Source organism: Lichenibacterium minor (assembly GCF_004137685.1).
Taxonomy (GTDB): Bacteria; Pseudomonadota; Alphaproteobacteria; order Rhizobiales; family Beijerinckiaceae; genus Lichenihabitans; species Lichenihabitans minor.
Genome location: NZ_QYBB01000034.1, coordinates 1 through 47,004, shown reverse-complemented (window position 1 = coordinate 47,004; position 47,004 = coordinate 1). Strand labels below are relative to the sequence as shown.

At 67.4% G+C, this 47,004-nt stretch carries 36 protein-coding genes and 1 pseudogene; 17 read left to right on the top strand and 20 right to left on the bottom strand.

Translation table 11 applies throughout. From position 1 onward, the window contains the following. Nucleotides 1–346: 346 nt before the first annotated feature. From D3273_RS21075 to D3273_RS21065, 3 genes are read left to right on the top strand one after another with little or no spacing between them, the layout of a single operon-like run. On the top strand, nucleotides 347–1,903 hold the full coding sequence (locus D3273_RS21075) for a hypothetical protein (RefSeq protein ID WP_129228867.1): 1,557 nt from the start codon (nucleotides 347–349) through the stop codon (nucleotides 1,901–1,903). Between the two features lie 53 nt (nucleotides 1,904–1,956). Further along, nucleotides 1,957–3,249 (top strand): hypothetical protein, encoded by a 1,293-nt coding sequence (locus tag D3273_RS21070; RefSeq protein ID WP_129228866.1) that lies wholly within the window; start codon nucleotides 1,957–1,959, stop codon nucleotides 3,247–3,249. After that, nucleotides 3,246–4,013, top strand: a complete 768-nt coding sequence (locus D3273_RS21065; protein ID WP_129228865.1) for a glycosyltransferase family 2 protein — start codon at nucleotides 3,246–3,248, stop codon at nucleotides 4,011–4,013. The genes D3273_RS21070 and D3273_RS21065 overlap by 4 nt, the downstream gene beginning before the upstream one ends. 140 nt (nucleotides 4,014–4,153) lie before the next feature. On the opposite strand, the gene D3273_RS21060 is transcribed toward D3273_RS21065, so the two are convergent. From D3273_RS21060 to D3273_RS21040, 5 genes are all read right to left on the bottom strand, one after another. Next, nucleotides 4,154–6,184 (bottom strand): glycosyltransferase, encoded by a 2,031-nt coding sequence (locus tag D3273_RS21060; RefSeq protein ID WP_129228864.1) that lies wholly within the window; start codon nucleotides 6,182–6,184, stop codon nucleotides 4,154–4,156. Beyond that, nucleotides 6,181–7,584, bottom strand: coding sequence for a hypothetical protein (locus D3273_RS21055; protein ID WP_129228863.1), 1,404 nt, complete (start codon nucleotides 7,582–7,584; stop codon nucleotides 6,181–6,183). The genes D3273_RS21060 and D3273_RS21055 overlap by 4 nt, the downstream gene beginning before the upstream one ends. Nucleotides 7,585–7,645: 61 nt before the next feature. Continuing rightward, entirely contained in the window at nucleotides 7,646–9,154 is a 1,509-nt protein-coding gene (locus D3273_RS21050; protein WP_129228862.1) for an HlyD family type I secretion periplasmic adaptor subunit, read from the bottom strand. Further along, the gene (locus tag D3273_RS21045; protein ID WP_129228861.1) at nucleotides 9,151–11,373 is read right to left on the bottom strand and encodes a type I secretion system permease/ATPase; all 2,223 of its coding nucleotides are present in this window, start codon (nucleotides 11,371–11,373) and stop codon (nucleotides 9,151–9,153) included. The genes D3273_RS21050 and D3273_RS21045 overlap by 4 nt, the downstream gene beginning before the upstream one ends. 124 nt (nucleotides 11,374–11,497) lie before the next feature. Continuing rightward, nucleotides 11,498–12,613 carry a 2OG-Fe(II) oxygenase gene (locus tag D3273_RS21040; protein ID WP_129228860.1) on the bottom strand — a complete coding sequence of 372 codons (1,116 nt, stop codon included), beginning with the start codon at nucleotides 12,611–12,613 and terminating at the stop codon, nucleotides 11,498–11,500. A gap of 169 nt (nucleotides 12,614–12,782) precedes the next feature. Between D3273_RS21040 and D3273_RS30000 the strand changes: the two are divergent. Next, a pseudogene (locus tag D3273_RS30000) lies at nucleotides 12,783–12,968 on the top strand (tetratricopeptide repeat protein); the annotation flags it as partial. 117 nt (nucleotides 12,969–13,085) lie between these two features. Next, a complete protein-coding gene (locus D3273_RS21035; RefSeq protein ID WP_428977795.1) occupies nucleotides 13,086–14,570 on the top strand; it encodes a tetratricopeptide repeat protein in 1,485 nt (494 codons plus the stop codon). Between the two features lie 11 nt (nucleotides 14,571–14,581). On the opposite strand, the gene D3273_RS21030 is transcribed toward D3273_RS21035, so the two are convergent. Further along, nucleotides 14,582–15,385, bottom strand: coding sequence for a hypothetical protein (locus D3273_RS21030; RefSeq protein ID WP_129228858.1), 804 nt, complete (start codon nucleotides 15,383–15,385; stop codon nucleotides 14,582–14,584). 72 nt (nucleotides 15,386–15,457) lie between these two features. Continuing rightward, entirely contained in the window at nucleotides 15,458–16,108 is a 651-nt protein-coding gene (locus D3273_RS21025; RefSeq protein WP_129228857.1) for a glycosyltransferase family A protein, read from the bottom strand. Between the two features lie 205 nt (nucleotides 16,109–16,313). Between D3273_RS21025 and D3273_RS21020 the strand changes: the two genes are divergently transcribed. From D3273_RS21020 to D3273_RS21000, 5 genes are all read left to right on the top strand, one after another. After that, entirely contained in the window at nucleotides 16,314–16,721 is a 408-nt protein-coding gene (locus D3273_RS21020; RefSeq protein WP_129228856.1) for a sugar 3,4-ketoisomerase, read from the top strand. Further along, nucleotides 16,718–17,827, top strand: coding sequence for a DegT/DnrJ/EryC1/StrS family aminotransferase (locus D3273_RS21015; RefSeq protein ID WP_129228855.1), 1,110 nt, complete (start codon nucleotides 16,718–16,720; stop codon nucleotides 17,825–17,827). Before D3273_RS21020 ends, D3273_RS21015 begins: the two co-directional genes overlap by 4 nt. A 33-nt stretch (nucleotides 17,828–17,860) precedes the next feature. Further along, nucleotides 17,861–18,838 (top strand): GNAT family N-acetyltransferase, encoded by a 978-nt coding sequence (locus tag D3273_RS21010; RefSeq protein WP_129228854.1) that lies wholly within the window; start codon nucleotides 17,861–17,863, stop codon nucleotides 18,836–18,838. Between the two features lie 209 nt (nucleotides 18,839–19,047). Further along, a complete protein-coding gene (locus tag D3273_RS21005) occupies nucleotides 19,048–19,536 on the top strand; it encodes a helix-turn-helix domain-containing protein (protein ID WP_165359602.1) in 489 nt (162 codons plus the stop codon). Beyond that, nucleotides 19,503–20,027 (top strand): IS630 family transposase, encoded by a 525-nt coding sequence (locus D3273_RS21000; RefSeq protein WP_165359601.1) that lies wholly within the window; start codon nucleotides 19,503–19,505, stop codon nucleotides 20,025–20,027. The genes D3273_RS21005 and D3273_RS21000 overlap by 34 nt, the downstream gene beginning before the upstream one ends. 16 nt (nucleotides 20,028–20,043) lie before the next feature. On the opposite strand, the gene D3273_RS20995 is transcribed toward D3273_RS21000, so the two are convergent. The 11 genes from D3273_RS20995 to D3273_RS20945 form a co-directional block, all read right to left on the bottom strand. Beyond that, entirely contained in the window at nucleotides 20,044–20,955 is a 912-nt protein-coding gene (locus D3273_RS20995; protein WP_129228851.1) for a hypothetical protein, read from the bottom strand. A 4-nt stretch (nucleotides 20,956–20,959) separates the two neighbouring features. After that, nucleotides 20,960–21,625, bottom strand: a complete 666-nt coding sequence (locus D3273_RS20990) for an acetyltransferase (RefSeq protein WP_129228850.1) — start codon at nucleotides 21,623–21,625, stop codon at nucleotides 20,960–20,962. 65 nt (nucleotides 21,626–21,690) lie between these two features. Then, a complete protein-coding gene (locus D3273_RS20985) occupies nucleotides 21,691–23,484 on the bottom strand; it encodes a hypothetical protein (RefSeq protein WP_129228849.1) in 1,794 nt (597 codons plus the stop codon). Nucleotides 23,485–23,515: 31 nt separating this feature from the next. Beyond that, on the bottom strand, nucleotides 23,516–24,286 hold the full coding sequence (locus D3273_RS20980) for a 2OG-Fe(II) oxygenase (RefSeq protein ID WP_129228848.1): 771 nt from the start codon (nucleotides 24,284–24,286) through the stop codon (nucleotides 23,516–23,518). A 211-nt stretch (nucleotides 24,287–24,497) separates the two neighbouring features. Beyond that, complete coding sequence (locus tag D3273_RS20975; protein WP_129228847.1) at nucleotides 24,498–25,142, bottom strand: class I SAM-dependent methyltransferase; 645 nt, start codon at nucleotides 25,140–25,142, stop codon at nucleotides 24,498–24,500. Between the two features lie 77 nt (nucleotides 25,143–25,219). Further along, on the bottom strand, nucleotides 25,220–26,866 hold the full coding sequence (locus tag D3273_RS20970; RefSeq protein ID WP_129228846.1) for a glycosyltransferase family 4 protein: 1,647 nt from the start codon (nucleotides 26,864–26,866) through the stop codon (nucleotides 25,220–25,222). 88 nt (nucleotides 26,867–26,954) lie between these two features. After that, a complete protein-coding gene (locus D3273_RS20965) occupies nucleotides 26,955–28,748 on the bottom strand; it encodes a beta strand repeat-containing protein (RefSeq protein WP_129228845.1) in 1,794 nt (597 codons plus the stop codon). 220 nt (nucleotides 28,749–28,968) lie between these two features. Beyond that, complete coding sequence (locus D3273_RS20960; protein WP_129228844.1) at nucleotides 28,969–30,753, bottom strand: glycosyltransferase; 1,785 nt, start codon at nucleotides 30,751–30,753, stop codon at nucleotides 28,969–28,971. Between the two features lie 58 nt (nucleotides 30,754–30,811). After that, nucleotides 30,812–31,909, bottom strand: a complete 1,098-nt coding sequence (locus D3273_RS20955) for an acyltransferase family protein (protein WP_165359600.1) — start codon at nucleotides 31,907–31,909, stop codon at nucleotides 30,812–30,814. Between the two features lie 12 nt (nucleotides 31,910–31,921). Further along, on the bottom strand, nucleotides 31,922–33,145 hold the full coding sequence (locus tag D3273_RS20950; RefSeq protein ID WP_129228842.1) for a glycosyltransferase family 4 protein: 1,224 nt from the start codon (nucleotides 33,143–33,145) through the stop codon (nucleotides 31,922–31,924). 33 nt (nucleotides 33,146–33,178) lie between these two features. Continuing rightward, nucleotides 33,179–35,014: an HAD-IIIC family phosphatase gene (locus tag D3273_RS20945; protein ID WP_129228841.1), complete on the bottom strand. Its 1,836-nt coding sequence runs from the start codon at nucleotides 35,012–35,014 to the stop codon at nucleotides 33,179–33,181. 181 nt (nucleotides 35,015–35,195) lie between these two features. Here D3273_RS20945 and D3273_RS20940 point away from each other — a divergent pair, with 181 nt between their 5' ends. The 3 genes from D3273_RS20940 to D3273_RS20930 all read left to right on the top strand — a co-directional run bounded on the left by D3273_RS20940 (nucleotide 35,196) and on the right by D3273_RS20930 (nucleotide 39,513). Continuing rightward, nucleotides 35,196–36,605 (top strand): hypothetical protein, encoded by a 1,410-nt coding sequence (locus D3273_RS20940; protein WP_129228840.1) that lies wholly within the window; start codon nucleotides 35,196–35,198, stop codon nucleotides 36,603–36,605. A gap of 127 nt (nucleotides 36,606–36,732) precedes the next feature. Further along, nucleotides 36,733–37,851 (top strand): acyltransferase family protein, encoded by a 1,119-nt coding sequence (locus D3273_RS20935; RefSeq protein WP_165359599.1) that lies wholly within the window; start codon nucleotides 36,733–36,735, stop codon nucleotides 37,849–37,851. Nucleotides 37,852–37,884: 33 nt separating this feature from the next. Beyond that, nucleotides 37,885–39,513, top strand: a complete 1,629-nt coding sequence (locus tag D3273_RS20930; protein ID WP_129228838.1) for a glycosyltransferase family 4 protein — start codon at nucleotides 37,885–37,887, stop codon at nucleotides 39,511–39,513. Between the two features lie 279 nt (nucleotides 39,514–39,792). On the opposite strand, the gene D3273_RS20925 is transcribed toward D3273_RS20930, so the two are convergent. Beyond that, nucleotides 39,793–40,587: a hypothetical protein gene (locus tag D3273_RS20925; RefSeq protein ID WP_129228837.1), complete on the bottom strand. Its 795-nt coding sequence runs from the start codon at nucleotides 40,585–40,587 to the stop codon at nucleotides 39,793–39,795. A gap of 910 nt (nucleotides 40,588–41,497) precedes the next feature. Here D3273_RS20925 and D3273_RS20920 point away from each other — a divergent pair. Beyond that, nucleotides 41,498–41,980 (top strand): hypothetical protein, encoded by a 483-nt coding sequence (locus tag D3273_RS20920; RefSeq protein WP_129228836.1) that lies wholly within the window; start codon nucleotides 41,498–41,500, stop codon nucleotides 41,978–41,980. A 37-nt stretch (nucleotides 41,981–42,017) separates the two neighbouring features. Here the strand turns inward: D3273_RS20920 and ltrA are convergent, their stop codons facing one another. After that, nucleotides 42,018–43,307 (bottom strand): group II intron reverse transcriptase/maturase, encoded by a 1,290-nt coding sequence (gene ltrA / locus D3273_RS20915; RefSeq protein ID WP_346432558.1) that lies wholly within the window; start codon nucleotides 43,305–43,307, stop codon nucleotides 42,018–42,020. A gap of 703 nt (nucleotides 43,308–44,010) precedes the next feature. Here ltrA and tnpC point away from each other — a divergent pair. Genes tnpC through D3273_RS20895 form a run of 3 tightly spaced genes read left to right on the top strand, consistent with a single transcriptional unit; the run spans nucleotide 44,011 to nucleotide 46,933 of the window. Beyond that, on the top strand, nucleotides 44,011–45,279 hold the full coding sequence (tnpC, locus tag D3273_RS20905; protein WP_129228834.1) for an IS66 family transposase: 1,269 nt from the start codon (nucleotides 44,011–44,013) through the stop codon (nucleotides 45,277–45,279). 14 nt (nucleotides 45,280–45,293) lie between these two features. Beyond that, nucleotides 45,294–46,604, top strand: coding sequence for an IS21 family transposase (gene istA, locus D3273_RS20900; protein WP_428977794.1), 1,311 nt, complete (start codon nucleotides 45,294–45,296; stop codon nucleotides 46,602–46,604). After that, nucleotides 46,601–46,933, top strand: coding sequence for an ATP-binding protein (locus D3273_RS20895; RefSeq protein ID WP_281011362.1), 333 nt, complete (start codon nucleotides 46,601–46,603; stop codon nucleotides 46,931–46,933). Before istA ends, D3273_RS20895 begins: the two co-directional genes overlap by 4 nt. Nucleotides 46,934–47,004: the final 71 nt, after the last annotated feature.

The window sequence follows — 47,004 nt, the reverse complement described above, 5'->3', positions numbered from 1 at the left end:
CCCAACCTCGACCTCGCCTCGGCCGACTTCGCCCTGGCCTTCCCGCCCCGGCGGCGGAAGCCGTGGCACACGACCCCACCACAAGGCTGACCCCCGAGCGGCGGCGAGCACCGCCACGGCCGCAACGGCCGCCCTCAGTATGGCAGGACGCCGGCGAAGAGACTCTGCGGGAAGGGCATGTCCCGCGGGTCGGGACACACGGGATCTCGACACCGCTCCACACCCTGGATAGGACGGAGCCCGGAACGGTGGCCGCCACCCGAAGGGGAACGGCATATCGACGGCAGCGCCGCCCGACGTCGGACAGGCTCGGCGAACGGGGGATGGAAAGATCCAGGGAAGGTAGATGCCGGCACTCGACGACGCATTCCTGCGCTTTCTGCTTCCTCTTTCCGGCCAAGAGATCAGCTTCCTGCCGGGCAACGGTGGGTTCGAGGACGCCCTGAACAGCTTGGCGTTCCAGGAGCTTTGTGGTCGATACCAGATCGCATTCCGGCCCTTTGCCGAAAGCGAGGACAGGACCGTCGTCGTCGGTTCGGTCGCGGTCGCGATCCGCTGGAGGGCGGGCCTTCAGGGCCGCCGATCCGTCGTCCTGCCCAGCAGCGCAAGGCGGTTCGAGGATCTGGGTGCAGGCTTCGATGCTGCCACGACGGTCTTCTGGCGCGATCGCCTTTCCGTCCGCATGGCCGAGCTTCAGGGCGCCGAGCCCGAGCGGGCCGTGCTGTGCCACGATCTCGCCGTCCACCTGGATGTCGAAGGACTCATTTCCGACCCCGTCGGGGAAAGCGGCAGGATCCTCATCGACATCGACGGCTCGCATGCGGCCGGGAACCACGACCGGATCAGCCTCCGCTTTGTCGGCGACGACGACCGATGGGCATCGTTGGATCGTTGCCGGGATGCTGTTTGGGGCGTCGCCGGATTGATGGCGCACCGGGCCGACGTCGGCACAGGCAGTCCCGGCCTCGCGATCCTGGCCGCCAAGATGGGCAAGGCGGTGCGGCTGGACGGGGGGGCGGACCGGGTCACCGAAGCCATCTTCGACGATACGATCCTGCCGCTTTACCCCGCCGTGACGCTCGACCGTGGCGACGCGCGCGTACGATGCCGACCCGCCGAACACGACGACGCTCCAGGTGAGGAGAATCCGGACGCCGCCCTGCGCACCCACACGCCCGATGACGACGTGGCACGTTTGAAGACCCTGTTGAAGGCGGCCCGGCGGGACGCACAGTTTCTGGAGCAGGAACGGGATCGTCTGGTCGTCGCGGCGGCCGACGCCCGCAGCCGGCACGACGACGAGGCCGTGACGGTCGTCCGGGCGCATCGCGACGCGAAACGTCGAGCCGAGGAGGCCGAGCGACACACGGCGGACAGCTTCGCCGATTTCAAGAAGCGGGCGGCCGACGAGGCGGACGCTGCGGAAGCGCGACACCGCGAACTGACGGAACGATTCGCCGCGGTCGAAGGCAAGCGTGAGGCGGCGGTCGACGCCGCCGCTGCGCGAGACGTCGCGGCGCGCGACTTCGCCGCCCGAGTGGCGGCGGATCGCGAGGTCGCCGAGCGTGAGGCCGCGGCGCGGGAAGCGGCGCTCCATCGCCGGCTCGCGGACCTCGACGTGGCGTTCGACACCCGCACGCACCAGGCGCTGGACCTGCAATCCGCCCTCGACGCCCTGGGAGCCCGCGCGCTCGCCACCGAGGGGCGGGTCGCGCGGATGCGCGCCCTGATCGACGCTCGCACCGCGATGGGCGAGGACGCGCGGCGGGACGCCGAGGCGCTCCGGCGTCGGCTCGATGACGTCCTGTTGTCCACCAGTTGGCGGGTGACGCGCCCCCTGCGCGCGCTCACCCGCATCGCCCGGCACGCGGTCGGGGCCCGGCATGGAGGGCGAGATGGCTGACCACGTCCGGCGCGGGACGCCGTCTTTTCGGCCCCAATCGCACCGAGCCCGCGATGTCCGCTGACGGAGCGGCTCCTCCGCTCCGGCAGGCGCGGGCCGCAAAACGCCTCGCCCGCCTGCCGATCTTCACCGAGCGCGACTATCTGATCGCCAACCCCGACGTCGCCCAGGCCGGGATCGACGCGGTCACGCATGCCTTGCAGAACGGCGCAGCCGAGGGGCGGACGCTGTTCTCCGAAACCGCTCTCGCGCGGGCCTACGGGCGAGCCGGACGGCGGGGTACCGCGGCGGAACGCGCGGGCGGATCCCACGGGTGCGACGCGGCGCGGGCCGGGCATCGCTGCGCGATCCTCGTGCATTCCCTCAGCGATGAAGCCTATCGGGAAACCGCTCAGGACCTGGCCGCCGACCTGAGCGGCCTCGGCTTCGACGTCACAATGGCGGACGAGACGGCCGATCCTTGGGGCGACCACGGCACTGCCATCGTCGTCGCCCCCAACGACTTCTTCAGCCTTGGTCTCGGACAGCTCTGGGCGGAGCCCAGCATCGTCGGCGACATGCTGGTGGTGATGGACGATCCGGTCGAATCGATCGAAGGGGGTCGCTGCCTCCGCCCCCTCCTGAACGCGCGGGGCGCGATCGAACTCTCGGCCGTCGGAGCCGACCTTTGGGCCGAGGCCGACATCCCCACCTTTCGGCTCCTGCCGAAGGTCCGGGTGCGAGATCGCTGGCTCGAGGCGGCCGATCTCGGCCATCCCTTGATGCTCGCCGCACCGGAGCGCGCCCGCGAAGCGGAGTGCCATCCGCTGGACTGGTCACGCCGTCCCCTCGACCTGCTGTTCTTCGCGCGGGAAAGCTCACGCCGCAACGCGGCGCTCGGCCGCCTCGCGGGATCGCTCGCCCCCCATCGCTGCTTCGTCTATGCCCAGCAGGGCATCGTTTCGAAGGCGGAGGAACGGCTGCATCGCGGCGCCCACTGGCGCATCTCCGGCCACCTCAGCACCCAGGCCCGCCTGACCCTGCACCTCAGCGAGGGGCGCTTCCCGGCGCTGGAACGGCGCCGCATCGTCGTCCAGGCCATGGCGGGCGGCTCGGCTGTCGTCAGCACGGCGCGTTTCGCCGACCCCGGGTTGGAGCCCGGATCGCACTATTTCCACGAGGATGCCAAGCACATCGGGCCTCTCATCGACTGGCTGATCCTCGATCCCGACGGTCGCCGGGCCGCGGAACGGGTGCGGGACCGCGCCTTCGACCGCATCGCGGCCGTGAACCGCGACCGGACCCGCCTGGCCGGACTCGGCGCCTTCCTGGTGGACCGGGGCGGCCCGGAAGGACGCATGCCATGACGGGTCCCAGCCACGCCGCCCCCGAGGTCCTGTTCGAAAGCGGGTCGGCCGCCATCCCCCGACGCGATGCCGTGTCGGTCGCCGTGAGCCTCTTCAACTATGAGCGGTTTATCGAGGACTGCCTCGACTCCGTGCGGGCGCAGACCCATCCGGCCATCGAACTGATTGTCGTGGACGACGCTTCGATGCGCGACGCTTCGGCCGAGCGCTGCCGGACCTGGATGGAGCGTCACGCCGAGTGCTTCGACCGAGCGGTGCTGCTCCGTCATGCCCGCAACCTGGGCCTCGCGGAAGCGCGCAACACCGCCTTCGCGGCCGCGCGAACCGAGTTCGTCTTCGTGCTCGACGCCGACAACGCCATCTATCCCCAGGCGCTCGCGCGCCTGCTCGCCCGCGCGACATCGGCCTCGGCGGAGGTCGCCTATTCGCAGATCGCGTTCCACGGCGACCGCGTCGGGGTCGGATACCCGGACGTGTGGAGCCGCGAACGCTTCAAGCCCGGCAATTACGTCGACGCAATGGCGCTGGTCAGCCGCGCCACCTGGCGCGAGGTCGGCGGATACACGCATATCGAGGGCGGCTGGGAAGATTTCGATTTCTGGTGCAAGCTCATCGAACACGGCGTTTCAGCTTTGTTCGTGCCCGAAATCCTGTGCCGCTACCGCGTCCACGGGACGTCCATGCTGCGGACGTCGACCGTGGTGTCGACGGAGCAGATCAAGGTCGAGCTGACCGTCCGCCATCCCTGGCTCGAGCTGATCTGAGCGCCGGCCGAGGTGCCCCGGCGACCGTCTTCAGCCGTGACACGCGGGCCATGCAATCGAGAGGGCCCGGGCTCGGGCATCCTCCGAGCGAGCACCGCCTCGCGGCGCGGGTCGATCCGGCGGCCGCGGGCAGGACGGGCTCAACCCATCGCGTCGACGAGCGTGTTTCGGACCGAAAGGTCGACGAACCGGGCGAGACCGGGCGGCAGGGCCTGGGCGTAGGCGTCCCAGATGACGCGGTTGTTGGCGTAGCTGTCCGTCGACAGCAGCATGCCCGTCGGCACGCGACGGTACCAGTAGAGCGGCTCGGGGATCGACACCGAGGTCAGCCCCGCCAGAGCGGCCCTGGCGTGGAGGTGCCAATCTTCGTGGCCGACGCCGCGGCGTTCGTGGAAGAAGCCGATCCGGTCGAAGACGCCCCGCCGGTAGAGGCCGGTGGCGTCGCCGAAGCAGTTGAGCGAGAGGCCGAGTTCCAACGCCCCGCCGATGAAGCCCCAGCGCTCCGCGTCGAGCAGCGCGGCCGGCTCCGGTTCGCCCACGGGATCGCGGAAGATGGACATCTGGCAGGTGACGATGTCGGCACCCGTGCGCGACATGGCGTCGTCGAGCCGTTCCACGAGATTGGGGAAGGCGAGGTTGTCGTCGTCCATGAAGACGATGCGGTCGGCATCCGTCGCCCTCACGCCGGCATTGCGGGCCGCCCCGAGATAGCGGTTCGGCTGTCGCAGCACGGTGAGCCTGAACGGCCAGCGGCGGCGCTCCAGTGCCGCCAGGGCGGCCATCGCCGCAGGTGAGCGGCTGCCGTCGTCGACCAGGACGACGTCGAAGCCGGGGCGGGTCTGGTCGGCCAGCGATTCCAGGGTCTGCCCGACCAGGGCGGCCCGTTCAAAGTGGGTCACCACCACGGCGAGCCGATCTCCACCCTGCCCCGGCCGATGCTCAGCGGGCGTCGGGTCGGGAGCGGCGGCGGCCGGCTCGGGGGCGGCGGTCGCGGGACGACCGACGGTCTCGAACCAGGCCAACCAGCGGGCGCCGACGTCGCGCTCGCCGTAGGCGGGGCGGGCCGGGGCGAAGCGCCCGCCGAGGATCGCATCGAGGCGGTCCGCCAGAGACGGCGCGTTCGGCGCGACGAGCACCCGCGCCACATCCGCCTCGTGGACCAGTTCGGGGATGCCTCCGGTCAGCGTCGACACGAACGGGATGGCCCGCCGCAGGCATTCGGAGATCACGCAGGGGGCATTGTCGACGAGCGAAGGGATGACGGCGAGCCAACGGCCGTCCCGCAGAAAGGCCTGCGCGGCATCGGTGTCGAGATCGGCCTCGAAGAACAGGCGCGGGAGCAGCGACGGCCGTCGTCGCGCGACGGCGTCGCGGATCGTGTCCGGCGTGTGGGATGCCGGCTTGCCCACGAAGGCGACCTCGAAGTCCCGATCCGCGAGGGCGTCGGACAGGATGGCGTCGAGGAACAGGTCGACGCCCTTCCGCGTCTCGAGGCGCCCGAAGAAGGCCAGGCGGTCGACCGCCTCTAGCGCCTCCCCTCGCCGCTCGGGGAGCGCGTCCTCAGGATCGGACCAAAGATACAGGGGCACCGCTTCGGCGCGGTCTGGCAGCGGCTGGCCGCTGCCGCGCAGCCAGTCGAGCATGTGGCGCGACGGGCACAGGACGGCATCCGCCTGCTCAAAGGCCACGCGTTCCATATGGAGATGGGCGAGGGTGCGCGGGTCGCGCGCGAGCCTGCGGTTGGCGTCGAGCAACCAAGCGGTCGGGCCATGGGCGATGACGGCCAGCACCGTCCGGGCGAAGGCGATGCCGGTTCGCTTCGCCACGATGGTGGCGAAGGCAGGGCCTTCCCAATCCTGGAACAGCATGACGTCCTGCTCCAGGCCGCGCAGATAGTCGAGCATGACGCAGGTTTCGCGCAGCCATAAGGGATAGATCTCGCCGTCCCGCGCGTCGAGATGCGTGACCGCCACCCCAGCGGCCTCGCACCGCCGCATCCAGGGATGGGCACCGTCGACCCAGGGCGCCCCGGTGTAGACGATCGTCACGCTGTGGCCGGCCCGCGCGAGGAAGAGCGCCAGATGCGTCGTGGCGGTGCCGATCCCGCCGTTCTTGTGTGCGCCCAGAATCTCGCCAGTGACGAAGCAGATCCGCAGCGGCACCGCGCTCACGCCCGCCTCCGCACGACGCGCGACAGGGCCCGCAGCGGCGCGGTGAAGCGCCAGGACGTCGAACCATGAAGCGCGGCGAGGCGGGACAGCGCGTCCGCATGGTCGCGGCGCGCCGTGTCGGCGACCCCGCGCTGTTCCGCGAACCGCTCCTCGTGGGACGTCGCGAATTCACACAATTCCGCATCGAGCCGCGCGACCTGGTGCTCGAGGTCGGCGATCCGCGCGTCCCGCGACTCGACGGCACCGTCGAGGCGGGCGAGTTCGCCCTGAAGGCTGACGATCTGCCGGTCGCGGGACCCCGCGTCGAGCCGCAGGCGAAGCTTGTCGCTGTTCGCCTCCGTCAGGGCCGCCCAGGTCTGCTGCACCCGTTCCCGCTGGCGCCCTTCCGCCGCCAGCGACAGGTCGAGGCGAGTCGCGAGGCTCCCCGCTTCCTCGAAGAAGCGCCACACGAGCGCGTACAGGTCCTCGAAGGTCCCGATCAGGTCGCCGGCCCCGGCGATGCGCCGGGTGAATTCCGCCCCGAACGCGTCGACGCGGGTCCCGTCGTCGCCCACCGACGCGAGTTCGTCGTAGCAGGCCGCGGCCAGGGTCGGCAGGTCGAGGTCGCCCAGGGTGCGGGGGTCGGGGGCGATCGCCGCATGCTCGCCGTCGGCGCGGTCGTTGGCGTGCAGGAAGGCGTCGACCTCGGCTTCCCGCGCCGTGCCGAGGGCGGGCCAGGCGATGCCGAGGTCCCGTCCCAGGCGCCCGAGTTCGCGGCGCCAGTCGGCGAGGAGGTCGGCGTAGCGCAGGAAGGCGCGGGCGTGCCCGCGCGACCCGCGCACGGCCGCCAGCGTGTAGCGGAGCCAAACGGCCTCGCCCCGGGGCGAGGCCCAAGCGTCGTAGGGGATGGTCTGCAGGTGGCGCCGGCGGAGCGAAGCGGCGACGTCGGCCGGATGGCGCAGGGGCAGGACGTGGACGACGCGGAAGCCCGCGCTCGCCAGGGCGCGGTTCCAGATCGGAGCCAGCAGCGCCGTGCGGGGGTCCTTGAGGACCACGAGCCGCTCGTCGGCGAACGAGCCGGCGATCAGCCGAACCGCATCATCGGTGAAAGCCGAGGCCGCGGGCGATTCGAACCAAGCGGCCGGGATGTCGCGCACGCCGTACAGGTCCGAACCGGCGTCGGCCAGCATGCGGTCGTTGAGGTCGACCATCCCGCGCGGCTCCCAATGGCCGTGGGGATTGCCCTCGTTGGCGGGGACGAGATCGCTGGGCAGCGCCGCACCGAGCAGGGACAACGTCCGCGCCAGGGCCGACGTGCCGTTGCGGTGCATGCCGGTGACGAGGATGGCGGTGCGGGGGCCGTCATGCAACGCCCTGCCAGCCGCGCGGTCGACCGACCGCTCGCCGTCTTCTGACCCCACCCCGCCCCTCCCCTCGGTCTTGTCATCAGACGCCGGCCGCTGGGACCGGCGTCGGCCGTCCTCAGCGTTCGTGCGCGGCCTGCGACGTGGCTTCCCAGATGGGGGCCAGCAGGTATTGGATCACCCGCCGGCTACCCGTCTGCACCTCGGCGGTGACCATCATGCCGGGCATCAGCGGGACGTCCTTGCCGTCCGCGTTGATCGACGTCTGGTCGAGCTGGACCGTGACGGGGTAGACGAGGTTCTGCACCCTTTGGCTGCCGGTGAGCGCCGAATTGTTGGCCGGCCGCGCCAACGTGCTGGCGTCCGAGGACGCCGTCGCCTCTTGCGAGTCGACGGCCTCGTTCGAAATGCGGGTCACCGTCCCCTTCAGCGTGCCGTAATGGCTGAACGGGAAGGCGTCGACCTTGAGCACCACCTCCTGGCGGTCCTTGACGAAGCCGATGTCCTGGTTCTGCACCAGGGCCATGACTTCGAGTGACTTTGTCGACGGCACGAGGACCATCAGCGGCTGGCCCGAGGTGACGACCTGCCCCACAGTGGTGACGGCGAGCTGCTGGACCGTGCCGTCGAGCGGCGCCAGGATGCGGGCCTGCTGGACCTTGGCGGCGGCCTTGACGAAGCTCTGCGCGACATCGTCCCGCTTGCGCTCGGCATCGTTGAGCTTCTGGTTCTGGGTGGCGAGGAAATCCCGTTTGGCCTGGTCCAGCCGGCGGCGGAGCGACACCGCAGCGGCATCGTTCTCCATCACCTGACCGTGGTCGTCGGCGAGGTTGCGCTGCTCGTTCTCCAACGTCTGGCTGGCGTCGATCACCGCCGCCTTGGTGCCCGACTGGTGGGCTTCGAGCGTCTGCTTCATGTCGAGGCGCTGGGTCATCGAGGCGATGACCTTTTCGCGCGCCGTGATGGTGTCGGCGAGATGCTTGTTGCGGGCCGTCTTCTCGGCCAGCTGTGCCTGGAGGCCGTCGACCTGCGCCTGGTACTGGCTCATCTCCGCCTGAAACACGCTGTCGTCGCGCTTGCGGTAGGAGTCGGACACGTCGGGCGGGTAGATGATCGTCGGGTTGGCGACGCCCGCCTGGACGTCGACGATCTCGGTGGTCCGGCGCGCGATTTCGGCGTGCAGTGATTGCAGGTCCGCGGCCGCCGACGCCCGGTCGGCCTCGCTCTGGGTGGCGTCGAGCTGCACCAACAGGTCGCCGGCTTTGACGATGGAGCCGTTCTGCACCGCGATCTCCGACACCCGCCCGACGTCGAGCGGCTGGATGACCTTGGAACGGCCGCTCGGCTGGATGCGGCCCTGCGCTTCGGCGTAGATGTCGACCTTGGCCAGCGAACTCCACACGATCGCGACCGTCATCATCCCGCAGATGGTCCACAGCATGAAAGACATCTTGGGGGATGCCGGGGTCTCGAGGATCTCGAGGTGGGCCGGGAGGAACTCCGTATAGGCCGAGTTGGGCTTGGGCTTGTAGGCCTCGCCCCCCCGCCCCAGAACGGCGGGGACGCGCGCGATCACGGCGGGGAGCCGCGACCGGCGGGGGACGGGCAGCGGGACGGGGGTGCTCATGCGGCGACGCTTTCGCCGGCCTGGATGCGCCACAGGCGGCCGTAGAGGCTCGACGGCAGGGCCAAGAGCTCGCTGTGCGACCCGTCCTCGACGATGGACCCGTCCTGGACGGCGATGATGCGGTCGCAGGACCGGACGGCGGCGAGCCGGTGCGCGATGATGATCACGGTGCGGCCGTGCACGATGTGGCGCATGTTGTCCTGGATGATGCGCTCGCTCTCGTAGTCGAGGGCCGAGGTCGCCTCGTCGAGGATGAGGATGCGGGGGTTGGCGGCGAGGGCGCGGGCGATGGCCAAGCGCTGGCGCTGGCCGCCCGACAGGTTGGCGCCGCGCTCGACGATCATCGTGTCGTACCCCAGCGGCAGGCGGTTGATGAACTCGTCCGCGCCCGACAGCCGCGCCATGGCGATGACCTGGGCGCGCGACATGGCGGGGTTCACCAGTGCGATGTTCTCGTGCACGGTCTTGTTGAACAGCAGGTTCTCCTGCAGCACCACGCCGACCTGCCGCCTGAGCCAGGCGGGATCGACCTGGCCGATGTCGATGCCGTCGACGAGGATCTGGCCCCGCTCCGGCGTGTACAGGCGCTGCACCAGCTTGGTCAGGGTCGACTTGCCGGAGCCCGACGGGCCCACGATGCCGATCACCTGGCCGGCGGGGATCGCCAGGTTGATGTTCTTCAGGATCTCGCGCCCGCCCGCCTCGTAGCGGAACGTCATGCCGCGGATCTGAACGTCGCCCTTGGCGGGTGGCAGGTGCGCCTGCGCCATGGAGGTGGATTCGGGGAAGTTGTTCATGATGTCGCCCAGGCGGTCGACGGAGATCTGCACCTGCTGGAAGTCCTGCCACAGCTGCGACAGCCGCAGGATCGGGCCCGTCACCTGGCCGAAGATCATGTTGAAGGCGATGAGGCCGCCGACCGTCAGGTCGCCGTTGATCACCGCCTGGGCGCCGAAGAACAGCACCGCGGCGGTGGACAGCTTCGACACGTATTGGAATGCGTTCTGGCCCACGTTGGCGATCGACACGGCGTCGAAGGAGGAGCCCACGTAGGCGGCGAGCTTCTCTTCCCAGTCCGACCGCAGCACGGGCTCGATCGCCATGGCCTTGACGGTCTGGATGCCGACGATCGACTCGACGAGGAACTGCTGCGACAGCGCGCTCTTGTTGAACTTGTCCTTCATGCGCTCCATCAGCAGCGGCCGCATGATGAAGCCGATGACTACGTAGACGGGGAGCGACAGGAGCGCGATCACCGACAGGAACGGCGAATAGGCCACCATGACGACGATCAGCACGACGGAGAAGATCACATCGAGCCCGGTCAGCAGGGCCGATCCGGTGAGGAAGTTGCGGACCTGCTCGATCTCGCGCATGCGGGCCACGGTCTGGCCCGTGGCGCGCGTCTCGAAATAGTTGAGGGGCAGCCGCACCATGTGGTCGAACAGCTTGGCGCCGAGTTCGACGTCGATGCGGCTCGTGGTGTGGGTGAGCATGTAGGTGCGCAGCCACGTCAGCAGCGCTTGGAACAGCCCGACGAGGCACATCCCCAGGATGACCATGTAGAGGGTCGACATGCCCTTGTGGGTGAGCACCTTATCGATGACGATCTGGAACAGCAGCGGCGTCGCCAGCGTGCAGAGCTGGATGAACAGCGACGCCACGATCACGCTCATCAGGGGGCGGCGGTAGCGCCACAGCGACGGCAGGAACCACGCCAGCGAGAAGGAGCCGACCTCCTGCTTCAGCGACGCGCGCCGCGTGAACAGCAGGAGCGTGCCGGTCCAGTCCGCTTCGAGCTCCGCCTCGGTGGGGTTGCGGACCTCGCGCGTCACGGCGTTGACGAGCCGCATGCGGCCGTCCTCGTGGCGGCGGCCGTAGATGAAGAACTGGCCGTCCTTCATCTCCAGCATGGCGGGCAGCGGGGCGCCGGCCAGTGCCTTGGCGGGCTGCTTCGTCAGCCGCTTGGCCTTGAGCTTCACGAGCTTGGACGCCCGCACGAGGTCGAGCGAGGTGCACACCTTCTCGCCGAAGCCCATCTCGTGGCGCACCTGGGCGATGTCGCAGCCGAGGCGGTGGAAGTTCGCGACCAGCGCCAGGGCGGGCAGGCCCGTGTCGACCGGGGGGGACGGCGGCGGCGGGGGCGGCGCCGAGGCGGCGGCAGCAGGCGGCGGCGGAGCTGCGTCCTTCGGGGGCTCCGTCACGAGGCTCACTGACATTCAGGCGATCCGATCGGGGATGGGGGGCCACCATAGGCTGGCAGCCGGCGCGTGGCCAGGGGCCGCCGTTCCGCGGCCCGTGGCCACACGGTGCATGGCGAAGGATTATGGCGTTTTCCCGGAACTATTCGGCGGCGACCGGGTGCGCTTCGGCCGCCTGGGACGCGATATACCGCTCCCGGATGGCCGCGCCCGCCTCGTCGTAGACGAAGGGCAGGAACGCGTAGCGGCGCCCGCGCGTGACGCGGCCGACGGCGTGGAGGATGTTGGCGGGGAACACCACCGCCCAGCCTTCGGGCGCCTTGATGCCGCGCGGGTTGTATTCCGGGAAGCTCACCTCGCCGCCGTCGAAGTCGGCGCTGAGGTTGATCGACACGGCGAAGCGCCGGTGCGCCGTGACAGGGGAAGAATTGTCGCGGTGCGGGCGGAAATGGCCGCCGTCCTCGGCCGCGTAGCACCCCACCATGTAACGCTCCATGCGGGTGATTTTCATGAAGAAGAGCTTCTCGATCTCGGGCAGCACGCGGCGGGCAATCAGGCCCTGGACGTGGCGCACCAGCCTCGGGTCGTCGATCGTGAAGTCCTTGCGGCTCTTGAACGACCGGTCGAAGACGCCGACGTTGTTGCGCATGACGCCCGATTCCCCGCCGCCATGGGCGTCGTAGAGCCCGACGAGGTGGCGGCACAGGCCGGGGTCGAACACGTGCGGCAGCACCAGCACGGGCGCCGGCACCTCGAAGCCCGCGAAGCGCGACGGGTGCGGCAGCCCGTCGAGGTGGTCGAGCAGGGCGTCAATGTCCGAGCCGCCCGCCGCGAAGGGGATGACCTTGGACACATGAAGCGAGGGATCGGCGACAAGCCAGAAGCGGCGTCGTGTCCCAAGTCCCAGGTCACCACCGACCGGAACAGAGCCGAGCCGCTCGCTCACGCTCGCGTCAATGTCCCACATGAAGCGCAGGCCGGGCATCGCGTCGCGGAAACGGCCCGAGGCTTGGTCGGCATTGTCTGTCCCGATGAAGAAGATCGAGGCCCGCTCGTCGTCGAACCGCTTGCGGCCGCGTCCCTCGACCGCCGCGATGGCACGCCGGCCCACAGCGTCATCGGCCCCGTAAAAACAGAACACAAGCGTACGGCCCGCCATGGCGTCGGTGGCGAATTTGATGCCCTGGCACGTCTGAGTGACGCGGGGTAGCGGGTCGCCAAGCAGCACGTTCCTATAGGCGGGTTGGGCGTCCATCATGCCGACACTCTGAGGAGGCGATAATTCTGGGTGTCGGTACAACGACGGACGCGGGAGCGGCAACACTTTTGAGAGAGCCCGTAATCGGGCCTGCGGGAGGCTGCAATCGTCTGGACACGGGCGGGACGCCGGCCGCATGGTTCCTCACGGACGTCGAAGAGCGGGATGAATGCACCAACATCAACGTGAAGCAGCTTTGGCCTTGCAGCGTGCGGGCCGGCTGTCGGAAGCCGAAGCCGCCTATCGGGCGCTCCTCGCACAAGACCCGCGAGATGCGGACGCCCTGCACCTGCTCGGTCTCGCGCGCCAGCAGAGCGGCGACGCGCGGGAAGGCGAAGCTTTCATCCGGGGCGCCATCGCGATTCGCGATGCTGCCGTGTTCCACCTCAACCTCGGCACTTTGCTTCTCGCCGGCCGCCGGGAGGGAGAGGCGGAAGGCGAGTATCGCTGTGCCCTGGCGCTTGATCCCGCGATGGTCGACGCGGCGCGCCGCCTCGGCGCACTGTTGATCGGGGCGGGGCGGCCAGGCGAAGTCGAAGGCGCCTTGACCCCGACGTTCGCCGCCCACCCGCACGATGCCGACGTCCTCACGATGGTGGCCGTCGCGCGCATGCGAACCGGCGATAACGCTGGCGCGGAGGCGGCCTTTCGTAGCGCCATCGCGGCGCAGCCGCGGCCCGGCAACCTTCGCTACAATCTCGGCACGCTGCTCGATCGACAAAAGAGAAGCGGGGAAGCCGAAGCGGAGTTTCGCGCGGCCATCGCGCTCACCCCCGAGCACGTCGAGGCGCATTTCAACCTCGGAAACCTCCTCATGAAGTCGGACCGCCTCGACGAAGCGCGGAGCTGCTTCGAGGCCGCGCTGCGGCTTCGGCCGGACTACGCGGACGCGCGCTTCAACCTGGGACTCCTCCAGGTGGAACAAGACCAAACCGATGCGGCCGAAGCCTCGTTCCGCACGGTCCTATCTGCGGCGCCGGATCGACCGGACGCGCGGCTCGCGCTCGGCACGCTGCTGCTGCGCCGGGGCGACTACGCGAACGGCTGGCCGCTGTATGAGGCGCGCTCCGAAGGTGAGCTGCGGGAAAACTTCAACCTTCTTCCCGACGTGCCCTACCCGCGCTGGCGAGGCGAGGACCTCACCGGCAAGTCGCTGCTGTTGTGGCCCGAACAGGGCTACGGCGACGCGATCCAGTTCGCGCGCTTCGCCCGAGAGCTGAAGCGGCGCGGCCTCGCGCGCCTGACGCTCGGCTGCCACGCCCCATTGGCGCCGCTCTTTGTCGGGCTCGACGGGGTGGACGAGGTCGTGACGAGCGGCATGGCGATCGCCGCGCACGACTATTGGAGTCTGCCGCTCAGCCTGCCGCTGCACCTCGGCATGCGGCTCCATTCCGTGCCGGCCGTTCTGCCCTATCTCCGGGCGTCGCCGGCGCTGGTCGAGCGCTGGCGGCCGCGCGCGGCGAGCAAAGGCTTCCGGGTGGGCTTAGCGTGGCGGGGCGCCGCCATTCACGGCAACGACGCGCGGCGCTCCCTGCCGAGTCTCGACGCGCTGCGCCCGTTGTGGCGCGTGCCAGGGGTGGAGTTCGTGGCCCTGCAGAAGGGCGAGGGCGAAGAGGAAGCGCGGGCCGCGGCGGCCGAGGGTCGCCTCGCCGACCTCGGCTCGGATTGTGTCGACTTCGCCGACACCGCCGCGGTGGTCCACCATCTCGACCTGGTGATCGCGGTCGACACCGCCGTGGCGCATCTGACCGGCGCCATGGGCAAGCCTTGCTGGATCCTCCTGCCGGCACAGCAGACCGACTGGCGGTGGCTGGAACGGCGCGTCGATTCCCCCTGGTACCCGAACGTTGTTCGCCTGTTCCGGCAGGCGCAGGGCCAGGGCTGGGCGCCCACGGTCGACGCGGTGGCCACGGCACTTCACGCCCTCGACCGGCGTCGGGTGCGACGTCTGCCGTGACCGCTCTCCGCTCACGCGCCGAGGCTCGACGACGACACGCCCTGGACGGACAGCCGGTCCGCGGCGCAGCCCCGGAACACGTGGCGGCCGACATGGCCCATCTCCTGGTCGACGCAGGCCCAGATCTCGCCGCCGCAGCGCTCCGTCCAGCGGCGGCAGAAGGCGACGTCTTCGGACAGGAAGGCGCCGTCGCGGTCGACGGTCGGGGAGAAGCATTGAAGGATCCGGAGCGCCGGATCGAACGCGGCCGAGGTGTTGCCATAGGGGGCCGCCATCAGTTCGGGCAGGACGGCCGCCATGGTGTCGAACACCGAGCGGTGCAGCAGCGTCAGGCCGCAGCCGAGGTGGACCGCCCGCGCGAAGCCGTCCTCCACGGCGAAGCTGTAGCGCCCGCCCGCGTCGCAGCGGACTGCGAGCCGCTCGGCCCCCACGTAGCGGGCCGCCACGTTGCGGGCCCGCTCCGGCGAGTCGAGCGCGCGCGACCAGCGGTGCAGCTCGGCGGGGTCTATCCCGCGGTAGGGGTAGACGCAGCCGCAGAAAGGTTTGCCGCTGTCGAGCAGCCGTTCGACCGCGGAGGGCGGGAACTGCATGTCGGCGTCGACGAACAGCAGGTGAGTGAATCCCGGGTCCGCCAGCACAACGCTGGCGAACAGGTTGCGGCTCTTCCACAGCTCTGTGCCGACCGTGAAACGCAGCGCGCTCGCCACCCCGCGCGACGCGAGGGCCGCCTCGGCGTCCCGCACGGCGCCCATATATTCGATCGTGACGGTGCCGTCGTAGACCGGCGTGGCGATCAAGACGCGGGCGTGGGGCATGGATCGGGCCTCGGGCGCCGCGGGGCGCGGCGCGCCCGTCATAGCGGGAGAGGCCGCGCTGTCACCCCTCTCTCACGGTCCGCCGCGGCCGTTGCCGCCGCCCGCCACCGGCCGCATGTTGTAGATGGGATAGCCCACCCAGGCGATGGAATGGCCGGCCTGCACCCACCAACGGATCTGGTAGAAGTCGGAATGTGCATCCTTGCCTGGGGGCACCTGATCGAGGAAGGGCATGCGGGCGAAGAGGTCGACCTTAAAGGTCGCCATGTGGACGTTGCCCACCACCACGCCGCGCCCCGGGTCGACGCAGAGCGTGCGGGTGGCATAGCGCGGGCCATCGTCGGGCACGACGGTGATCTCGCGGTCGTAGAGCGTGCCGGCGATCACGATGTCGGTGTCCCGCCGCGCCGCGAGGTCGGCGCGGAACCGCGCGCCCGTGCCGGGGAGGAACTCGTCATCGTCATCGAGGAAGGTGATGAAGGGCGTGCGAGCCAGCGCCGCCCCGACGTTGGCCGCCATGCCGCCGTAAAAGCCCCAGCGCCGGCCGAGCAGCACCATGCCGAAGCCGTCCGGCAGCGCGATGTCTGGCTTGAACGGGCCGTCGGCGACCACTAGGGCGCGGTAGCCCTCGGCGTGGGCGCTGTCGACCGCGCGCTGGAGGGTGGCCCGGCCGATGGTGCGGATGACGACGGTGGTGACAGCGTAATGATCGCTACCTTTCAAATCGGTGCCCTCCGCGCGGAATTTGTGTCGGCGACTTATAGAATCGGCGCTCGATTAAGGCTAGACATCGGCGAAGGTACACCTGAGAGCAAACTGGGATATGTGTCTTCGGACCACAAACCCGGAAGGGCAGAGCCGGGCCTATGTGCGACGGGGTACGGGCGGCGAACCTGATGGCAAGACGTTCGATGAGGAGATGACGTGAATGGGCAAGTGGCGCACGATTGAACTTCCCCAAATTCACGACGTGCGTGGTAATCTAACCTTTGTCGAAGGCAATCGGCATGTGCCGTTCGATATTCAGCGTGTCTACTACCTTTACGATGTTCCAGGCGGGGCGGAACGGGCCGGGCACGCGCACAAGCGGCTTCAACAAGTCATCATTGCCATGTCGGGCAGCTTCGACCTACACCTCGATGACGGAACACGGCAGGAAACGATCACGCTTCGGCGCGCGCACATTGGGGTCCTGCTAGGATCGATGGTGTGGCGCGTGATCGACAACTTTTCATCCGGAGCGGTCTGCCTCTGCTTGGCGTCATTGCCCTATGAAGAATCAGATTATTATCGTAGCTACTCGGACTTTCACTCTAACCTCCGGAACCGCGATTGAAAATTCCGTTCTTCGACCTGTCGGAAGCGCACGAGGCGCTGGCTCCAGAACTCGCGGAGGCATTCAAGTCCACCCTGGCCCGGTCCCAATTCATCATGGGATCCGAGGTCGCCGCCTTCGAGAGCGAGTTCGCGCGCGCCTGCGGGGCGCAACGGGCAGTCGGCGCCGGTAACGGGCTCGATGCGTTGCGACTCGCCCTCATGGCCTATGGGGTCGGGCCCGGCGACGAGGTGATCGTTCCGGCGCACACCTTCATCGCAACTTGGCTCGCCGTCATCGAGGTCGGAGCACGGCCGGTGGGGGTCGATGTCGACGCGGACACGTTCCTGCTCGACCCAGAGGCGTCTTTGGCCGCGGTCACGCCGAGGACACGTGCCATCGTGCCGGTCCATCTGTACGGCCGGGTGGCGGACCTCGGAGCCGTGCTCCCGGTCGCCAGGGCGCGCGGGATCGTGGTCATCGAGGACGCCGCCCAAGCGCATGGCGCGGTCGGTCCCTGCGGCACGGCGGGATCAATCGGCGACGCCGCAGCATTCAGCTTCTATCCAACAAAGAACCTCGGTGCCCTTGGCGACGGCGGCGCGGTGACGACCAATGAAAGCGCGGTGGCCGAGAGGGTGCGCATGCTCGGCAACTATGGGTCTAAGGTCAAATACGAGCACGAGTTGGCGGGCCTGAATTCGCGGCTGGACGAACTGCAAGCCGCTATCCTGCGCAAGAAGCTGCCCGGCCTCGCGGCGGGCAACGCACGGCGCCGTCGACTCGCCGAGGCCTACCGTGAGCGCCTAGCCGACATCTCCGGCCTGACGCTGCCTCCGGCCGACGGCGACGGGCATAGTTCCGCTTGGCACCTCTTCGTGGTAAGGGTGGATGATCGAACCGCACTCTCGGCCGCCCTGGCGGAAGCCGGCATATCGACGCTCGTGCACTACCCCATACTGCCCCATTATCAGCCGGCGCTGCGCCGGTTCGGATATGGGGCCGGCTCCTTCCCGGCCGCCGAACGCATAGCTCGAACGGCACTCAGTCTGCCGATTTGGCCGGAGATGAGCGTAGGTCAGGTCGATCGCGTGGCGGAGGTCATCCGCTCCCGCCTGCCGGGGTGAGGTTGCCCTCTCCGCGCGAAGAGAAGCGTCACCATGAGCTCCATCCTCACTGTCACATCTTACTCACCGGACCTGTTTGCTGCCTGGAACGAGTTTCTGAGTCGGAGCAAGAACGGCACGTTTCTGATCGACCGAAAATATATGGATTATCACGCGGACCGCTTCCGAGATCGATCTTTGATGATTCTCGATGGCAAGGGCGACATCCTATCCCTTTTACCTGCCGCAATTGACGGTACCGTTGTTTCGAGCCATCCGGGTTTAACCTATGGCGGATTCATCATCGATCATCGCATGACGATGGCCAACATGATCAACGTTTTCGATGCCGCGATGAAGCATTTTCGAGACGCGAATATTTCGAGATTTCTCTACAAAGCTATTCCATCCTGTTACCATCGTAAGCCGTCAGACGAAGACCTGTATTGCCTTTTTAGGGCCGGTGCCCGCTTAGTGCGGCAAGATGTATCGTCGATCGTCGATCTACAGGACAGCCTGCCGTGGTCGAAAGGCAAAAAGCATTCCTTATCAAAAGCTCGACGCGCTGGCCTCACGGTCTCAGAAAGCACCGATGTGGCCGACTTCCTCGACTGCTTGAGCGAAGCGCTAGCGAGGCACGGGGCTAAGCCCGTCCACAGTGCGGCCGAAGTCGAATTGCTGATGACTCGCTTCCCAGGCCACATCAAACTGCTGTCGGCGAAACATGGAGACTCTGCTCTAGCATATGTCCTCGCCTTCGATTGTGGACAGGCGGTACACACTCAGTACATGGCGGCGCGGCCAGCTGGACGAGAGGTCGGAGCGCTCGACCTAATCGTCTCGACAATGCAGTCAGTCTTTTATCGTGGCATGAAATATATGAGCTTCGGCATCTCGACGGAACAAGGCGGACAGAAACTGAACGAAGGCTTAATCAGTCAAAAGGAGATGTTCGGGGGACGGCCGATCGTCTGCCCTCAGTTCGAAGTGGACCTCGAGCTGCCTTTAGCCGCTCGGAATCTGCGCTCCTGAGAACCGCATCAATAAGTTGTGCGCCGGGATCACTCATACCGGATCCGCGGCATTGACTCGTTGTGATCGGATTCCCGCCGCGCCGAGATGGGTTTAGGCTCGAGGCCCTGCTGGAGGGCTGTGCCATGAGGCGCGTCGCGGATCACCTGGACATTCCGGAACTGGAGCGACGTTTCAGGACCTGCCCTGATCCGGTCGAGGCCCGTCACGTGCAGGTGATCTGGCTGCTGGCGCAGGGCCACACGGTGGAAGCGACGTCCAAGGTGACGGCTTTTGGAACGCGCTGGGTCGAGCAACTGCTGGAGCGCTACAACGCGTCCGGGCCCGACGCCCTGGCCAACGGGCGACGGCATAACGGCCTCAAGCCGAGCCTGCTGACAGCGGAGGTGCTGGAGGTGGTGCGGCTGCGGCTGGCCGAGCCGCCGCCCGACGGCGGCCTGTGGTCGAGCCGCAAGGTGGCCGACGTCATGGCGGCCCATCTCGGCCTGGAGCGCGTGCTGCCCCAGCGCGGCTGGGAAGCGCTGAAGGCGCTCGGCTGGTCGTTGCAGCGGCCGCGGCCCAGGAACCCGAAGTCCGCCACGGCCGAAGAGGCGGCGGCATTTAAAAAAAGCTGGCGGACGCCGTCGCGGAGGAAGCGGCCGCCCATCCCGGCGTCCCCGTCGAGGTGTTCTGCACCGACGAGCACCGCCTCGGCCTGAAGCCGGTGCTGCGCTCGGTGTGGGCGCCGAAGGGAGAGCGCCCGACAGCCCTCGGCCACCACCGCTTCCAGTGGCTCTATGTCACCGCCTTCGTGGGCCCGGCCACGGGCGAGACGGTGTGGTACCTGACCGACACCGTGTCCAAGCCGCTGTTCGCCGACCTGCTCGACGCCTTCGCCCGCGCGGTCGGCGCCGGTCCCGAGAAGCGCGTCGTGCTGCTGCTCGACAACGCCGACTGGCACACCCTGCCCAACCTCGCCGTGCCGGACGGCCTCAAGCTGGTCTACCTGCCGCCCTACAGTCCCGAACTGCAGCCCGCCGAGACGCTCTGGACGCTGGTGGACGAGCCGGTCGTCAACAGGTTCGTCCCCACCCTGACCAGGCTCATCGACACCATCACCGAGCGGTGCACCGACCTCACCACCCGCCAACCCGAGATCAGCTCGCGCACAAACTTCGCCTGGTGGCCCAAAAATCATGCCCCGGCCTAATCTCGCGGATCCCGTATCACGGCGACCAGACGGCGTAGCCGAATCCGTCCCGACCCATCCCGTTGCCGCCGTAGAACATGTACCGCCCGTGCGGGGTATCGAGCACGCAAGGGTAACTGACCTCACGGCTGTCCCAACCCGAGGCCGAGCGAGGCACGTCGACCTCATCACTGCGGGTCCACGACAGGCCATCGGTCGAATAGGCCTTGCCTGTCGTGTATTGCTTGTCAAGCGTGTCGAAGGTGAAACGCATCTCGTAACCACCATCCACCTTGCGAACGCGGGGCCGCCCGATGCGGTATTCACCTGGACCGCAGCCCAGGACGGGCCGCCCGCATGCGTCGGGAAAATGCCGCCCGTCGGGAGACTCCGTATAGCGGATGTCGTATTCAGGATAGTCTACGCCGTCGATCGTCCTCCATCCGTTGCCGGCCGCATACCAGATGCGAAAGACGTCCCCCTCGGCTAGAACGGTGTGGATCGCGCGGATGAAGAGCCCGTTATCGACACGATCCATAACGGGCGCCGAACTAACCCTTTCGAAGCTCTTGCCACCATCGACGCTGATCGCCAGTCCGGAGAAAGCCAGAAACTTGACCTGCCTCGTTATCTGAAAGCCGACGTAATACATGTAGACTTGGTCGCCGACGCGGACGATGTCGCCCAGCAGCATGCCGTTGTCATCGAAACACCCCGGACGACCAAGGTCTAGCACCGGAACACGGCCGACAGACAGGATGCGCGACGGGTCTCGCGCGTCGAGATCTAGGAAGCCGATGCGACCACGACCCTCCCGGTCGCGGAAAGACGCATAGATCCGGATGGTCTCGTCGCCGAGCAGTAACGGCGTCGGCGTCAGGACGGAATTGTGCATCCAATCGCCGCTGCCGTCCGGGTTGAAGATGCGCCCTTTTTTGACCCAGCCCATGCCGTCACCGCACCTTGCAGAACCGTTTCGCCGACAGGTTTCGACGCTCGGCGGGATTGCCCTGATAAACCCCGTCCTCCTGCGTGTCCTTCTGAACCACACTGCCCATGGCGACATAATTGTCGGCCGCGATCGACACGCCGTCGGCCACGGCGGCGTTGACGCCCAAAAAGCTGTGATCCCCCACCTTACAGTAGCCAGAGATCACGACGTGCGAGGTGATAAAACAATGCCGGCCGATATTCGTCCGATGGCCGACGTGGTTGCCGCTCCAAAGCACCGCGTTGTCACCGACCTTCGTAAAGGGTTGCAGGGTGTTGTGCTCAAGGATGAAGCAGTTCTCACCAATCTCGACGTTGTGCCACACGAAGGCGCGGCTGCTGACGTAGGAAAGGCAGCGATAGTTCTTGTCCTTGGCCTTGGCGAACATGCCCGCACGGTCGCGATTCAGGCGGCTGCTCGCTGAGGCCGCGAACATGGCATATTCGGACGGCGGGAAAGAGCTTGCCACATCCTCGAAAGCGACCACGGGCAAGGAGCGAAATTGCTCGGACTCGACGTAGGAGCGATCCACGGTGAAGGCAACGACACGGTGCTCGCTATCGTGCAAAAAATATTCATGCGCGAGAACGGCGGTCTCGCCCAATCCGTAAATGACCAAATCGACCATATTCTCCCCCGCACTCCTGTCACGCTGCATGCTCTACAAGAGTCGAACCACCCGAGCCGCTCGGTTCAGATCGACTTCCGGTCGTCGAAGTCCTCATTCATAGGACCTGCAGTCGCCCCGAGCCGTCTGACATTTTCCGCGAAAGCCTCACCCGAGAACGACTCTTCGTAGAAGCGGCGCGCTCGCCGCGATTGCGAAGGGATGTCTTCTCCCATAGCGAGCAACGATTGGCCAAGCTCACCGGTGTCTTTCCAGCTCAGAGACGTGTCAGCGTTGAATTCGTCAACCTGCATCAAGACTGGGTTGGTCGGATTCGCGTAGAAAAGCACCGGATAGCCCGCCCCCTGTGCCTCAATCGACGCTCGCGCTCCTCCGTTGGGAGCCGATGCGATATAGAGCTGCGCGTCGATATCCAGCAGGGCCCGCCACAGCGATGGCACGACGCCGAGGTATCTGAAGCGACCGCTGTCGATCTCTGCCTCATCGAGTGCCCTTCGGATCTCGTCGACCCAATCTGTGGGGAGTGGGCCGATGTGGAAGTGGTCGCCCGGGATGGCGCTGAGGATCGTCCGCACGACGTCGGCGTAGGGCAGCGTGCCTGACCGGCTGTATTTGTCCTGCCCGCCGGAGGTGACGGTGGACCTGATTCGGTCGACCCTCTCAAAATTTGGCTTGGGGCCGAGGTCGTCGACGCAAAGCGGAAGATAGCAAGTTTTTATTCCTCTAACTGCAGATACGACTTCGGCATGGTATTTCGTAAAATTTACAAACACAAACGTGCGGCTCGTAGCTCCGAGGCAGATGTTGTTGTCGGTATGATGTAGAAATATTCGTCGATACGGGATGTCCTCGCTCGCGAGCGCCGCAGGAAGGGTCGGGTCCTGGTGATGTCCGAGCAGGAATATCTCCGCAGGTCCGTGCTGAGCGACGGCGGTCAGAAGAGCACGGGCTTTGTGTTCGAGGGTAGCACGCTTCATGAAAACAATCTCGACATCAGGCAGGCGCTGAGTGAGGAAGCCCAGGCCGAAGCGACCCGCGGCGACGTTGCCGAAGCAATCCGTAACGATAATCTTCGTTTTTAAAGAAGATCGCGCTAGGTCTTCAATCACCCTCGAGTGACCTCCCGACATGTATAGTTCAGAGGCGATGATTAGGCGCCTTCCGGGCATCGCCGGCCTGAAGTCAGGCCGGATGTCCCTCAGCAGCGCATCACTGATGCGCAAGAGTTGCCGGTCGAGTTCGGGGACGAACAGGCTCCGCCCATGAAACGGCGGGAGGAAGTAATTGCTGTCGATGATGTGAAACATCAGGTTAAGAGCTGACCCGTACAGCCCTACGCTGACCAACCTGTCAATCAGATGCTCGATCTGTGGAAAGCCCAGGTTCGGCAGAAAGTCGTTGACCGCCGCTTCGATGCAGTCCGCTCTCTGAAGGAGGAAGACAGGAGCTTCGAAGGCGGGCCCGGGTTGAAGCAGCCAGAAGGAGGAGAACTCAGGGTGAGGGGTGGGGGCGAGGGTGATGCCTCCCGCCAAGTCCGCGGTCAGAAAAGTGCCGGCCCAGCGCAGCGTCACCCGGCCACCGGCCGCCGGGACGACCTCCAACGAGCGGGTAACCTCGTGGAGAGTGGACGTGGGCGAAACGCGTAGGCGGTCCGAACCATCCGGTTCGACCTCCAGCCGACGGGCGCCGAAAGGTTGGACGTCGAGCAAACAGGCTGCGCCTTCACCTCGGTCGAGCCCGAGACCGTTGGAGGCGACTCCGGCCGGCCGGTGCATGATCCGCCCGGTCTCGGCGTCGAACGATACCAAGCTGCCAGAAGATGTATAGATGCTGAGTGTCGACCCGGCGAGTAAAGGCATGCTCACCCTCAAAAAAGTGTCTGCCCGTCGATCAGGCACAAAGCGATGAGTCCCACTTTTTGTAAATCGTCGTGAACGCCGCGATTCGTCCGGTCTTCAGGGTAATATCGAGCAGCTTATGTGGGTCGACATCATCCACCCCGTGCACGGATCGCCCGTCATAAATGACGACGTCGCCCGGAGCCGTATTCTGTTCCGTGGCTATCTTACGACCGGCTTTGTCGATAACGAAAGCGCCTCCTGCCTCGTAGTCCTTACCTGGCCCGACCTCGTTCATGATCAGCACGAGCTGGATAAACCTGCTCTGCTCGGATCCAACCAGATTGGCTTCAGCGACGTGGTCCTGATGGGCCTGCATGAAACCGCCCCCCTGTGGGTAGTGCTGCATGCGGCAAGCGGAATATAAGTTTCCGTTTTCCATCTGCTTCGCAAAATCGAGCGGCATGCCCGATAGCTGATTTCTAATTTCGATCAGTTTGCGGAAGTGCCGATGCATACCGTAAATGTCATCACACCAGAGGAGATTGTAGACAATACGAAAGAACCTACCGAGTGTGTCCTTCGCGCTTTTCATGCCAATGGACCACTTTTGGAAATTGTCCATAATTTGATCGGGACGCGTTCCCGACGACGGCGCGTCGTTCTCAACGAGGACGCGCTCCCGCACGTCGTGAAGCGACCGTCGGATTTCTTCGGGGTCGAAGAGACCGCGAATGATATGGTAAGCACCTTCACTCGTCGACGCCACGATATCATCGCTGTTGATGCTCCGGACGTCGGACGCAACGGTCATAGCAGACATGGATCCTCCTCACTTGGCGCCGATCACCGGCGCCGCCGCTTCGATTAACATGGGCGAGCATCGCGGGCCAGATCCCGGACGTAACGGGTTTCCGCTGAAGGATATCTCCCACGCGAGGAGTCCGAAGCTCGCGTGAGATTGATCGCTCTGTCCGTGGCTCCCGATCAGACGCGAGCGAGGTCTGCTGCTTTCCAGCCCGGCGGCGACCGGTTTATTGCCCGCCCGGCTTCACCCCCGCGGCCCACAGGTCGAGCATGGTGCCCTTCTTGGTGTTGATCTCGTCGAAGCCCGCCGACGCCACGGCACGACGCAGCGTCGCCTCGGTGAAGCCCGTCCTGTGTGCCATGTGGTGGTGTCCGTCGGCGATGTGGGCGCCCCAGCCGTAGAGGATGTCCAACGGCCGGATGGGCAGCGTGCCATTCTCGCTGCCGTAGATCACCTCGTCGATGCCGCCCCGGGCCACGATGGCGCAGACGGCCTCGAGGTCCGGCATGGTGAGCACCATGCGGCCGCCGGGCTTCAGCACGCGGCGGAACTCGGCGAGAGACAGCGGCACCTCGTGGGCGAAGACGTGTTCTAGGTTGTGGGACGAGAACAGCGCGTCCACGGCGTCGTCCGGGACGGCCGACAGGTCCGTGATGGTGCCCACAACGTCGGGCTGCACCGCCGGCTCAATGTCGACGCGGATCTCGCACCAGGACGCCGTGCGGAAGCCACCCGGCAGCTTGCGCGGGTCCGCCGGGCCTGACCCCACATTGAGCAGCAGCTTGCCGTCGCGCCCTCGCAAGCGGTCACGGACAAGGCCGGCCCAAGCCGCATCTCGCGAGCCCGCGTAGCACGTCCTGCTCCCGTCCATCTGCGCCCTCCCCGCCGCCTCGCCGCGGTGATGCAGTAGCGGATCATGACGGGAGGAAGACACACCTAGCGATGTTGTCAACTGAATGTGAGGATGCCCACCTTCGCCAGCCAGGCGACGGCGCGGAAGAAGTCCGTCGCGGCCCGCATGTCGGCCGCCGCCGCCAGTTCGGCCACGGTGAGGCTGCCGCGCGCCGCCGCGGCGTCGTACAGCCGGCCGATCGCCTCTGGCGAAGGCATGACGGGGTCGGCGTAGGACAGGGATAGCAGCCCTCGCCGCCCGACCGCCTCGGCGCGCGTCACCCCGGGGCGCAAGGCGAGGCGCGTAGCCTGCGACAGCGGCGCGGTGGGGAAGGAGCGGAACAACGCGAAGGGATCGGGCCGGTCGGGGCGGGTGGTGCGGGCATCCTCGTCGGGGCAGCGCGGGTCGGCGCGGCGGCGCTCGGCGAGATCGTCCCACAGCGCCCGGTACTGGCCGAACACCACGGTCCAATCGAAGCGCTCGGCGACGCGCCGGCGGCCCGCCTCGCCCATGCGGCGGCGCAGCGCGGGGTCGGCCACGAGGCGGCGGAAGGCGTCCGTCGCGGCCGACACGTCGACGGCCGTGCAGGCCGCGACGTTGCCGATGAAGCCGTCGTAGTGGTCCATGTTGAGGTCGAAGCGGTCGACAAGGTCGGTGCCGGCGCCGGGCGGCGCCGCGGTGGTGCGGACGCGGAAGCCGTCGATGCCGTCGCGCACCGTGTCCTTGTAGCCGTCCCAGTCGCTCACCACCACGGGCAAGCCCGCCGCCATGGCCTCGACCGGGGTCAGGCCGAACGTCTCCTGCACGTTGTCGCTGAGCGAGCAGAACACGTCGGCGCCCGCCCAGGCGCGATCGCGGTTGGTGTCCGAGGTGCCGTCGAGGTGGAGCGTTCGCACCGAGGGCGCGAAGCGCCGGGCGTCGTCGAGATAGGCCTTCTCCACCGCCTCGCCCGGGAAGCGCCCGAACAGCAGAAGGTGCACGCGCCGCCCTTCAGCACGGGCAACCGCCTCGAGCGCCAACAGCATGGGCAGCGGGTGCGCCTTGCCGTGGAAGGCGAGCCGCCCGGCGAAGAGCACGGCGACGTCGTCCGGTTCGAGGCCGAGCGCCGTGCGTGCCTCCGCGCGGGCGGCGGGCGACTGCGCGAAGTCGCCTGGGTGGACGCCGAGCGGGATCAGCGGGAACTGCGGCAGCGGCACGCGCGTCGCGCCGACGCGCTCGCGCAGGTGCTCGGCTTGCACCTCGACGATGGCGCGCACGACGTCGCGCGCCGCCGTCGAGGTGCAGATGACGGCGTCCCACGGGTACAGCGGCGCCGTGACGAGGTTCGCCAGGGCCGTCATGGCGTTCTGGCTCGAAAGCGTGTGGGTGATGCCGCACAGACTGTAGGCGCGCGCCCGCGCGTGGCGACGGCGCATCCAGGCGTCGCCGGCGATGCCGGGGTCGCCGCGATACAGCAGGCCGGCATGGGCGAGCTTGCCCGGGTCGTCCCAGGCGATGAAGCGCAGTTCCGGCGGCTCCGGCGCCAGCGCACGGACGTCCTCGCCGAAGGTGCGCGCCTGCGCCATGGTGGTGGCGTGGCACCAGATCCGCTCGGGCCGCGCCGCCAAGGCGGCCCGAAGGAAGCCGAGGCCGGCCGACTGGCGCCCCATCATCAGCGTGCGGGTGTCGAAGACGGCGGGCGCGTAAGTGACGGCGAACTGCATGGACGGCCGGTGGTGGGAAGATGCACAAAAGGAAACGGGGGGCAGCGAACTGCCCCCCGTCCCCGTGTCGGACTGCCGTGCGGCAGGATCAGCCGATGAAGTCGCCCTTGGCCAGCGAAGTCGTGGCTTTGATGTCGACCAGCAGATCGGTGACGTTCGTGCCGGGGGTGGTGGTCCCCGCCATACCACCGGTGTTGGTGGCGACAAGAGCGTAAGTGTCGGTGCTGCCCTGATAGGTGAAGGTTGCGCCGTTGACGCCCGCGCCGTATTGCTGGGTCAGAATGGCCTCGGCAGCAGCAGCAGCCTGGGTGAGGCTAGTGCCGGTGACGGAACCGATGTTCGAGAAGTTTGAAATCGCCTTGCCCGTCGCGGCGATCTTGTCGGTGCCGCTCACCATGTCGGTGATGACGTCGTTGCCCGAAGCCGTGCCAGCCGCGGAGTTGGTGCCGGCGACGGAGGCCGCAGCGGTGGCATCAGCGAAGCGGAACACGTCGGCACCAGCGCCGCCCGTCACCGTCTCGAACAGCGTGGTGGAAGTGCTGCCGTTGTTGATCGAGTCGTTGCCCGAGCCGCCGAAGATCAGATCATTACCAGAGGTCTGACCGGTAATCTGGATGTTGTTGTTGCCGTCGCCGTTGCCGACCGCGTCATTGGCAGCGTTGCCGCCATAGATCGTGTCGTTGCCGAGACCGAGAGCAACGATAGAGTTGTTGCCCTCATTGCCGTAAACGAGGTCCTTCGCGGTCGCGCCCGTCACCGAGCTACCGAACACGACCGTATCGTCGCCCATGCCGCCGTAGATGGTGTCCGTACCGGCGCCCGACAGCGTATCCGAGATGGCATCATTGCCCTGGTTGCCAAGGATGATGTTGTTGGCCGTGGCACCGGCGAGGATGACGTCGTTGCCCTGGCCACCAACTAGCGTGTCCATCTGGGTCGTGCCCGCGACAGAAACCTGACGCGTGGCGTCGATGGTGTCGTCGCCGTAGTTGCCGAGGATGAAGTCGTTGCCGGCCGTCACACCGCCGACCACAATCGAGTCGTTACCGTCGCCAGCTGCACCCGCCAGAGAGTCGATCGCCGCGTTGCCGGTGCCGCCAAGGATGGTATTGTTGCCGCCCGAGACGGAGATGATGTCGTTACCTTCGCCGCCGTAGATCAGGTCAGTAACGCCGGTGGTGGAGTTAGCGTTAACAACGTTGATGACGTCATTGCCGGTACCGCCGAAGACGGTCAGGTTGGTGGCATCGGCCGTGATGGAGTCATTGCCCTGGTTGCCCAGGATAAAGGCCGGGCCGCTGGTGGACGCCGTGCCAGTCGCGCCGCCGACCGTGGAGCCGAAGTCGATGACGTCGTTGCCGTAGCCGCCGATCAGCTCGGTGGTGCCCTGGGCGGTCGAGCCGAAGCTGGCCTGGGCGCCAGCGACGGTGGTACCGAGAATCGTATCGTCGCCGTAATTGCCGAAGATCACGTCGGCACCGGAGTCTAGTCGAGCGTCGATAAAGTCGGAACCACCACTGGTCGAGTCGATCGAGGCCGCGCCCGTGTCGCCGACGATGGTGGCGTTGCCTGTCACGCCGGCGGAGATGACCGTATCCGCTCCCTCGTCGCCGTAGATCAGCGGGGAGCCGGTACCTGTACCACCAGCGACGCCATACTGGATCGAGTCAGCGCCCTGGCCGCCGAAGATCGTGTCGCTGCTGCCGTTGCCCTGGATGGTGTCCTGGCCCTGAAAGCCATAGATCAGGTCCGCGTTGGCCGTGCCAGTCAGGCTGTTGTTGCCCGAGTCGCCTTGAATTGTCTGCGCCATTTCAACCGTCTCCACCGTGGCTGCACAGGACGGGCTCGTCGCTGCGCCCGTCGCGCTGTCTTCAGCGAGCAACCGCTTCCATACGGAGGGCCTCCTGAGATCGCCGCCCTACGTACCGAAGCGGAAACAAACCTGCAAGCGAGATGTCCCCTTTCGGCCCCTCCGCGGACTCCGTGTGGCGCATCGGCAACAGGCAGAAATCAGCCATCGCCGCAGCGCGGGGTGGGCCGATTTCAGCCACACGAAGGCCGCAGCGCGATTCGGCGTCGGGCGGCGCAGATCGCTGCAGCCGTCAAACTACCGTCATGGTGCGGCTTTTCAGCAACGCCGCCAGATGGAAGCGACGGGCCCACAGACCCGCGTACCAGTCCCGCCGCGCCAGCGCCGCGGCGGCCAAACTTCGGCCGTGGGCCACCTCGGTCCGCGCCGCACCCGCAACTTCAGCGCGCAGGGCGGGGTCCTCGACTAGCCGGCGAAGCTGGGCCGGCCAGTCCGCAAGCATCGGCGCCAGCAGCCCCGTGACGCCGTCGCGGACCGAATCGGCGTAAACCACCGGGCTCGCCACGCTCGCCAGGCCGAAGCTCGACGCTTCCACCCACTTGACGTCGCTCTTGAAGCGCTCGCCCGGGCCACCTTCGAGCGGCATCAGGGCGACGTCGCAGTCCGACATCAGCCGGAGATAGCCGTCGTAGGGCTGGGCGGGGTGGAACGCCTTGGTGCAGGGCCCGAGCGCCTCGAAGAAGGCGCGGTCGTGAACCACAACGAATTCGACGTTCCGCCGTTCGGCCGCGAACGGAGCCAGCGCGGCGCCGACCTGGCGAGAGAAACTCTCGCGGTTGAGGGCGCCGTAAAACACCCGCACCCGCCCGTCCGAAGCAGGGCGCCGTGCTTCGCCCACCACCGCGCGCGCGGCATTCGGGAAGGCCTTGACCTCGGGGTTCCAAGCCCGGATGGCCTCCGCCATGGCGGGCGTCGACGTCTGCGCCGCGTGGGCGAGGCACACACTCCGCCAGGACCGGTCGTCCACGGGCACCTTGTGGACGGCGCCGAGCAGATCGGGGTGGTCGTCGAGCTCCGTCACCAGAATCCAGCCGCGGCCCACGACCTCGTCCACAATCCGTCGCCAGCGGTCGAGGTCGTTCATGGCGGGACGCTGCAGCACCAGCACCTTGGGCTGGTCCTTCGGCAGGCGCGGCAGCTCGATGCGCTTCTCCGACAGCGAGGTCGCGACGCCGGGCAGCCGCGCGAGCGCGGCCAGCGGGATATGGGTGCGCACTTCGAGGAACTGCGGCGCCATGGCGGCGACGTGGACGTGCAGGCTCGGCACGCCCGCCGCCACGGACGGCGGGGGCAGTTCGGCGGCGGGGGGAACCGCGGGCCGCGACGCCGCAGGTTGCGTCGCCGCGGAGCCGAGGCGGCGATAGGCGGAGCGCACCGCCGACGGGTGGGCGGCGGCGGCGGCCAGAAAGCGCTGCACCGCCGACGGCGGATGCGGCCCGAAGGCCACGAACCCGAGACCTCCCCCGTGCGCGAAGGCGAAAGCGGGGTGACGGGCGCGCAGTTCCTCCCAAAGCGCGCGAGGCCCGATCCCTGATGGGCCGGCCTCGAAGCCATGGACGGTGACGACCGCGCGGTCCGACAGCTTGGCGCGCCAGGGCGCGAAGACGGAAGCGCCGCCCGACGCGACGTGGAGAAGGTCGACGCTGCCGTCGTCCACCTGATCGGCGGCCCCGGCCGGAGCGCGTCCGAGGACCCGGGATAAGTCGCCGTAACGCGCATCGTGGTCGGCCAGGAGCGCCGGGTGGAAATCCTCGACGCAGGGCGACGCGGTCAGCCTCACGTCGGGGCCGAGGGATCGCGCGGCTTGACACAGGACGCGGTAGGACGCGCCGTCCCGAGTGCCGATCTCCGCGATCCGGCGCGGGCGCAAAGCGTCGACCAGCCAGAAGGCGAACGGTGCATGGTGCACCCAGGTGCCAGGTCCGACCATATCCGGAAGGGCGAAGGCGGCCGATGTGAGAAAAGCGTTGAGGTCCGGCGCGATATCTGAAGTTTGGCGCCCGTCGGTATCCGTCATATTGTCTCGCCCTCAGCGGACACGTTCGATCCGCCGTGGCTCCGCCTGCGGGTGGCTATCACGCGCTGGATTCGGCCTCAAGACCGGGAGAGTCGTGCGCCAGGGCGCGGAACTTCAGCCTGAGCGCAGGCCGCTCGACGAAGGTCCAGGACAGGGCCGCGAGGACGCCCGCGGCGCTCAAAGCGGCGAAGGTCTCGGCCCAGAAGCCAAACCCTCGGGGAAGCCGCGTGACGGCCAGAACCTGCATTGGGTAGCTGTAAAGGTAGAGCCCGTAGGACAGGTCCCCGAAGGCGCGATAGCGGCGGCTGAACAGCAGGGGGCTGCGCCCGATCTCGATCGACAGCGGCACCGCGAGTAGCAGCAATCCCGCGCGAGTCGCCTCGGGGGTCGGCGCCAAGGCCACCAGGGCCGCCGTGACCAGCGCCAGACGCAGACGGCTCAGGTCGTCCTCCACCGCCGCATAGAGCGCCCCCGCGCAGAAGATCATGCCGAAGCGAAGCAGGTTGAAGCCGTTCACGTCGGCGTAGAAAACTTCGGCATCGGGCGCGGGCCCGGCGGAGATGCGCCACAAGTAGCCGAGCAGGAGGATCACCGCGCCGGCGATCAGGGGCCGTTTCGGACGGATCCCGAGCAAGCTCGAAAACGTGCCCAGGGCGAGCAAGCCGAGATAGCAGAGCAGCTCGTATTTCAGCGTCCAGATCGGTGTGTCGACGCTGGCCCATCGCGCGTCGGCGAAAACGCCGGGAAGCTCGAGGCGCGTCGGCGGGAGCAGGATCGCGGCCCCGTGGATGAGGTAGGCCCAGGTCCGCCCGTCAAACCAATAGGCGCCCGGAGGCAGCGTCGTGACCGCGCCCCCGAGCGCCACGCAGAACAGGGCGTTGGCGGCTGCGCCGGGGTAGATGCGCAACACGCGCGCTGCCAGGAAATTGGCCGGTCGCGGCTCCCGCGCGAGGCTCTGCGCCACGAGGTAGCCGCTCACCGCGAAGAAAACGAAGAGCCCGATGTTCGACAGCGTGATGCCGAGCGGGCCCAGGGTCAGCTCGGGCCTGCCCGCGAGTTCACACTGGTGACCGAAGAAGACGCACAGGGCAGCTGCAATCCGCAGCGCGTCGAACGAATTTCGCCGGCCAGCGGCGGGACCGTCCTCATTCGCCACGTTCGGCAAAAGTCAACGCCGCCCGATGAGGCTGTCGATGAGGCCGAGTTGGCGCGGCAGACAAACGGATCTCAGGTCGAACTCGCGCACGGCCATACGCCGAGCATTCTGCCGGATTTGTTTGAAGCTTTCGGGCTGCGATAAGGCCTCGCCCACGCGGGTCGCGAGTGCCATGTGATCCTTGAAATCGACGAGCAGGCCGGTCTGGCCATCAGTGAGCACTTCTTCGACGGGCGCGGTCTTGGAGCCGATTATAAGGCACTCGCTCGCCATCGACTCCACGAGAGACCAGGACAAGATGAAGGGGTAGGTCAGATAGATGTGCGCCATGGAGACGTGCATCGCGGCCCGAAATTGGGGGGGCTGGAGGTAACCCGTGAAGTGGACCCGGGACGCGTCAAACGAGACCTCCGCCAGCATGCGCTTCTTGTAACTGTCTCCCTCGGGCAGCTTCACCCCGTAGCTAACACCTTCCATCCCGACGATGAGGATTTCGGCGTCGGGATGGAGGCGCTGGATCTCGGGTATCGCACGCATGAACACGTGGAAGCCCCGATAAGGCTCCAAGTTACGAGATACGAACGTGACGATCTTCTGGCCCGCCCTCAGTTCCTTGCCGCTCTCGGTGACGAAGACAGCGTCCGGCTTGGGGCCGATCGCCTGGGTGTCGACGCCCTCATGCATCACCGACATACGCGATTGGATGCTGGTCGGGTGCGTGCTGTACTGCCACTGCGTCGGCGTCATCCCCCAATCGCCGGACGCCGCGGCCAAAAGGGAGATCGAATTCATCACTCTCGCCCTCAGGGTCCCATCGACGGCCGCCGGGTATTCGGGGTCGAAGTTCATGTCCTGACCGATGGCATTGTAGTAAAATTCGAAGTAATTGAGCAGCGGCACGTCAGGAAGAGCGTCCTTCACAAACATCGTCTCGCCCCAGCCGCAATGGCCGACGACCACGTCCGGCCGGAAGCCCTTGGACTCGAGGTTCTTAATCGACCTATAAACCGCTTGGCCGTGCAAGACGCCTTCCTCAGTGGACACCAAATAGGGATGCTGGTCCTCTCGGGGCTTGCGGCTGAGCTCATACATCACCTTGGTGACGTTGCCTATCATGTTTTGCTTGTTTTTCGTGATGAAAGCGACTCTATGCCCCCGATCACGTAGGTATAAGCAGAGATGCAAGAACTGCCCTGGCATGTTCTGATGGATGAACAAGTAGCTGCGTTGTGTCATCGAGGGTCCGGCCGGGGCTGATCGTTTCGCCACTTAGCCGATGATGTCCGGGGTGTAAACCGCGCCCTCCTCGCGCCCGACGCGCCAGTCCGCGTGGACCTTCAGGATGCGCCGATAGAGCCGATGATACACGTCCCGCGCGAAATGGAGGTGGGACAGCTTGCGCAGTTCGTCGCGCGAGCGGACGCACTCCGCTGTGTCGACCACAGAGACGTTCGGAAAACGGCTCGCCAAGTCCCGCAACAATCCGTTGACGGTCGCCTGCTCAGGAAACTCCACCGTTCCGCCGTCGGCCGTGTTGGCGAAGGTGAGGGGTAGGATCAGCACGAGCAGGCTCCCGGCCGGCACCGCGCGGGCGAGCCGATCGTACTGCGCCGGCCAATCGATGGCGGCGAAGGGGACGTGCTCCCAATTGCGGACGAGCGTGCTGACCCACCCGTTGAAAGCTGCGGCCCGCTCCCCCGCGAGCCCGTTGGCGTCGCAGAAGTCTGCCACCGCTCCCTCATCGACGGGGCGCGTCAGGTCGATCCCGAAGAGCTTTACGGGCACGGTGATCCCGAGCGCGCGATGGCGAAACAGCGGCACTTGGGAGTCAGCCGAATTGCTCAGAACTAAGCAGGCTGACTCCTCGGCCGCGGCGAGGAACGAAGACGCCAGATCATCGGACCTGAAACCGATGTCCGCCAGCGCGGCCGCGCCCTCCTGAGTGCACGCGCCAGGCTGGTCGAACAGCGTCGCGACGTGGCTGGCCCACACCGTCTGGCCGTCGCGCGGAAACACGAACTCGGACGACACGTGGGGTGTCGAGAAGGCGAAAAAATGTCGCAGGACTTCAAGCTCGCAGCCGCCCCGCAGCCGCACACGGCGGGGCGACGCGATCGCGGTGGGCTCGCCGCCGCCCGTGAGGTCGAGCTTATTAATCCAGTCGGGGGACGCGTCGAGGGTTGCGACGACGTCACCCACCACGTCGAGGCGGGGCCGGCCGAGCCTCTCGTACACCCATTGTTCGACGCCCAGGCCGAGGATGCGACACGAGAAGGCGAAGTGGATGAGGTAGGGCTCGACCCAGATTCCGTCCATCATCCAGAAGCCGACGATGCCGTGGTCGCCGAAGCGGTCGCTCACCTTCACGACGGCGGCGCGCCGTCCCGAGGTGGCATGGAGCTGTGCCCGCAGGGCTTCGCGCGCCGCGTCGCGATCCTCGGGGAGGCGCACTTTCGTGAAATTGAGCTGGTTGGTGCGGTTGACGATCTCGACCGCGCGGTCGAGGTGCACCTCGACGTCGTGGTCGATCTCGACCCGGATAGCGCTCGCCCGCAGGAACTCTCGGCCGTCGCCGGCCTGTCGGCGCCTTTCGCGGCCGCGGCGCTCCAGCAGACGGTAGTGCTGGAGCCTCGACAGGTCGCGGTCTTCCTTGCCAGCCAATAGTGGGTCGCCCAACAGCGCCACCACGGCGCGCTCGTCTATCACGCGGATGCCGGGCACCGCCGCTGCCACCTCGGCGCGGTTCGTCGCGCTGTCGTCGATGAAAAGCACCGTTTCCGGGCGAAGCTGAACGGCCTCGACGATGGCCTTGACGCGGGGGCCTTTCGCGCTCCAGTCGATGCTTGGGAAGACGAAGAAGTCCCACAAGCCCCGGCCGACCAACACGGCCTCGACGGCTCGGTGGTCGTTCTTGGAACAGATCGAGCTGACGATACCGCGCTGCGCCAGTTGCCGCACCGCGGCTTCGGCCTCGGTAAGGTGTTCCGTGATGCCGCCTTCCGTCAGCGTTCCACGCCAAAACGTCTCGTCGAGATCCCAAACCACGAGGCGGACCGGCTCCCGTACGGCGGCGTCACGCGGCCCGTGGTCAAGACCCAAATTCAAGGCGAGCGCTCCGGCCGAACCCCTGGTCGCGGGGGCTGCGGCACCATAGGGGCGCGCCGACGACGGTCAACCGGTGCGACGCCGACGAATGCGCTGTTCGTGGGGAGCGGCATCGCATATCGTGCCGCGACCCGACGGCCCGCGCGGTCTCGGTCTATCCCTCGTCCTGGAGCGGGCAAGCGTGCGGTGGTTCTTTTTCACGTTTGCCGCATGCCTTCTGATCTGTGTCATGCGCAACGCGGTGGCCGTCACAGCGCCGCTGCTGGTCTGGGACGACGTTCTGATCTTCAATGACTTCTTCGCCGGACGGGGATCGCTGTTCCATATATACCCAGACAACATCAGCCTGGCGCCCAACATCATCTTCCTGGTCAGCTTCGCGTTCTTCAGCCTCCCGCTGCTGCCAGCGGGGCTACAAACCATGGCGGTCGTCTTCTACGCCGCCATGACGGCCGTGCCGAGCCTTCCCGCCTTCGCGGCGGTGATCCCCGATCCTCGCAAGCGGGTGCTGCTCGCAGTGTGGATCGCCGCCATGCCGCTCAGCGACCTTTCCCTGATACTGTCGCCGGACTACCAGAACTGGTCCAGCATGATCCCGGTCTTCCTGTTCACCGGGCTGTTGGCCGCGGCGGCCGCGGCAGCGGAGCGCCCGCGGGTGTCGCCCCTTTGGTCGGCGTTGCTTGTTCCCTGCGCACTCGCCAATCCGCTATCGGTCGCAACAGCGCCGTTCAACGCCGTGGCGGCCGCTGTGTCGTGGCGCCGGGGGATGGCCGCCACCGCGGTTAATGCGGCGCTCCTCGCGGCGGCGGGCTTGGCCGCGGCGCTCCTCGCCGCCGTCACCGCACCGCAGATGGGCGGCGGGTCCGGGATCGGCGCCCCGCAGGTGTTGGATGCCGCTTGGAGGGCCGGCCTGTTTCTGCTTGACCGCGGCTTCCTCGAAGCCCTTCTCGGCTCACCGGCGCGTCAAGCGGTGCTCGACGCCCTGCCGGCCGCCGGAGCGGGGCTGGCCCCCACCACACTCTACGCGGCTGCGGCGGCCGCCGCAGCGCTCGTGATCGGCCTTGCAGCCGGCAATCGGCAGCGCCCCGTGGTGGCCTTCGCGGCAACACTGGTGGGCGCCGCCTTCGTGTACTCCTTCGTAGTTCTCGTCACGCTCGGCCCCATGCGGGGGCTCGCGGCGAGCGACACCGGCATCCTGACGACCTTCGGGCGCTATTGGTTCGTCCAGAAAGTCGCCGTTCTCACGGCGGTCGGCGCGCTGCTGCTGGAAGCGTCGCCACTGTCCCCCCGGCTCAGCCCCTATGCGGCAGCCCTGGCGTTGGGGGCCTTCCTGATCGCCTACGCTGCCGATGCCGACACGGGGTCCCGCTACGGTCTGTCGGGAAAAGCCGACCCGCGCCGCGCGGACCGGGAGCGGAGGTCGGCGACTCAGCGGGCGTTCCTTGAGGCCGTTCAGGCGGCACAACGACGACACGCCGCGGGCTGCCTGCTCGAGCCAGGCGACTCGGCCGCTCCCCTGCTCCGGCTGACCCTGCCCGAAGGCATACGTCCGCCGGCCGACGCCGCGGAGACTGCGTGCTCGGTGCCGTGAACCGTCGAACCTGGCTCGATTGTCGGTCCGGGCCGCTGCCCCCGCCGCCTTTCGCTTCTGCGGCTCGCAAGTCCGGGGTAAGGTCGCGCGGCGGGGCCGACCGCGCCACAACCGCGACAGGGAGCACATGAGCGAGAACCGAGGTGCCGAACCGGACCGTAGCAACTCTTTCGACGCAGTACGCCTCATCGCTGCCCTGACGGTCCTCCTGGCACACCAGCAGAATATCGCCGGCTACACGCTGGCAGGGTATGGGCAGCCGTCACTCGGCCCCTTCGGCCCCAAGCTCGCCGATGCGGGCCTCTATGTCTTCTTCGCCCTCAGCGGCTATCTCGTCTACCAGAGCCTCGACGCGGACCCCCGCGCCGCGCGTTTCCTGTCGTCTCGGGCCCTGCGCATCTATCCGGGCGCGGTCGTAAACACCGTCGCGTGCCTGCTGTTCGGCGCGGCCGTCACGACCCTGTCGGTCTCGGCATACTGGGGCGATCCCGAAACCCGCCGCTACCTATTCCACAACGTCGCGATCCTGTTCACCCCGACGCAGTTCCAGCTCCCGGCGGTCCTCGCCGAATCTCGCTGGCCCGCCGTCGACGTCCCGATCTGGACCCTGAAGTACGAGATCCTATGCTATCTAGTGTTGCTGGTCGCCTACAAGCTGATCGGCCCGAGGCCGTGTTTGAGGCGGGCATGCTTTTCCGGATCGGCGCTGGTGTGGACGGCGGCTTTCGTGGTGCAGCGCGCGTTTCCCGCGCTGCTACCGTCCGGCGCCGACACGCTCGCCTCGTTCAGCGGCGTCCACGTTATCCGGTTTTTCATGGTGTTCTTTTCCGGGGCCGCCTACGCGGCCAGCGGGCCGTCGACCGGGGCGGCCCGAGCCGCGGCCGCAGCCGTCCTGGTCTCGGCCATCGCGTTCATCCCGGTCACCGAACTCAGGTTCACCCTCACGACCCTCCTGATCGGGTTCACCGCCATCGAAATCGGCCGGTCTCGCCTGCTGTTCAGCCACGCCTACCGCCGCTGCGGCGACCTGTCCTACGGCACCTACCTCTACGCCTTCCCGATCCAGATGCTGACGCTGAGCCGGTGGCTCGACGCGTCCAACTTCTGGTGGCTGACCTTGGTCGACGTCGCGGTCGCGCTCGTTTGCGCGGTCCTGTCCTGGCACCTGGTCGAACGGCCGGCTCTCCGGCTGAAGCGGGGCCGGCGGGAACGGGACGCGCCTCGGCGAAGCCCCTCGCTCGCGTGAGCGGCACGTGCCCTCCAAACATCGAGATGCACCTTGATCTACCCGACCCTCTTCCTCAACGAAACCTTCGCGGCGCCGGTGGACGGAAAGGTTTACGGCATCCACTCCGCGACACAGGGGTTCGTCAGGGCATTCTTAGACTATGCGCGGCCCGCCGAACTGCGGTTCAGGACCGACAAGGAAGATGTCAGAGTGGCGCTGCGCGATGAGGCGGCGCGGGCCGACGTGCCGATGACGGAGATCGAGCGCGCTGACGACATCAACCGGTGCGCGATGTACTTTTCCGTGCCGCAAGCCGATGCGTTCTGGCTTCGTCGGTCGGCAGGCGCTGCACGCTACGCGATCTGCGGCGTCCACCACTCGCTGACCGGGGCCGGGCTGAGCGCACACATGCGCGACCTCATCTTCGCTCCGACCGAGCCGTGGGATGCGCTGATCTGCACCTCACGCGCTTCGAGGGACGCGGTCCAACGCATGGTGGAAGGCTGGACCGATTTCCTGGCGTCGCGCGGCGGCGCCCTGCCGGAGCCGCGGCTGCAGTTCCCCGTCATCCCGCTCGGCGTCGACACCGCCACGTTTCGGCCAGCAAAACGCGATCGCTTCGCCGCGACCGGGTTGCGGGCCAAGCTGGGCATCCCGCCCGACGCCTTGGCGGTCTTGTTCCTCGGCCGGCTGAATTTCAGTTCCAAGGCCCACCCGCTCCCAATGTTCCAGGCTCTGGAGCGCGCCCGGAGCGATTCCGGCCGACCGATCCACCTGCTGCAAGCCGGATGGTTCCCGTCGGACGCGGTCGCGGAAGCCACGGCCGCGCTGGCGCGCGAAGCGAGCGCTTCCGTGGTCCATCATCACATCGGCTCGGTGTCGGGCGCCGGGCGCGGCGACGTCTACGAGGCCGCCGACGTCTTCATATCCTTGACCGACAACATCCAAGAGACTTTCGGCTTGACGCTGGTCGAAGCCATGGCGAGCGGCCTGCCGGTGGTCGCCACGGACTGGGACGGTTACCGCGATACAGTGGTGGACGGCGTTACAGGCTTCCTCGTCCCGACCACCATGGCGCCTGCCGGCGCGGGCCGGGAGATCGGGCTCGCCGCGGGTCTGGGCGGCCGTCCCTACAACCGTTCCCTGATGGACGCGGCGCAGGCTACGAGCGTCGACGTCGACGCCGTCACACGGGCAGTCGTCGCGCTCGGTGCGGACCCTGTTTTACGGAGCCGGATGGGCGAGGCCGGACGCCGGAGAGCCGAAGCGCTGTTCGATTGGCGCGTCGTGATCGCAGCCTATCGCGAACTTTGGGCCGAACTGGACGATCGTAGAAATGCCGAAGGGGCGTCGGACAGTTCGGCCGTCGACGATCCACTCCACCCCGACCCATTCAGGGTCTTCTCCGGGTTCGCTTCCCGAAGATTCGACACCGGCGCTTTGCTGCGCCTACACCCGGACTGGCGCGCGCGTTTCCGCATGGGCACCGGATCGCCGATCCTCAGGGCTCAAAGTGATCTCCTGCTCGATGCTGGCGGCATGCAGAGGCTCGTCCAAGCACTTTACGAGGGCGCCGGGGTGACCTGCGCGGGCTTGTGCACTCAGTTCGGTGATGAAGCGGGGCGGACGACGCGCAGCCTGTTCTGGCTGATGAAGCTCGGGGCGGTCGAGGTCGCCTAAGGGAGCGCCGAGGCAGACGGCCCCGCTGCCGGACACGCAACGGGGCGCTTCGATCCCGTCCTCGTCAGCGTGACTGCTCCGCTGGCGGCAGCACTGCTCGGCAAATGAAGCTCTCTTAGAGTGGAACGGAGCGTCCATCTTCGACGACCAACGCGCGGCCATCAAGCGCGCGATCAACGCGGCGATAAGCCCCGACCTTGTCAAACACAAGTGCTACGGAGCGCCGCTCGCCGGCTGCTCCCCCAGTTTCTTGGAGTCGGATACGCGGCGCACGCTTCATCAGCTCATGCGGTCCCGATAGCGACCGGCGAAGGCGAAGGCGCCCACGTGCTCGATCTCGTGGTCGACGGCGACCCAGATCTCGCCGCCGCAGGTCTCGGTCCAGCGCCGGCAGAACGACAAGTCTTCGCCGAGCGGGAGGTTGTTGTCCTGGATGATGGGCCTGAAGCACTGCAGGAAGCGGCCTGAGTAGCCGTCGGCGATCATGATCTCCGCGCCGACCCCCATCAGGTCAGGAATGGCTGCCATGCGCTCGAACACGTGTCGCTGGATGAGCATGATGCCGGTGCCGGCCGCGCTCGCCCGGACGAATCCCTTTTTGGTGACCGGGCGGCCGCCCTCGTCCGTTTGGAAGCGCGGTAGCACGTAGCGGGATGCCAGGGACTGCAACCGGCAGGGCGCGTCCAAGGATCGGGCGACCCGCCACACGGCGTCGAACTGGAGGTCGCGCGCCGGGTAGATCGCGCCCACCACCGGCTCGTCGAGGTCGAGCATGTCGAGGATCAGCTCGGGGCGGAACCCATGGTCGGCGTCGATGAAAAGCAGGTGCGAGAACGACGCATTCTCGAGCATATGGGTCGCGAAATAGTTGCGCGCCGTGTCGATCCCAGCCGACACCAGCGTGCCCATAGTGAGGTCCACTCCCGCGTCGGTTCGCCGCAGGTGGTTCTGTAGCCTGAACAGGCTCTTGGCATAGGCAAGCGTCACGGCCTCGTTGAGAACCGGTGTGGCGATCAGAATGTGCGATCGTGGCGTCATGGCCTCGGCTTTAAACATTGATGCATCAGCCGACAAGGGGCCTCGCGGCATTGGTGGCACGGTGTCGGTACGGCCGCACACTCTGGTATCGATACCTACGCGGCCATCCTCAACACGCTATCCGGGTGCCAAAATCCCGTGCCGGGTTGAGCAGATGCTGTCTGACCGCTGGCCTACACCGAATCATTTCGCAACAAAGCAGCGGCCCCGCAGCCCGGTGGAGAGCCTTGTGCGGAGCCGCCTGAAGAGATCAGAGTGGCAGTATAAACCTCGTCGCTGCGCGAGCCGGCACGACACGCAAATACAAATAAGTACTTACAAATCATTCAACCTATCTGAACCAAGTTTTACTGACAGATTTCGACTCCAAGGTGTTTTCCGTGGTTGAAAAGACGGACACCTGACTGCCCAATCCGCCGTAAGCGCATTCTGGATTATAGTGCAAACGCTATGGGCGCCGCCACCCTTCTGGGCAGCGGGGCAAATCCTCGTTTGCAAAGCTGCAAGACTCGCCTCCGACCGGCTCCCGCCATAGAACATAATAGGAACAAACCGGAGGCCGTCATGCAATCGGCGATGCGGTCAGGCTGCGGGACAAAGCGGTTCACGGGCGACGGCGCGAGCTGGCGGGCGAGGTCGGCAAGGTCGGCAAGGTCGGGGATGTGTGGCAGGCCGGGGACGAGACGCATTGCACGGTCGTCTACGAGGCGTAGCAATACCTGATCTGGGACGCGCCGGCGTCGGATTTCGAGCCGGTTGTTGTCCTCCACTGAAGCCGCGCCGGCTTCCCGGTTGCTCGTCGACTGGCCGGGGGTCATCGTCGACGTCGAATGCTCACTTTGTCCCCGCCGGGGCCGCTACCGCCTGGCGCGATTGGCCGACCGCTACGGCGCGGCCGTGCCCCTCGCTCGCCCTTTTGGAAGCCATTGCCGCCGACTGCACGCTGATGAAGCCGGGGGAGAAGCCGCGCCAGTACGAGGCGCGGTGCGGGATACGCTACGTCGTCCCGCCGGCCGGGCCGCTGCCGGCCGACGCGCCGGCCCGCGCGGGCGCACCGCGCCTCGACCCGGCGAAGACGGCCGGCCGGAAGAAACTCGGCTACGACGGGCCGGCGCCGACGATCGCGCAGCTGCGCCGCCAGGGCATCACGTCCCTGTCGGTGACGTGCCACGGGTTGTGGCGGGGCTGCACCTGCCACAACACCACGAGCCTGCCGCTCGATCGCCTGGCGGTGCCGGACGACACGGTGTTCCTCGACCTGTGCCGGCGGCTGCGGCTCGTCTGCAGCCGCTGCGGCGGGCGCAAGACGCACATCGTGCCGCTGTGGCCCGACGTCCGGCAGGCGCGGGCGACGAGCTTCGGCATCGACAGCAAGCCGACGATGCCGGGCACGGTGGTGCCGTACTTGATGCCGGGGTTGGAGGGGTGAAATAGAAACGCCCGCGCTGGGATCGCGGTAGGGACGCTCATTGCTGAGCGCCCCCCGCACAGAACCGAGCGGGCCCAATTCGGGCACTCGGCTCCCACCTCGGGTGTTTGACGGCGAAGCGCTCACTCGGCCACGGATGCAGGATACGTGGTCTCGGCAGCCAGTCGGTGGCGAGCTTCCTCATCCGCTCCCAGGTGGTGAAGTCCCGCTGGCTGCGCCGCCGGAGCGAGCGCCTCCAGAGTTCCGTCACCCTGTCGCGGAACGCACTGAGTGCACGAGCGTTGGTCGGCACCGCGTGATAGTTGAAGAAGCCGCTCACCACCTGGGCGAGCCACGCACCCTGGACGGGGATCGGCTGGTGCCTTCTTCGCCGCAGCTCCTCCTTCACGGCCTTGAGCTTCGCCACCATGCGGTCGCGGCGCGTCAGCCGCAGGAGCAGGAACCTGCCCCGCAGTGACTTGCCGCACACGAAGGTGAAGCCGAGAAAGGCGAAGGTTTCCGGTTTGCCGAGGCCGCGCCGGGCCCGCGCGGCCGCCGCATGGCGGCCGAACTGGATCAGTCGCGTCTTGTCCGGATGGAGCGTGAGCGAGAAGGAGGCGAGCCGCGCCGCCAGCGCCTCGCGGAAACGGACGGCGTCGGCTTCGTGCTCGAACCCGACGACGATGTCGTCGGCGTAGCGCACGATCACGACGTTGCCCCTGGCTTCCCGCCGTCTCCAGCGGTCGGCCCACAGGTCGAAGGCGTAGTGCAGGTACACGTTGGCGAGCAGCGGTGAGATCACCGCGCCCTGAGGCGTGCCCCTGTCACTCACCTCGACCCTTCCGTCATCGAGAACTCCGGCCCTGAGCCACTTCTGGATCAGGCGGAGCATGCGCGGGTCGGCGATCCGGTGCTCGATGAAGCGCATCAGCCAATCCTGGCTGACGTCGTCGAAGAACGACCGGATGTCCGCGTCCAGGATGTGGTTCACCTTCGTGCCGGAGATCCCGACGCAGAGCGCGTCCAGCGCATCGTGCTGGCCGCGCCCAGGCCGGAACCCGTACGAGAAACCGAGGAAGTCCTCCTCGTAGATCCCGTTCAGCACCGCCACCGTGGCCCTTTGGACGATCTTGTCCTCCAGGGCCGCGATGGCGAGCGGGCGCTGTCGCCCGTCCGGCTTCGGGATGAACCGCCGCCGGGCCGGCTGCGCCCGATAAGCCCCTCGCTGGACCCGCCGATGCAGATCGTCGATCCTGCAATCGAGATCGGCCTCGTAGGCCCGCCACGTCAGCCCGTCCACGCCGACGGCCGCGTCCCGCCTGAGGGCGAAGAACGCCGTCCGCAACATGGCCGGGTCGAGGTGGTGAAGGAGCGAGGTGAACCGTTCCGTTTTCCGGCTTCGTGCCGCTTTCCGTACACGCGCCAGCACCTGTGACACGCTTTCCCGGTCCTGAGCCCGGCGCGTGCGCTGCTGGTGCGCGTTTCCCTTGGCCCCCTCCCTTGGCTCCACCGGCTCCGCCGCCGGCATCCCGGCTTTGTTCGTCGGCTTCGCAGCTACTATGGAGGGGTCTGACTTCTCCGGCCCGTGCATCATCGGCTTCGGCTCCTCGCCTTCCCGATGCGGACCGGGCGGCCGAAGCCGCCGGCCAGGCCGGAGATCTCCCGGTTCCCGCGCAAGGAGCGTCCACACATGCCAGGGTCTCCGACCGCGCCGGACCGTCGGGGTGCTCGCGCTGGCGCTCCCCGCCGTGTTGCCTTCCGCCTAATTAACGGCGTCGGCGTCCAGGACTTCCCGATTTCGCGGCTCAATGGCTGGCCTGTGTGCTCCCCTGCCGACGCTTCGCCCCTGCCCTCACGGGCAGACACGCACGGCTCGGGGCCGATGTGGATCGCTACTCCTTCACCGCAGTGGACTTGCACCACTTACTCCTTGCCGGTCTCCCGGCGCACTAATTACCCAGGGGGGTCCGGCGTGCCTGGGACCGGGCGGCCGCGCCTGCGGTGACATTTTGGGCCTTGTGTCGATGCCAAGGGCCTGATTCCCTCGTGGCATGGGTCGCGAGGATCTCGAACGGCTGAGCAAGCCGGAGCTGGTCGAACTGGTGCTGAAGCTTCAGCGGCCGGTGAAGACGTCGCGTACCTCGTCCAAGCCTCCCTCGACGGACCGCAAGGAGCGGCGCGAGCAGTCCCGCCCGGGCGGGGCGAAGCCGGGCCACGAGGGCCACAAACGCGTGCTCACGGCCGATCCCGACGCCGTCGTCGATCACCGCCCGACCGGCTGCCCCGGCTGCGGCCTGGCGCTGTCGGACGATCTGCCGGCCGAGGTCGTCAGCCTTCACGAGGAGATCGACATCCCGCCGGTGAAGCCGCGCGTCGAGCACCACCGGCGCTTGTCGGTGTGCTGCCCCGGCTGCGGCGCGCGCGCCGTGGCGGAGCGGCCGGCCGGGGCGGGTGCGACGCCATTCGGCCCGCGGCTGCACGCCCTCGCGCTGTACCTGAAGACGTTCCAGGCGCTGTCCTACGAACGGCTGGAAGGCGCCATGAAGGACCTGTTCGGCCTGACGATCAGCCAGGGCGGCCTGATGAACATGCTGCGCCGGGCCGAGGCGCAGTTTGCGGGCGGCCGCGACACGGCGCTGGCCGCGCTGCACCGCGCCAAGGTGGTGGCCTGCGACGAGACCGGCATCCGCATCGAGGGCACCAACAGTTTCCATTGGGTGTTTCGCTGCGCCGAGGCCGTCGTCCACCATGTCGCCCCGACGCGCGCCGCGTCCGTGGTGCGCGACGTCATGGGCGAGCACCGGCCGGACGTGTGGCTGTCGGACCGTTACTCGGCCCAGCAGGGACACGCCGACCGTCACCAGACCTGTCTGGCGCACCTCGCCCGCGACGTCGCCTACGCGCTGGACGGCCGCGACGAGGCGCTGGCGCTGGCGCTCAAGCTGTGGCTCGGCTCGGCCTTCGCCCTGGCCGAAGCCGTCACCACGCTGGCCACATCCACGGTTGCGGCCAAGCGGCGCGCCCTGGAGCGGCAGCTCGACGAGCTGCTGGCCAGAGCGACGATTTGCGATCTCACCCGCGCCGTCCAGGACAAGATCCGCCGGGCCCGCGACCAACTCCTCACCTTCACGCTCTTTCCCGGCCAGGTCGAGCCCACCAACAACGCCTGCGAGCGCGATCTCCGGCCAGCCGTGATCCAGCGCAAAGTCACCAACGGCTACCGCTCGACCTGGTCGGCCGAGGGCGAGGCCGCGGTCCGTGTCAGGCGCCACGGTAAACCCATCCGGCGGCGCCACGAGGAACCCATCCCCCCTGCGTAGCAGGGAGTGCAGCGATGACCGATATTTCGATGAACTCTCCACCCGGGATCGACGGGCGGAGACAGCGGATGAGAACGCCGGACGAGGTGGTGGCGATCCTGCGGTTGCACGATCAGGGATGGGGCACGCGGCGGATCGCGCGGGAAATCGGGTGCGATCGTGAGACGGTGAAGCGCTACCTGGCCTCCGGCCGGTGGGCGAGCTGCCGGGTTGCGAAGCGTCCTGGGATGCTGGACGAGCATGCCGGCTGGATTGCCGAGCGCTTCACGCGGCACCACGGCAATGCCGACGTGGTGCGCCAGGACTTGGCTTCGGAGCTGGGCATCGTGGCCAGCCTGCGGACCGTCGAGCGCGCGGTGTGTCACCTGCGGCGCGAACTCACCGCGGCGACGTTGGCGACGGTGAGGTTCGAGACGCCGCCGGGCCGTCAGCTGCAGATCGATTTCGGCCAGCGCCGGATAGTGCTGGAGGACGGGGAGGTCGACAAGGTCTTCCTGTTTGTGGCGACGCTCGGCTACTCGCGACGGATCTATGTCCAGGCCTTCCGGCACGAGCGACAGTCGGCCTGGCTTGAGGGCATCGAAGGCGCATTTCGCCACTTCGGCGGCCTGCCGGGCGAGTTGCTGCTTGACAACGCCGCCGCGCTGGTCCGGCACCACGACGCTGCCACGCGCGAGGTGGAATTCAACGATCGTTTCCATGCCTTCGCCCGGTACTGGTCGGTGCGACCGGTGGCCTGCGCACCCTACCGCGCCCGTACCAAGGGGAAGGACGAGCGCGGCGTGGGCTATGTGAAGCACAATGCCATCGCGGGCCGGCGCTTCGCATCCTTCGGGGCGCTGGAGGCCCACCTGGCCCGGTGGATGCGAGAGGTGGCCGACGTTCGGGTGCACGGCACGACGGGTGAGCCGCCGGTCGTGAGGTTCGAACGGGACGAGGCCGCCGTGCTTCGCCCGTTGAACGGCCGCCCGTCGTTCCGGCAGATGCGCGAGGTGAGCCGGCAGGTGCAGAGCGACGCCTGCGTGAACCTCGACACCAACCACTACAGCGTGCCGTGGCGGCTGATCGGCGCGCAGGTCACCGTCGAAGTGGGCGACGGCCAGGTGCGGATCTCTCACGCTGGCGTCGAGGTAGCCTGCCACGATCTGCGCCTCGGGCGTCGGGAGCGTGCCGTCGATCGGGCCTACCTTCACGGCGTCGTGCCGGAAGAGCGGGAGAAGCCCGGCCCGGTCGAGGCCGATCCGGCGATCGCCGTCGCGCCACCCGAGATCGCGCTGCTGCGGTCCCTGGCCGAATACGAGCAGCTCGCGGGAGGTGGCTGGTGAGCGCCGGCGTGGACGCGCTGCCCGACATGCTGACCCGCCTGAAGCTGACGGCGATGCGCGACCGGCTCGACGGGCTGCTGGACGAGGCGGCCCGGGGTGACCTGTCGCTGCGCGAAACGCTGGCGCTGCTGTGCGGGGCGGAGGTGGCGCACCGCGAGGAGCGACGCATCCAGATGGGCACCGCCATCGCCAAATTTCCTCACCAGCGCACGCTGGAGGCCTTCGACTTTGCGGCCCAGCCTTCGCTCGACCCTAAGCAGGTTCGGGACCTCGCGGCCTGCCGCTGGGTGGCCAACGGCGACGCGCTGCTGATCCAGGGGCCGCGGTAGCGTCCACGGAGCTGGTGGAGTTTTGGAGTCGAGGGCGGTGGGCGGAGCTCCGCACATGGCGGAGCCCGCCG

Excerpts from the sequence above, each read along its gene's own strand:
- D3273_RS21075 (WP_129228867.1), top strand. The coding sequence starts at position 347 with ATGCCGGCACTCGACGACGCATTCCTGCGCTTTCTGCTTCCTCTTTCC.
- D3273_RS21070 (WP_129228866.1), top strand. The coding sequence starts at position 1,957 with ATGTCCGCTGACGGAGCGGCTCCTCCGCTCCGGCAGGCGCGGGCCGCA.
- D3273_RS21065 (WP_129228865.1), top strand. The coding sequence starts at position 3,246 with ATGACGGGTCCCAGCCACGCCGCCCCCGAGGTCCTGTTCGAAAGCGGG.
- D3273_RS21050 (WP_129228862.1), bottom strand. The coding sequence starts at position 9,154 with ATGAGCACCCCCGTCCCGCTGCCCGTCCCCCGCCGGTCGCGGCTCCCC.
- D3273_RS21045 (WP_129228861.1), bottom strand. The coding sequence starts at position 11,373 with ATGTCAGTGAGCCTCGTGACGGAGCCCCCGAAGGACGCAGCTCCGCCG.
- D3273_RS21040 (WP_129228860.1), bottom strand. The coding sequence starts at position 12,613 with ATGATGGACGCCCAACCCGCCTATAGGAACGTGCTGCTTGGCGACCCG.
- D3273_RS21035 (WP_428977795.1), top strand. The coding sequence starts at position 13,086 with ATGGTCGACGCGGCGCGCCGCCTCGGCGCACTGTTGATCGGGGCGGGG.
- D3273_RS21030 (WP_129228858.1), bottom strand. The coding sequence starts at position 15,385 with ATGCCCCACGCCCGCGTCTTGATCGCCACGCCGGTCTACGACGGCACC.
- D3273_RS21020 (WP_129228856.1), top strand. The coding sequence starts at position 16,314 with ATGGGCAAGTGGCGCACGATTGAACTTCCCCAAATTCACGACGTGCGT.
- D3273_RS21010 (WP_129228854.1), top strand. The coding sequence starts at position 17,861 with ATGAGCTCCATCCTCACTGTCACATCTTACTCACCGGACCTGTTTGCT.
- D3273_RS20995 (WP_129228851.1), bottom strand. The coding sequence starts at position 20,955 with ATGGGCTGGGTCAAAAAAGGGCGCATCTTCAACCCGGACGGCAGCGGC.
- D3273_RS20990 (WP_129228850.1), bottom strand. The coding sequence starts at position 21,625 with ATGGTCGATTTGGTCATTTACGGATTGGGCGAGACCGCCGTTCTCGCG.
- D3273_RS20985 (WP_129228849.1), bottom strand. The coding sequence starts at position 23,484 with ATGCCTTTACTCGCCGGGTCGACACTCAGCATCTATACATCTTCTGGC.
- D3273_RS20980 (WP_129228848.1), bottom strand. The coding sequence starts at position 24,286 with ATGTCTGCTATGACCGTTGCGTCCGACGTCCGGAGCATCAACAGCGAT.
- D3273_RS20975 (WP_129228847.1), bottom strand. The coding sequence starts at position 25,142 with ATGGACGGGAGCAGGACGTGCTACGCGGGCTCGCGAGATGCGGCTTGG.
- D3273_RS20970 (WP_129228846.1), bottom strand. The coding sequence starts at position 26,866 with ATGCAGTTCGCCGTCACTTACGCGCCCGCCGTCTTCGACACCCGCACG.
- D3273_RS20960 (WP_129228844.1), bottom strand. The coding sequence starts at position 30,753 with ATGACGGATACCGACGGGCGCCAAACTTCAGATATCGCGCCGGACCTC.
- D3273_RS20950 (WP_129228842.1), bottom strand. The coding sequence starts at position 33,145 with ATGACACAACGCAGCTACTTGTTCATCCATCAGAACATGCCAGGGCAG.
- D3273_RS20935 (WP_165359599.1), top strand. The coding sequence starts at position 36,733 with ATGAGCGAGAACCGAGGTGCCGAACCGGACCGTAGCAACTCTTTCGAC.
- D3273_RS20920 (WP_129228836.1), top strand. The coding sequence starts at position 41,498 with ATGAAGCCGGGGGAGAAGCCGCGCCAGTACGAGGCGCGGTGCGGGATA.
- ltrA (WP_346432558.1), bottom strand. The coding sequence starts at position 43,307 with ATGTTGCGGACGGCGTTCTTCGCCCTCAGGCGGGACGCGGCCGTCGGC.
- tnpC (WP_129228834.1), top strand. The coding sequence starts at position 44,011 with ATGGGTCGCGAGGATCTCGAACGGCTGAGCAAGCCGGAGCTGGTCGAA.
- istA (WP_428977794.1), top strand. The coding sequence starts at position 45,294 with ATGACCGATATTTCGATGAACTCTCCACCCGGGATCGACGGGCGGAGA.